Annotated in this window: 33 protein-coding genes, 1 tRNA gene and 1 riboswitch (2 of these 35 running past the window's edge); of the genes, 14 read left to right on the forward strand and 20 right to left on the reverse strand. The window is 57.4% G+C overall.

Translation table 11 applies throughout. The annotated features are described in order from the left end of the window. The 8 genes from J3U88_RS19950 to J3U88_RS19985 form a co-directional block, all read left to right on the forward strand. Window positions 1-1,922: the 3' portion of a M12 family metallo-peptidase gene (locus J3U88_RS19950; RefSeq protein ID WP_207860712.1), read on the forward strand. Its footprint begins 1,552 nt before the window's first position; the window shows 1,922 of its 3,474 coding nt (coding positions 1,553-3,474); its start codon lies off the left edge, out of view; the stop codon is at window positions 1,920-1,922. Between the two features lie 256 nt (window positions 1,923-2,178). Then, window positions 2,179-3,597 carry a sigma-54-dependent transcriptional regulator gene (locus tag J3U88_RS19955; protein ID WP_207860713.1) on the forward strand — a complete coding sequence of 473 codons (1,419 nt, stop codon included), beginning with the start codon at window positions 2,179-2,181 and terminating at the stop codon, window positions 3,595-3,597. A gap of 531 nt (window positions 3,598-4,128) precedes the next feature. Further along, window positions 4,129-7,698: a DUF1800 family protein gene (locus J3U88_RS19960; RefSeq protein WP_207860714.1), complete on the forward strand. Its 3,570-nt coding sequence runs from the start codon at window positions 4,129-4,131 to the stop codon at window positions 7,696-7,698. Window positions 7,699-7,710: 12 nt separating this feature from the next. After that, window positions 7,711-8,979 carry a DUF1501 domain-containing protein gene (locus J3U88_RS19965; RefSeq protein ID WP_207860715.1) on the forward strand — a complete coding sequence of 423 codons (1,269 nt, stop codon included), beginning with the start codon at window positions 7,711-7,713 and terminating at the stop codon, window positions 8,977-8,979. Between the two features lie 907 nt (window positions 8,980-9,886). Continuing rightward, the gene (locus J3U88_RS35080) at window positions 9,887-13,408 is read left to right on the forward strand and encodes a DUF1800 family protein (RefSeq protein ID WP_207860716.1); all 3,522 of its coding nucleotides are present in this window, start codon (window positions 9,887-9,889) and stop codon (window positions 13,406-13,408) included. Window positions 13,409-13,422: 14 nt separating this feature from the next. Continuing rightward, on the forward strand, window positions 13,423-14,700 hold the full coding sequence (locus J3U88_RS19975) for a DUF1501 domain-containing protein (RefSeq protein WP_207860717.1): 1,278 nt from the start codon (window positions 13,423-13,425) through the stop codon (window positions 14,698-14,700). Window positions 14,701-15,674: 974 nt separating this feature from the next. Further along, window positions 15,675-17,237 (forward strand): TROVE domain-containing protein, encoded by a 1,563-nt coding sequence (locus J3U88_RS19980; RefSeq protein WP_207860718.1) that lies wholly within the window; start codon window positions 15,675-15,677, stop codon window positions 17,235-17,237. A gap of 114 nt (window positions 17,238-17,351) precedes the next feature. Beyond that, window positions 17,352-17,497: transfer RNA gene (locus J3U88_RS19985), tRNA-OTHER, on the forward strand. Window positions 17,498-19,290: 1,793 nt separating this feature from the next. On the opposite strand, the gene J3U88_RS19990 is transcribed toward J3U88_RS19985, so the two are convergent. The 4 genes from J3U88_RS19990 to J3U88_RS20005 form a co-directional block, all read right to left on the reverse strand. Beyond that, on the reverse strand, window positions 19,291-19,836 hold the full coding sequence (locus tag J3U88_RS19990; RefSeq protein ID WP_207860719.1) for a GNAT family N-acetyltransferase: 546 nt from the start codon (window positions 19,834-19,836) through the stop codon (window positions 19,291-19,293). An 84-nt stretch (window positions 19,837-19,920) separates the two neighbouring features. After that, complete coding sequence (locus J3U88_RS19995) at window positions 19,921-22,119, reverse strand: M3 family metallopeptidase (protein ID WP_207860720.1); 2,199 nt, start codon at window positions 22,117-22,119, stop codon at window positions 19,921-19,923. A 458-nt stretch (window positions 22,120-22,577) separates the two neighbouring features. Further along, window positions 22,578-24,749, reverse strand: a complete 2,172-nt coding sequence (locus J3U88_RS20000; RefSeq protein WP_207860721.1) for a CRTAC1 family protein — start codon at window positions 24,747-24,749, stop codon at window positions 22,578-22,580. 218 nt (window positions 24,750-24,967) lie between these two features. Beyond that, entirely contained in the window at window positions 24,968-26,341 is a 1,374-nt protein-coding gene (locus J3U88_RS20005; protein WP_207860722.1) for a pyridoxal-phosphate dependent enzyme, read from the reverse strand. A 680-nt stretch (window positions 26,342-27,021) separates the two neighbouring features. Between J3U88_RS20005 and J3U88_RS20010 the strand changes: the two genes are divergently transcribed. Continuing rightward, window positions 27,022-29,205, forward strand: coding sequence for an alkaline phosphatase D family protein (locus J3U88_RS20010; protein ID WP_207860723.1), 2,184 nt, complete (start codon window positions 27,022-27,024; stop codon window positions 29,203-29,205). A 451-nt stretch (window positions 29,206-29,656) separates the two neighbouring features. Next, window positions 29,657-30,553: a cyclic nucleotide-binding domain-containing protein gene (locus J3U88_RS20015; protein ID WP_207860724.1), complete on the forward strand. Its 897-nt coding sequence runs from the start codon at window positions 29,657-29,659 to the stop codon at window positions 30,551-30,553. 33 nt (window positions 30,554-30,586) lie between these two features. On the opposite strand, the gene J3U88_RS20020 is transcribed toward J3U88_RS20015, so the two are convergent. The 3 genes from J3U88_RS20020 to J3U88_RS20030 form a co-directional block, all read right to left on the reverse strand. Continuing rightward, entirely contained in the window at window positions 30,587-31,753 is a 1,167-nt protein-coding gene (locus J3U88_RS20020) for an SEC-C metal-binding domain-containing protein (protein WP_207860725.1), read from the reverse strand. A gap of 106 nt (window positions 31,754-31,859) precedes the next feature. Further along, a complete protein-coding gene (locus J3U88_RS20025; protein ID WP_207860726.1) occupies window positions 31,860-32,495 on the reverse strand; it encodes a 2-hydroxychromene-2-carboxylate isomerase in 636 nt (211 codons plus the stop codon). 181 nt (window positions 32,496-32,676) lie between these two features. Then, the gene (locus J3U88_RS20030; protein WP_207860727.1) at window positions 32,677-35,049 is read right to left on the reverse strand and encodes a helicase C-terminal domain-containing protein; all 2,373 of its coding nucleotides are present in this window, start codon (window positions 35,047-35,049) and stop codon (window positions 32,677-32,679) included. A gap of 603 nt (window positions 35,050-35,652) precedes the next feature. Between J3U88_RS20030 and J3U88_RS20035 the strand changes: the two genes are divergently transcribed. Then, on the forward strand, window positions 35,653-36,444 hold the full coding sequence (locus J3U88_RS20035; protein WP_207860728.1) for a hypothetical protein: 792 nt from the start codon (window positions 35,653-35,655) through the stop codon (window positions 36,442-36,444). 241 nt (window positions 36,445-36,685) lie between these two features. Here J3U88_RS20035 and J3U88_RS20040 read toward each other — a convergent pair whose 3' ends face one another. The 12 genes from J3U88_RS20040 to J3U88_RS20095 form a co-directional block, all read right to left on the reverse strand. Beyond that, the gene (locus tag J3U88_RS20040) at window positions 36,686-37,762 is read right to left on the reverse strand and encodes a ribonucleotide-diphosphate reductase subunit beta (protein WP_423842069.1); all 1,077 of its coding nucleotides are present in this window, start codon (window positions 37,760-37,762) and stop codon (window positions 36,686-36,688) included. A gap of 121 nt (window positions 37,763-37,883) precedes the next feature. Further along, a complete protein-coding gene (locus tag J3U88_RS20045) occupies window positions 37,884-40,661 on the reverse strand; it encodes a ribonucleoside-diphosphate reductase subunit alpha (RefSeq protein ID WP_207860730.1) in 2,778 nt (925 codons plus the stop codon). Further along, window positions 40,658-41,068, reverse strand: coding sequence for an acyl-CoA thioesterase (locus J3U88_RS20050; RefSeq protein WP_207860731.1), 411 nt, complete (start codon window positions 41,066-41,068; stop codon window positions 40,658-40,660). Before J3U88_RS20050 ends, J3U88_RS20045 begins: the two co-directional genes overlap by 4 nt. Window positions 41,069-41,222: 154 nt before the next feature. Further along, window positions 41,223-41,480: riboswitch (cobalamin riboswitch) on the reverse strand. 120 nt (window positions 41,481-41,600) lie between these two features. Further along, window positions 41,601-42,692 (reverse strand): hypothetical protein, encoded by a 1,092-nt coding sequence (locus tag J3U88_RS20055; protein ID WP_207860732.1) that lies wholly within the window; start codon window positions 42,690-42,692, stop codon window positions 41,601-41,603. A 236-nt stretch (window positions 42,693-42,928) separates the two neighbouring features. Next, on the reverse strand, window positions 42,929-43,588 hold the full coding sequence (locus J3U88_RS20060) for a hypothetical protein (RefSeq protein ID WP_207860733.1): 660 nt from the start codon (window positions 43,586-43,588) through the stop codon (window positions 42,929-42,931). A 73-nt stretch (window positions 43,589-43,661) separates the two neighbouring features. Further along, on the reverse strand, window positions 43,662-44,960 hold the full coding sequence (locus J3U88_RS20065) for a hypothetical protein (protein WP_207860734.1): 1,299 nt from the start codon (window positions 44,958-44,960) through the stop codon (window positions 43,662-43,664). Between the two features lie 97 nt (window positions 44,961-45,057). Continuing rightward, a complete protein-coding gene (locus J3U88_RS20070; RefSeq protein ID WP_207860735.1) occupies window positions 45,058-45,753 on the reverse strand; it encodes a winged helix-turn-helix domain-containing protein in 696 nt (231 codons plus the stop codon). Next, complete coding sequence (locus tag J3U88_RS20075) at window positions 45,750-47,267, reverse strand: sensor histidine kinase (RefSeq protein WP_207860736.1); 1,518 nt, start codon at window positions 47,265-47,267, stop codon at window positions 45,750-45,752. The genes J3U88_RS20070 and J3U88_RS20075 overlap by 4 nt, the downstream gene beginning before the upstream one ends. Before the next feature lie 152 nt (window positions 47,268-47,419). Beyond that, the gene (locus tag J3U88_RS20080; protein WP_207860737.1) at window positions 47,420-49,258 is read right to left on the reverse strand and encodes a hypothetical protein; all 1,839 of its coding nucleotides are present in this window, start codon (window positions 49,256-49,258) and stop codon (window positions 47,420-47,422) included. Between the two features lie 190 nt (window positions 49,259-49,448). Beyond that, complete coding sequence (locus tag J3U88_RS20085; RefSeq protein WP_207860738.1) at window positions 49,449-50,645, reverse strand: tetratricopeptide repeat protein; 1,197 nt, start codon at window positions 50,643-50,645, stop codon at window positions 49,449-49,451. 276 nt (window positions 50,646-50,921) lie between these two features. Beyond that, window positions 50,922-52,067 (reverse strand): hypothetical protein, encoded by a 1,146-nt coding sequence (locus J3U88_RS20090; protein WP_207860739.1) that lies wholly within the window; start codon window positions 52,065-52,067, stop codon window positions 50,922-50,924. A gap of 78 nt (window positions 52,068-52,145) precedes the next feature. Further along, entirely contained in the window at window positions 52,146-53,519 is a 1,374-nt protein-coding gene (locus tag J3U88_RS20095; RefSeq protein WP_207860740.1) for a hypothetical protein, read from the reverse strand. Window positions 53,520-53,759: 240 nt separating this feature from the next. On the opposite strand from J3U88_RS20095, the gene J3U88_RS20100 reads away from it, so the two are divergent. The 3 genes from J3U88_RS20100 (at window position 53,760) to purE (ending at window position 56,828) form a co-directional block, all read left to right on the forward strand. Beyond that, window positions 53,760-54,980, forward strand: coding sequence for an MFS transporter (locus J3U88_RS20100; protein WP_207860741.1), 1,221 nt, complete (start codon window positions 53,760-53,762; stop codon window positions 54,978-54,980). A 120-nt stretch (window positions 54,981-55,100) separates the two neighbouring features. Continuing rightward, complete coding sequence (locus J3U88_RS20105) at window positions 55,101-56,243, forward strand: 5-(carboxyamino)imidazole ribonucleotide synthase (protein WP_207860742.1); 1,143 nt, start codon at window positions 55,101-55,103, stop codon at window positions 56,241-56,243. 45 nt (window positions 56,244-56,288) lie between these two features. Continuing rightward, entirely contained in the window at window positions 56,289-56,828 is a 540-nt protein-coding gene (gene purE, locus J3U88_RS20110; RefSeq protein ID WP_207860743.1) for a 5-(carboxyamino)imidazole ribonucleotide mutase, read from the forward strand. A gap of 38 nt (window positions 56,829-56,866) precedes the next feature. Here the strand turns inward: purE and J3U88_RS20115 are convergent, their stop codons facing one another. After that, a protein-coding gene (locus J3U88_RS20115; protein ID WP_207860744.1) for a hypothetical protein crosses the window boundary here: on the reverse strand, window positions 56,867-57,671 show its 3' portion. The gene runs 53 nt beyond the window's last position; 805 of the gene's 858 nt are visible here — the last part of the coding sequence; the start codon falls outside the window, past its right edge; it ends in the stop codon at window positions 56,867-56,869.

Raw genomic sequence — 57,671 nt, forward strand, 5'->3', positions numbered from 1 at the left:
CCCACGCCGAGGCGTCTCTGCTGACCTCCCTGGACCTCACCGGCTTGGAGATCGCAGACCTGTCCGGCATCGACCAACTCCCCAACTTGGTAACCCTAATCGCGGCCGATAACGGGTTGACCGAACTGCCGACCTTCCCGCCCAAACTGGCGAACATCGACATCTCCGGCAATGCGTTGACCAACCTCGACGCGGTCTCGGTATTGCCGAACTTAAGTGTTCTGGTGGCAAGCAACAACGAAATTTCGGCGTTGCCAACCCTGAACACCTTCGATTTTCTCGATTCTTTGTACGTCTCGAGCAACCAACTGACGGAACTGCCGTCGCTGCGCAATGTCAACGGCAAAAACACCCTTTACGATGTGGATGTGTCGAACAACCAAATCAGTGAATTGCCCGACCTGCCCCGCGTCATCTTCGCGCTAAACGTGGCCGGCAACAACCTTACCGAAATCCCCGAAATTCCGGCATTGAACTACACCTTCTCTCAGTGGGTTGACATCAGCGGCAACCGCTTGGCCGACACCGCGGAGAGTTGCGCGCTGATCGCGTCCTTCCTGGAACGGGACATGGGTCAGTTCCTCTTCGAGCCCCAACAAGACGTGACCCGTTTTGACTGTGCCAACATCGAGGGCGCCATGCCCGCGCTTAGCCAGGTATTGCCGTGGGTGGTTAACAATGAGAACTACCAAAGTTCGCTGACCATCACCAACAATGGACCGGAAGCGGGCGACGTGGTTTTGCGGGCGATCAGCGCCGCGGGTGAAGCGAAAGAAACCCTGACCCTGGCAGCAGGCGAGCAGCGCACGGTGAACGCCTCAGAACTGTTCCCCAACATGGACCGCTACACGCTGGCGGCCCACGCCAATCAATTCGGCCTGGCGACGGAGACGGTACTGCGCAACGTGAACGGGCCGTCCGCGGGTGCGGGCGGCACGGTCCAAGGCCACGCCTACAACCAATTGAGCGGTTCGGTGGTGATGACGGGCTTGACGGGTACAGCGGTTGCGGTGTTAAGCACCCCGGGTAACCGCGCTGAAACGCCGATCACGGTTTCCCTCCACGGTCCCAGCGGCACCTTGATCGCCGAAAAAGTGTTCACCGCCAGGGGTGAAGCGCCGCTGCCTTTGGTGATCCCGCAAGAATTCCCCGAGGCCGCCGGCCTCGGCGCGGTAGCGATTCGCGCCCGCGTCGCGGAAGGCCTGCGCCTGTGCGGCACGGCCTTTTACTTCGAAGGTTGGGCCGAGTTCGGCACGGCCCAAGGGATTTCCTTTTTCCAACCGCCGTTTTACGCCCTCGCGTTATTGCCGGCGGAACGTCAAGGTGCGGAAATCCACCTGTTTAACCCGGAACGTCAGGAGGTTTCCGCCTTCTTCCAAGTCATCGACGACCGCACGGAAGAAGCCGATTTCGTACGCCACATCATTCCGGCGGGCGGTACCCTGGTGTTTCACCCGGACCGAGAACTGACAACGGAAGGCCCGGCCGCGCTGTGGGTCTTCACCAGCCGCGGCAGCTTCAGCACCTTGAAACTGCGCGACCAAGTCGGCTCCGGCGCACCTTCGGTTGCGGCCGCCAATCTGATTGACCCCAACCGGCTTAGCCGCGAGGGTTACGTGCGTTACGACCGTTTGGAAGCGGCTGAAAACGTGTTGCACCTGATCCCGCTGTTTGGCTCGGAAGAAGGCCAGACGATTACCTTGAACCTGACCGACGCGGCGGGCACGGTGGTCGAATCCAAGGAGATCGAAATGATCATGAGCTACGCGCTGGAGCTCGTGTTCTCCGAGACCTTTGAGACCACGGACCTGTCCGGCCTTTACCTGGAAATGAGCACCACGGCGGAGGAAGAGGTGTTCGCCACCAGCCTGCGTCAGTACGACGAAAACGGTCGCTCGCTCCTGCGCAAACCCGCGCGCTAAACCAGAAACCGAAAACGTACGCCCCATCTCGCCCGATGTCCTCGCGACATCGGGCTTTTTCATTTTGGCGAAACAACGGCACCAAGTAACAGAATTTTTTGACCACAAATGTGGCAAACTAAAAACATACGAACCTTTGAGACAATGTTAAAATGAGTCCATTCAAACACATTATCCGAAAAACGAATCATGTCACCCCGACAGTTGGGCCTTGCGGTAACGCGACCTTGGTCCAGTCGTCCAACGGGAGCAAAACATGCGCATTCTTTTGGTCGAAGACGATCCCTCCTTCCGCGATCTGTTGGTCAGCATTTTGGTTAGCGAAGATTATCAGGTAACCGCGTGCGCCGACGGCGCCAAGGCCTGGGACATCTACCGGCGCGATCCCTTCCCCATCGTGGTCACCGATTGGATGCTGCCCAAAATGGACGGGCTCGAACTCACCCGCCACCTGCGCAAACTGCCGGAGGGCGACGCCACGGTGGTGGTGGTGATTACGGCCAACAACAAAATTGAAAATTTGCGCGAGGTGCTGGCGGCGGGCGCCGACGACTACATTAGCAAGCCCTTTGACCTCGAACTTTTTATGATCCGCATGACGATTGCCTGTAACCAGGCGGAAAACCTGGCCAAGAAACAACGGGCGGAGAAAAACCTGCGCGACTTGCGTCGGGAATTGGAAGGCCGCAACCGCTTTCACGACTTTGTCGGCAAAAGCCGGCCGATGCAGCAGGTATACCAACTGATCCGCGACATCGCCAAGCTGGACACCACGGTGATGATTAACGGCGAAACCGGGACCGGCAAGGAGTTGGTGGCGCGGGCGATTCACGAGGAAAGCAGCCGTTCACGCGGACCCTTTATCACGGTGAACTGCGGGGGGATTTCCGAATCCTTGATCGCCAGTATGTTGTTCGGCCATCGCAAAGGATCTTTTACGGGCGCGGTCGCCGACCAACAAGGCGTGTTTGAATCGGCCAACGGCGGCACCTTGTTCCTCGACGAAATCGGGGACCTGCCGCTCAACCTGCAAACCAGCTTTTTACGCGTGTTGGAATCGCGCACCATCACCCGTGTTGGCGAAACTCAGGTGCGCCCGGTCGATGTCCGTGTGGTTGCAGCCACACACCACGAGCTGAGTCACCTGGTCGCGCAAGGTCGCTTTCGTCAGGATTTGATGTACCGGATTCGCGTCGCACGGGTGTTGCTGCCGCCGTTGCGCGAGCGCCGTGAAGACATTCCGCTGCTGGTGCAGCATTTCCTGCGTTCGTTAAGGGCGCAAACCGGCAAGGATGTGGAGACGGCGGACGAGCACAGCATGGGAAAAATGATGGGTTACGCGTGGCCGGGAAACGTCCGTGAATTGCGCAACGCGGTGGAGTTCGCTTTTATCCGCGCGCGCAACGGCCGCATCAGCCAGGAGGACCTACCGCCGGAAATGGCACCCAACGCCTACGCGCCACCGCCGCCGGCCGCGGCCCCACCCGTCTATGCCCCGATGCACGCCGCCCCGCCCCAACCGGCGGCGCCCAGGTTCCAACCCAGCCAGGATCGCGCCGCGGCAATGCGCGAGGCCTTGGCCTTTTGCAACGGCAGCCACACGGATGCGGCCAAACATCTGGGTATCAGCCGCGCCACCTACTACCGCTGGTTGAAGAAATACGGTATCCAATAAAAGCGCGATACGGACCCCCACTGGTTAACGCTAACAAATCTTTCCGGGCATACCCCAAACGTGACCCATCTCATATAGAGATAACCGATTATCAGGTGACACTTGCGTCATCCATATTGGGGATCCACCGCATCGTCGCGGTGCTGTTGTTTACCCCGGTTAGGTGCCCCAAAACAGCACAATAGCACCTGTTTCTTCGGGAGCACCCGGTTAGGCCTTTTCGCCTAACCCTTTTTTCACTTTTAACCTCTTTTATACAAGGACTCTACATCATCCGTTCCACGAGCCCGACGCGCTCGCGGCGACTTTGGTGCTTCCTCACCGTCGGTCCGCTTTAACCTGCATTGCGCGCAAGGGATTCGGTTCACCAACGAAACCTTTGCAACGATTGTGGGCGCAACGTGCCGTGCCGTTTCGGTCGAAGCCGCCTCGCCGCGAGAACCCCTCGAAAAGCATCGACGCCTATGGCGCAGGTGCCGGCTCGATGTCGATAGACGGCCCCCGTCTGTCCTTTTATATAAGGAGTGCGTTTTGCGTTTTACCCTCGTTACCCGATACCTCCTGTTCCTACTGGGCACCGCGCCGCTACTCGGCCAGGTTGTTCTCGAAGGCTGCGGCGCCTATGAGCGCGACGGCCTGCCCGGCCACACCACCGCCGACTTGCACGACAGCGTCCGTTACTGGAACCACGCCGGCGACGAAGCCCATCTCCCCGACTATGACGGCGACCGCCGCGTCACTGTGCTTGATCTAACCCGCCATCAATCCTGTGTGGCCTTGGGGCCGGGTTTGATCGGCCGTTATTACGGTTACCAAGACGGCGTTGAACAACCCCACATCGAACTGGCCAACACGGATATCCCAGACGCGGACCCGGTCGTTGTCCGTGCCACGCCCGATCTGAACTTCTTCCAAAATCACCACCACAGTTCCCAACCGTTAATGGAGAGCCAGATGCACCTGCAATTCCGGGGTACCTTCACCGGCTTCCTGCAGGTACCCCAAAGCGGGGAATACACGCTCGGCCTACGCGGTGGAGACGGCATGCGCCTGACCCTCGACGGCGAAACCCACATCGAATACAGCGAAAGCCCCCATACAGGCGAGGTTACCCTGGCCTTAAACGAGGGTTTTTACCCGATTCAAATCGACTACGTGAACCGTTCCTTTCGCGGACCGATCATCTCCTTTTATTGGCGCGCGGCGGGCACGGTCATCGGCCCAAACAACCGCTCCGTGTCGCCGAGCTATTTATGGCATCGTCATACCGAGGCACCGGTTCACGCCAAAGACAACCTGGATGTGGTGTTCTCCGTGGAAAATTTTTCACGGGTCACCTCGCGCGATCTCGACCTAACCGCGCGCCTCTATGCGCCCGAAACAACCTTCGCCTTCACGCTCAACGGCCGGACGCGTTCGGTAGTCGACGGGGTCGTGAGCGAACGTTTGCGCCTGCAACCCGGCCTCAACAAGCTGGATTGGTCGGTCACAACCGGCAACCGCGGCAAAAACAGTACCCTGACCCTTTATTACGACGCGGGTCAAGCGGGCACACCCGGCCTAGCGATGATGACCTATCCAACCAGCGTGGCCGACACCTACACGGTCAACGAAAGCCATGTACCTATGGCGGTCCACATCATCAACGGCACCAACTTGGCAGCGGGCCCCAACGGTTATCCCGACTTACCCGGTGATACCATCGGCACCAATACCACGGTCATGTTGCGCGGGCGCATCCGCGTTGAGGAGGCCGGCACCTATCGCTTTGTCGGCGGCGGCCAATGGCCGTGCAACGCCTGGGTCAACGGCCGGCTGGTGGTGGCCCGCTACCAGGGTGGCGAAAATGATTCGATTCATCTGGAACCCGGTTACCACCATTTTGTGTTTACCGCCCACCACGACAACCCACGCGCCTTCCCGAACAACAGCATTCGCTGGCAGCCACCGGGCGCACAAGCGCAGGACATTCCAGCCGAGCGGCTGAGCCACCTACCCGACGACATCGTTCCAGCGGCGGATTTCAGCACCAACCAAGGGCATTCCACGCGGGTCGGCGGCGATTTGATCGCGGAATACCTGTTTACCGAGGCGGACCCATTCGGCGACAGCGGCCGTTACAACCTCGACCTACCCACGGATCCGCGCTGGATTGTGCGCGACGGCGGCAGCGTGACAGCCAACGGTCCCAGCTTCCTGCAGAGCACGACCCTGGGAAGTCATATTCTCAACACCATCAAAAAAAGCCGCGCCTTTACCATCGAACAGGACTGGTACCACCGGCGCACCTACAACAACACCCAGCAATTCTTCCGCATCAATATCAACATCAACATCACCAATGACTTGGTTCTGCGCGGCTTCACCCAGGGCAACCGCTTCAATTTCATCATTCGCGGGGTAGACCGGATCCAGGTCCCTGTCGATTTGGTCGACGGTGAGCGCATCCATTGCGCGATCACCTACGACGGAAGCCACCTTCGCATCTATATGAATGGTGCGCTTGCCGTGGAACGGGCCGAGGCGATCCCCGACCTCAACCCCACCCTGTGGTCCGGGCAAAAATTGCGCTTCGGCGACCATCGCGGCATTCCGTTCGCGGGCACCCTCAACACGTTGGCCTTCTATGGGCGCGCCCTTTCTCAATCCGAGGTCAACCAAAACAAAAACGCCAACCGCGCCCTGCGCACCTCATCCGCCCGGCTACCTTTTAACGAACATTTCGAAATCGTGCCGCCGGGAACCGGCGACGCCGAACTGGCTCAAGCGGTTCACGTACTCAACCGGCTGACGATGGGCCCATCGCCCGAGCATCTGCGCCAAATCCTCGACATGGGTGTTCGCAATTGGATCGAACACCAGCTGCAACCGCAACACATCGAAGAAAACCCGGCCGTACGCCATTTAGAAACGGTGTACCAACCGACGCGCGGTCCCAACAGCCTTCGTTCTTGGCTCATGGCGCAAATGATTCACAGCGAGCGACAGCTTCAGGAAGTGATGGCGTGGTTCTGGGAAAACCACTTCAGCACGGATCTCGGCAAAACCGGTTCACCGCAAGAGGAATTTTTGGAAAACCAGCGCTTTCGCGAACTGGCGCTGGGTGATTTCGTCGCGCTGCTCAAAGCTTCGGCGCTGAACTACCCAATGACCGAATACCTCGACAGCGTAACCAACGTGGCGGGTAACCCCAACGAAAACTATGCCCGCGAGATTTTCGAGCTGCACGCCTACGGTGAAGACAACGGCTATGGCTACGAGGATATTGTCGAAGCCGCGCGCATTTTCACGGGCTGGACCGAATGGAACCGCAACTTTTCGTTTAACCCGGGTCGCCACGACTACGGCCCCAAACAGTTGCAAGGCCTGGACTTTTCCGGCGGGCAAGGTATCGAGGAAGGGTTGATCCTGATCGAAACCATTGCGACCTCGGAGAACACGGCGGAATTTATCAGTTATAAATTGTGCCAATGGTTTGTGGCCGACGACCCGCCGGCGGATGTGCAGGCGGCGGCGCGCGATGCATTCCTTGCCAACAACGGCAACATCACCGCGGTATTGCGCGCGATCCTGTTCCACGACCGTTTCCTCAACGATCCCAACACCCGCAACAACAAGGTAAAAACGCCGCTGGAATTCATTACTGGAATGATTCGCGCCACCGGTACCCAGGAAAACCTATTCCAGTACCAACACACGATGGACTTGCTCGACATGCCTTTGTTCCATCACCTGGAACCGACCGGTTTTGCCGAACGCGCCGAAACCTGGATGAACACCAATTCGGTGTTCTACCGCTGGCAATTGATCAACGGTTTTTCCGGTAACCGCGTCACCTTCGGCGGGCCGAGCGCGGACGTGGCCTTGATGCGTTCCCGCTACGGGCTCAACACCACCGATGATGTACTGCATTTCTTCGACTTGATGTTCGCGGGCGGCGCACCCGACCCAGCCTTTCGCCGGAAGGCGGCGGCCTGGCTAACCCAGGACCAGATGACCAACTTGGACCTGAGTGACCCAGCCAACCGAACGGTGCTTGAGAACCGCCTGCCGCAAACACTGAATTACTACATGCGCTTACCGCGTTTCAACTTGCAATAAAGGAGTGCCCCCATGTTACGACGTCGTTTCCTCAAAACCCTCGGTGGCACCCTTGCCGCCGCCTCGGCCGTCTCGGCCATTCCTCTGTCGGCCCGGCCGACCCATCACCACAAAGGAGGAAACCTGCGCAAGTTGCTGGTTATTTTCCAACGTGGCGGCAACGATTCGCTCAACACGCTGGTCCCCGTGGACAGCACCGAATACGCGCGTTATGCCGAGTACCGGCCCAACCTCCACATTCCCCAAGGCCAACTATTGTCCTTTAACAACACCTCGTTTTTCGGGTACCACCCCTCCCTCGCGCCGCTGGCCGATTTGATCCAAGCCGGCAAGGCGTCCTTCGTCCACGCGGTCGGCTACCCCAGCATGACCACCTCCCACTTTGCCGGTCAGGCGTTTTGGGAAACCGGCGATCCACACAACCGCCGCGGCTCGGGTTGGTTAAATCGCTACCTGCACGCTTCCTCCGGGCCGGGCGCCTTCCGCGGTTTGATGGTTGACGGCAATACCTCGCAAATGATGAGTGGTCCCTTCACCGTTCCGGTCAGCCGCAATTTCGGCGGGCTCAATATGCCGATCCCCGGCAACATGTCCGGCAGCGACAACACGCGGTTCCGTGAGATGGTGCGTGATCTGGCCGAAGACGCGGATTACCTAGGCCACGATTTGCTGGAGCGCACCACCAACGGGCTGCTGGGCATGTTCGACGCCTTTAACGACCGCAACCTAAACGACTACACCCCGGCCAATAACGCCGAATACCCCGGCGGCCGCTTCGGCGACGCGCTGAAACATGCGGCCCAAATGCTGAAGGAAAACCCGTCGCCGCTCAACGTGGAGGCGGTTATGGTGAACCATCCCAATTACGACCACCACAAGGGCCAAGTCGCCGGCAGCGCCGTGGAAGGTTGGCACGCGGGCCGTCTTTCGGAACTTGCAAACGGTATCAAAGCCTTCACCACGGATTTGGGCGATGCACAGATGCAGGACACCCTGATCTTGGTGGTGAGCGAGTTCGGGCGCACGGTACGCGAAAACGGCAGCCGCGGCACGGACCACGGTCGCGCCGCGCTGGCAATGCTATTCGGCGGCACGGTCACGGGCCGCGTCATCAACGGCGAGGGGGCCTGGCCGGGCCTGAACGGACAATTCCTCAACTGGAACACGGACTACCGCGGCCTGTACTGGGAAATCTTGGAACGGCACATGGGCGCTTCGCCTGACGTGATTCGCCAGGCAATTCCCAACTTCACCCCGCAAACGGTGGGTGCGGTCGGTTAACCGCGGGCCTGTTGTTTGTCACACAAAGTGCGGGGAACAACAGGCCCCTCCACCCTTCCCCAAGGCGCTTGTTTTGCGTCATCAACTTTAAACAGTGCGTGTTAGTAATTATTTCTCGTCAAAATTCGCACGTTAAAACATCTAAAACGCCCGTCATATATCACACTCAATCTGTGAGCAAGCTCCTATAAAAATCGGCGACCTTTCCCTAGAATCACCCTTGTCACACGGGTTTTCCCCCTTGCGACACGCGGTTATGCTCCATCACGGCACGCCCCCCATCAACAGGGCGCACACCGCTCGCCGAAAGTTATCCCATAACTACCGGCCCTTAAAATGCTCTCTTTCCTGCCGCCAGGGTATAACCTAAGAAACGCGATTACTCGCGGTGATTTTCACTAAACCTCTGGGCTACAATTGCCTGTAAAAATACTCACCGCACCCAGTGGGTGCGGTCGTGCGCGACCCCGGTCCGCTTTTCCAAGCCATTTCGCTCCAGATTTTTAGCGAAAATCCCTCGCTCTTTTCGCGCCTCTTAGGTCTATTCCCCGTCCGCCTCTCCACCGGCGACGTTTCATTCGGTAGGGTTTCGCCAAATCGTTCCCCCGTATGATTGGGGTTTGTCGCGATGGTTTTACCAACGAACTTGGGTGCTTATACGACCCAGTTTTTGCGACCGATTCATGGCACATTTCCCTTTTTTCCATTGCTTTATTCAATGGATAAGGTCGGCGCGGCCGAGGGTATGCCCGTCGATCTTTATGAATCACATTAAGTATCTTTGTATCGAGCTTGTAAATCTATTTCACAATTACTTTGCATGGTTATGGGTCAACCAAGCGAAGTGCCGCTCGATACCCGGAATTCATATTCCACCCATGATCTTTTGCTTACTCAGGAGTATCCCGTGTATCGCCATGTTGTTCGCACCGCGGCGTGGATTGCCTTGCTCGGGGTGATGTTCACCCTTGCAGGCGCCGCGCCTCCAGCCGGCCTATCCCCACTTCCTTCCCGATCTTCAAGCGCCCTCTTCCCCCTCCTCCCCCACTGGGCGCAAAGCACCGAACACAACCCCGCGTTGCCCGACGACGGCGACCAGTGGTTTACCGTCCTCGATTTAATCCGCCATAACGACGGCCTCGCCAAAAGTCCCGGCTTAATCGGCCGCTACACCAGTTTTCAAACGGGTGAGGGCGCGCAAGCACAAGCTTCCTTTGACGGCGGCGGCCTGCCGGTCGACGTGGTTAAAGTCGCGGCAACCTTAGACCAAAATCAACATGCCTCAAAAGATCCGTCCAGCTTGCTGGGAAGCGGCCTGCGCCAATGGTTTCACGCCCACTATCAAGGCGTGCTGTACGTACCGGAAAGCGCCCGCTACACCTTCATTTTGGCCTACGGCGACGCCATGTCGCTGGATCTGGACGGTGTGCGTATTACCGCTTACGAGGACGGCGAACCCTTTATCGAGGCGGCGGTTGATCTCGAGGAAGGCTGGTACCCAATCCAGCTTAGCTACCGCAACGGCGCCAATGCCAACCCCAACATCCTTTTCGCGTGGCGCTCGAGTGGGACGATTATCGGCCCCAACAACACGACGGTCGCGGCCAAATACCTATGGCACCGCAACCCTACCGAAACGACGAAGCAAGCCCCCTTGGAGGTGGTTTTTTCACCGGCGGACGGCGCCCGCGTCGACCAAAAGCATCCCGTATTGCAGGCGCGCCTCTACGGCTTAGGCACCCAGTACCGTTTTTGGCTGGACGGCCAAGAAGTACGGGTCGTGGACGGCCAGGTCCAACATGCGCTTGATTTGAAGCCCGGAATTAATGGTTTCCCTTGGACCGCCCAATCCGGGGCGGCCCGACACGAGGGTGTGCTGACCCTTAACTATGACGCGGGCGGCGCGGGTTTGCCGGGCCTGGCGGCGATGTTTTATCCACGCGGCGCAACCGACGGGCTCGCGGTGACGGAACACGACCTGCCCAGCCAAACCCACACCCTCGCGAGTCTGGACCTCGCCGCGGCGCCCAACGGTTATCCCCAACTTGGCGCAACCAGGGTTGAGCCGGAACAAACCCTGTGGCTGCGCGGCCAAGTCCAAATCAAGCAACCCGGCAAATATGGGTTCTATTTGAACGCACCCGCGGCGGCCGTATTTTATCTCAACGGAAAACCGTTGCTGGACAACGCGGCTGGTCGCATTTTGCAAAATGTGGTGCTGGAGGCGGGTTACCACGACATTGCGTTGGTGACCGCCAACCAACGCGAGGCGCCCACGGCCACGCTGCTTTGGCAACAGCCCGGCGCGCAAACCCGTCAGCCGATTCCAGCCAAGCAACTCAGCCATCGCCGGGACCAGCGCATCGCGGCCGCGGACTTTACTTGGAACACGGGTGATCCCGCGCGCGTCGGCAACGACCTGATCGCGGAATATGGCTTCGCGGCGGAAGCCCCCTTTGCCGACGCCGGCGAAGCGGACCTCGATCTCCCCGTCCACCCCCGTTGGCGGGTGCGCCCACAAGGCGGCGTGGCGATGTCCCTGCCGAGTCAGCTCAAACACCGCGGTCTGGGAACCTACTTTTTAACCCAAGCGGTCGCCAACCAAGCGTTTACCCTTGAGTGGGATTGGACCTATGCCGCGGCCGACACCGAAAGCCAACAACTTTTTCGTATCAACCAACGCTTTAGCCGCAATCCGGTTCTGCTCGCCTACGTCCGCGACGGCCGCTTCCGGTTTTGGTTCATGGGCCGGGAATTCGTGAACCCGCACCGGCTGATCGCGGACCGGCGCTACCACGCCGCCGTCACCTGGGACGGCAGCGCCCTACATATATATATGAACGGAGAGAAAAGCGCGAAATTCGAATGGAACCCGGAGGGGTTTGACGCGGGTTTGCCGCGCAACCTCGATTTCCAGATCGGCGATGATCAAGGATTCCCCGTTTTCGGCGTGCTACACGGTTTGGCGCTGTACGCCCGTGCGCTGGATGCAGCCGAGATCGACATCAACTACGCCGCGCGCAACCGCGTAACCGAAACAGCCGACACCGTGACGCGCCAACCCGTCATTCCCGCCGGAACCACCGAGGAGGCCGTTGATTTGGCGCGGCACGTCCTCAATCGCGCGGCCTTCGGCGCAAGCCCCGAATCGCTGCGCGCGCTTCTCACGGTAGGTACCGAATCTTGGCTGGAACAGCAACTGGAACCCGAACAGATCGCCCTTCCCGCATCGGTCACCGCCTTGGAACACATCTACCAACCCCAAGCAAGTAAAGAGAATCTACAGGCCTGGCTGACAGCGCGTATGGTGCATTCACCCCGTCAGTTGGAAGAAGTGATGGCGTGGTTTTGGGAAAACCATTTCCACACGGACCTCACCAAAACGGCGGATCCCGCCGCGGAATACGCGGAAAACCAACGTTTCCGAAGTCTGGCCCTGGGTTCCTTTACCGACCTGTTGGCGGCCTCGGCCCGGAACACGCCGATGATCCGCTACTTGGACGGCGACACCAATATCGCCGCGGCACCCAACGAAAACTACGCCCGTGAGATCCTGGAACTGCACAGCTTTGGCGAGGACAACGGCTACAACTACGCGGACATCGTGGCGGCGGCGCGGATTTTTTCCGGCTGGACCTATCAGGACGGTGTGTTCCATTTCGCACCCGGCGCCCATGATTACGGCGTCAAAGCGCTGTTCGGATTGCGTTTTGACCAACGGGAAGGCGCCGACGAGGGCTTGGTGCTGATCCAACACATCGCCACCGCCCCGGAGACGGCCCAATTCATCAGCACCAAACTGTGTCGTTTCTTCCTCGCGGATGAACCACCGCAAGACGCGGTTGATGCCGCAACCCAACGGTTCCTGGAAACGGACGGTGATATCCGCGAGGTGGTGCGCACGATCCTGTTCCATCCGCGCTTCCTCGACGACGCCCAATACCGCGGCAACAAACTCAAAACGCCGCTGGAATTTGTAGTGTCGATGCAGCGCGCGGTGGGTGCCGCCGACGATCAGCACGTGTACCGCGCCGGCTTGGAACACATGGGCATGCCGCTCTTCGATTACCCCTACCCCACGGGTTACGCGGAGCGGGGCACACCGTGGCGCAACACCAACGCGGTTTTTTACCGCTGGCAGTTGGTGAACCAATTCTGCAACAACCGGCGCTGGGCGAACCAGCCCGCCCTGGATGCGGCGGCTTGGGCCGCGCGCTACGGGGTAAGCGACGCCGAAACCGCGTTCGATCTGTTGCAAGCGATGCTGGGTTTTGGGCCGGAGCACCGCGCCAAAATGGAACCGTTGCTCGTGCAGGACAACGGTCGCGTCTTTGATTTGCGTGAGGCCCCCGAACGGGACCACTTTGTGCAACGGCTGAGCTGGGTGCTCAATGCCGGGTTACGCGGCGCCGCGTTTCAACATCAGTAAGAGGAGCATTTGGAATGAAACGACGTAGTTTTCTGCGCCACACCGCCGGCGCTTTGGCCGGATCGATCACCTTGCCGTCATTGCTTGGCGCGACGCCGTCGCGGAATCAAGCAGCCAAGGCGCCCTCCAAAAACTCGGCTAAAAAATTGTTGCTGATCTTCCAACGCGGCGGCAACGACGCCTTAAATACCCTGGTCCCGGTGGGCGACGCGGCCGAATACGCGGCCTACCGCGCCGCGCGCCCCAACCTGGGCTTGGCAAAATCGGACCTGTTGTCCCTACAAGCTTCGGACTTTTTTGGGTTCCATCCGAGCTTGGCGCCGATGGCGGATCTCATCAACGGCGGGCGCGTCTCCTTTGTAAGCGGGGTCGGCTACCCCGACATGAACACCTCTCACTTTGTCAGCCAGGCCGTTTGGGAAACCGGGGAACCCGGTAACCGCCACGGTTCGGGTTGGTTGAACCGATACCTTCAGGCGAGTTCACGGGATGCCGTGCCCCGTGCTTTGATGATCGACAGCAATCAATCGCAAACCATGAGTGGTGCCTATACGGTGCCGGTCAGCGAAAATTTCGGTGCCTTGGATCTGCCGTTGCCGGCGGATGCCGGGCCGGACGCGGGCCGTTTACAGGCGCTGATGCGCAACCTCAACCGATTGGACGCGGAGGCTGCGCAAGCGGGCTGGACCGACAGCACGGATCGCCTGTTTTCGATGTTTGATCGGTTCCGCAACCGCGACCTGAGCCAGTACCAGCCGGCCAACGGCGCGAAGTACCCAAACAGTCGTTTCGGTCGGAATTTACAGCACGCGGTGCAACTGCTCAAAGACCAACCAACGCCGTTAAACCTCAACAGCGTGATGGTGAACCACGTGGGTTACGACCATCACCGCGACCAAATCGGCGCGGACGTTTTGTCGGGTTCCCACGCCCACCTGTTGGGCGAGTTGGCATTGGGCATCCAGGCCGCATCAGCCGATCTGGGTTCCGAGCTGGACGACGTGCTGATTTTGGTGGTCAGTGAATTCAGCCGAACGGTGCGGGAAAACGGCAGTCGCGGCACGGACCACGGCGGCGGGGCGGTGGCGATGCTGGTGGGCGGCTCGGCCACGGGTCGCCTGGTCAACAGCGGTGCCCATTGGCCGGGTTTGACCGATCACAAGCTTCCCTGGGTCACGGACTTCCGCGACCTATACGCCGAGGTCTTGGAACGGCACCTCGGCGCGAGCCAAAGCGAGATCGGCGCGGCCCTACCCAACTACACGGCCAATCGGTTAGGCATTCTGGGCTAATTCGGCATTTTTAAAGCGGCGGCTGGACAAGGCCGAACACGATTCCAGCCGATGGTTGGGGGCAGGACGCATCGCGGCCCGCCCCAACCGCCATGGGTCTCGGATCAGGTTACCCGGGTAACATGCTGCGATGGTCCTTCAGACCCTATTTTTGACATGGACACCTACCCATGGTTGACCACGGCAGCTTCGCGCCGTTGGTCAACCATGGGCTGAAATCCGGCAAGGCTTCACCTTGCCAACGGTTTGCGCGCCTGCGTCCCTTTTTCACCTCGAGCCACACGCTACCAAACGTTTTCGAAGCACGCGTCCCTTTCATCCTTAGCGACAGCCCACCAAGGTTTTGGTGCACTCGCATCGGTATTCAATCCAGACGGCCTGGGCGATTGTCTCCCTTTCCGACGGAACCGATTGGTGCCCGTTTTTAACCAGGTACCTATAAACCTGGATGCCAAGAGGCCCCCTCTTATGCAGCGCAAGTTTCGAGAAAAAATCGGGCATCCGATTTTTTCTCGGAACGGTCCTTGACGCGGCAGGTGGCGCGCTAGACTCGAGATTGGCCGAGGGGAACGGCTTCGAAGTCACCCGTCTACCCGTCGGCCCACGAATGTACAGCGCGCCGGTCCCTGCCGGGTCAAGGATGCGCGGGGCACCAACGCACAGCCCTTCGATCTTTTTGTATATTCCACTATCCAAAATCCTACAAATATGCAAACTCAGTTATTTGCCCCAAACAGAACTCAACCAACTTAAAGCACACAATAGCAATACTTTACATTCTTTTCTCAACCGCTCCCGCAAAAGTGGCACCGGCCTTGAAATACCAGGCAGCGTTGGCGCAAACGGGCTTCAGACTATAAAGCCGCGCCACCATGACCGGGTCCGCCCGGCCCACTTTTTATCCGGTTTCCTCATCCTCCTTATGGACTTAAGCATCTACTGAGCGGAACCGGAGACCCCTAGGAGCGTCTCCCATGGCTAATACAGATCTCTTTGAAACCCGCCCCGGCGTTCCGGCAACCGATACGGTCAACGAAGCCGGCGGCCGCGCCTACCGCATGAACGCCGAACACGCCCTGGCGCAATTGGCCGCCACCGGTTGTTTCCAGAATACCTTCTATACTTCCGCGCAAGATCAATTAAAAACCGTGCTTGCGCTAACCGAACAAGTCGCGCCACATTTCATCGCCCAAACGGCGGTGTTCGCACGGGAAAAAGGGTTCATGAAAGACATGCCCGCCCTTTTGTGTGCCGTGTTGGCAACCCGCGATCCCGATCTCTTGGTTTCCACCTTCGCCCGCGTCATCGACAACGGCCGCATGGTGCGTAACTTCGTGCAAATGATTCGCTCCGGCGTCACCGGCCGTCGCTCGCTCGGTTCCCGTCCCAAACGTTTGGTACGCACCTGGCTAGCCGAACGGGATGGGGAGGCCTTGGTCCGTGATTCGGTCGGAAACCAACCCTCGCTCGGCGACATCATCAAAATGGTTCACCCGGTACCAACCAGCCCGGCCCGTGAAGCATTGTACGGTTACTTGATCGGCCGCGAGGTCGATCAAAGCTTGCTGCCCGAGTCCTTGCAGGATTTCGAACGCTACAAGCAACACCGCGCCGGCGTCGTGCCCAAGGTTCCCTTCCAAATGCTTACCGCCTTAGATTTGGACCGCGACGCCTGGACGGAAATCGCCCGCAACGCCTCCTGGACCATGACCCGCATGAACCTCAACACCTTCCACCGTCACGGTGTGTTTGAGGTCAAGGGTATGCCTGAGTTGATCGCGAAACGTTTGGCGAACGCTGATTTGATCCGCACCTCACGGGTTTTCCCGTACCAACTCTTGGCCGCCTACTTAAACGTCGAACCCGGAATTCCTCGGGTGATCGCCGACGCGCTCGAACACGCGATGGAAATCTCCATCGACAACGTGCCGCGTTTCGAGGGTCGCGTCGCGGTTCTTCCCGACATCTCCGGTTCGATGGGTTCGCCGGTCACCGGTTACCGTCACGGTGCCACCACCAAGGTGAAATGCGTGCATGTCGCGGCGCTGGTCGCGGCAGCCGTGTTGCGGCGCAACCCCGACGCGGTCGTGCTGCCGTTTGATACCCGCGTGGTCACGCTCAAGTTGCGGGGCCGGGACTCCGTCTTGACCAACGCGCGCAAACTCGCGATCAGCGGCGGCGGCACGGATTGTTCGGCACCGCTGCGCTACATGTTGCACAAAGACATCCGCGTCGATACCGCGATCTTCGTCTCGGACAACGAGTCGTGGTTCAACGGTTCCCATCGCCATTCCTATTACCAAACCACCGCGACGGCGGCCATGGAAGCATGGAACCGTTACCGTACCCGCAACCGCGGCGCCCGTTTGGTGTGCTTGGACATCCAACCCAACACCACCGTTCAGGCAACCGGTAGCGCGGACATCCTTAACCTTGGCGGCTTCTCCGACCAATCCTTCACCATGATCGACGGCTTCGTGCGCGGCAAGGGTGCACAGGATTATTGGGTCCGCCAAATCAAAAAAATCGAGGTGTAACCCGGTTCGACCGCCCGGTAACCAAGCGGTCGAACCACGCAAAAAACGGCGAATGCCGGTGTGATTCCATTCCTGTATCGGTCCCGAGTTCAATTCTCGGACGCACCGCCCCGCGGTGGGTTAGCTCAGAGGGAGAGCCGTACTGAACGATCACCCCCCTTGTCGTCGCTTCATACCACATACTGAATTTTAGTCGGCGAATGCCGGCGCGATTACATCTTCATAAGATACAGGTCCGAGTTCGATTCTCGGCCCCGCCACTCACGCGCCTCGGAAGGGTTTGTTCCGCAACACAAAAACCCTGCCGAGACGTGGGAATGGAGCGGGGTAGCTTAATGGTAGAGCGGTAACATCGCGTCATTACCTTGTCGTCGGCACAAAAAACCCAACCAACAACCGTCCCCGATTACCGGGTTGGCGAATGCGATTGTGACTACACCTGATAAGTGGCAGATCCGAGTTCGAATCTCGGCCCCGCTAACACCCGCGTTTCAGAAAGGTTTTCGGCAGGTGCCGGAAACCCTCCTGAAGCTCGGGATTAGGGCGGGGTAGCTTAATGGTTAAAGCAGTAAACCTCACCATCATTCTTGTCGCCAATCCGTTCCCCCGGGACGGTCACCCGCAAACGAACATCCATCGGCGAATGCGATGGTGAATACACCTTTTAAGTGGCAGATCCGAGTTCGAATCTCGGCCTCGCTTCTTCCGGTTCTCCGGGGAAACAGCGCGGTAGCTTAATGGTTAAAGCAGTTCTTTCACCCTCATTTTGTCGCCGATTCTCCCTTAGCCCGCATTTCTCACAAGGATTCGTCGCGAGAAGCTGAAAGCCTTGTGAGTACGAAGATTACGACCAAGAGACGGCGCAGGCGTAGCAGCGCTACGGCGAAGGCGGCTCGACCGAGTAATGCGGAAGGCCGCCCCCTCGTAATCGCATGGGTTTCGGCTTTATAGCAGAATTCCTTGTGAGAAATGCGGGTTAACTAAGGACGCTTTATGAAACGAACACCGGTCGCTTGCCCGCTTTTTGAGCGCGTGCCCGTGTCCGGTGCTCGGTGGAACCCCATCCCCGCGACCCGAGTTCGAGCCTCGGTCCTGCCAAAAGTACGGCAGGGTAACTCAGTTAGGTAGAGTACGGGGAATCCGGTTCCGCCGGCACCGCCTCGCGCCACCGCTTCCAAATCCATCAAAAGAAGGACACCCATGTTATATTTTTTGCTTTTCCACAATTTAGCCCGTGTCATCCCCCAAGAGCGGGAACCCGCGCCTGGCGAGAACAAAGCTTAACACCGCAATTTACAACGATGGAGCAAGGTAAACCACGGGTTGAACCAAACCTTGCCGACCATCCCTTTTTTTGGCGCGCCGCCGCGGCGCCACCACCGATTTGAGCCAAACCCCTTTGAAATTTGTCTGAGTGTTCGTGCGAATGCCTTGGTGAGTCCATTAGAATGACCTTCTAAATCTCACAAAACCCCTTGTCGCACCTCTTTTTTGCGAACACCGACAACGCATGTTTCACCGCCCAAGGACCCTACACAGGTCGATCAATAAGTCGGCAACGGCCTCTTTTCCAAGCGACAAGGCCGGGCGGGTAATCGAATAGCCCTCGAAGTAGGGCAACAGCAGGACCACCCACCGTTCTTGTGGGTAGACGGATACCCGACGCGCTCAGTTTGAGGTGAAGCGCCTTCGGTGAACGGCAGTGTAGTCTAAGAAGACAGCCGCTCGGCGCTCCGCGGGCCCAACCACCCTTTTTTCTTTTTTTGATTGTGACATCTTTGTCCCAAGCCTGGAGCGCAGCGGGGTCAAGGGTTCCCGGAAATGCGGGAAGCGTGACGGATCGCCGAAGGCGAACCGGCGCGATTTTCGCGTTGAGGACAACCCTTGAGGCCGCGGAGTGGAAGGCTTATGCTGGGATGTGACATTCAAAAAACGAAGCCGTAACCTCTGGGTTTTTCATGCGTTGGGTATAACGGATGCCCCCTCGGCTTGTGCCGTACACCAACCCAGCCACCACTGTCCGGCTTCAACCTTACTCTTCCTTAGAGGCGGTCTACCTGTATTTGATCCCGTTTTTTCGGGTAATTTCCCAAATATTCTCCGTCGTTTCGCCGGTATGGTACGAACCTTTGGCGGTACCAACCTGCACCGCACCGTTCTTTTGTTTGACCCGTTTCGAGCCAATATTCGACCCGGCGCTTTTGACCACCAGCCGTTCTTTTTTCAAATCAAAAAATACAAAATCCTGGGTCGCGGCAACGGCCTCACTCATCAGCCCTTTCCCCCAAAAAGGCTCGGCTAACCAGAAACCGCGATTGTCATCTTTATCTTTTGTGAAACGGTATTCAATCAAGCCTACAAGCTCATTCGGCCCGTCGTTGATCCAGATCCCCCATAGGTATATTTCTTTGGTCTCCGCGTCCTTCAGGATGGTCTCTAAGTAATAAGTAGCGCCGTCGTCGGGATAAGGCCACGGCACCGCCGAACCGATATGTTTGATAATGTTCCAGTTGTCAAAGTGTTTTTGTATGGAAGGCGCATCCTCCATCGTAACCGGAGCCAGGGTTAATCGGTTTGTTTGAATGACCGGTGGTTTCAAGGACCCTCCAAAAAAAATTGCCCCGCGTTCCTTGGAACCCGAGGCAATCATTACAAGCCGTTTGTCGGTTGTTTCAACCGCAACTTAGTTAACGGCGAAGCCGCGGTTTCTCAGCAGGGCGTCGGTGGTGGGTGCACGACCGCGGAAGCTTTTGTAAGCGTCCAGGTAGTTCAGGCTGTCGCCTCGGCTGAAGATGTACTTGTACAGGCGATCCGCCGTTTCTTTGTCGAAAATGTCCTTGGTTTCCAAGAAGGCGTCAAAGCCGTCTGAATCGAGGATTTCGGACCACATGTAGGCGTAGTACGCGGAGTGGTAGCCGCCGGCGAAAATGTGACCAAAGTGCGTGCTGCGGTGACGCATGATGATCTCATCCGGCTTGTTGTATTCCTTGAGGATTTTGTCCTCGAATGCACGCACGTCGATGTCCTGAACTTCCGTCATGCGGTGGTAGGCCATGTCGACCAAGGCGGAAGCGGTGTATTCAACGGTCGCGAAACCCTGGTTAAAGGTGCTCGCGTCTTTGATGCGCTGGATCAACGCGTCGGGAATCTGCTCGCCGGTTTTGTAGTGAAGCGCGAACTTTTTCAACATTTGCGGCTGGGTGATGAAGTGCTCGTACAATTGCGCGGGAAATTCAACCCAGTCACGCGGCGTGTTGGTGCCGGCTAAGGTGGGGTAAGTTACGTCGGAAAGCAAACCGTGCAGCGCGTGGCCAAACTCGTGGAACAAGGTCACCGCGTCGGAGTAACTCATCAGCGTGGGCTCGCCTTCAGCCGGTTTGTTCAGGTTCATGTTGTTAATGATCAAAGGTTTTACGTTGCCGGCCAACTTCTGTTGCACACGGAAGGAACTCATCCAAGCACCGGTACGTTTGGTGGAACGCGCGTAGTAGTCGCCGTAGAACAGACCAACGGAATTACCCTCGGCATCCTTCACTTCCCAAACGCGGACCACCTCGTTGTAAACGGGAATGTCGTTGCGCTCTTCGAAGGTCAGACCGAACAGTTGCTTGGCCACGTAAAACTTGGCCTCGATCATGTTGTTCAATTCGAAATACTGGGCGATTTCGCCCTGGTCCAATTCGAACTTCTCCTTGCGCACCTTTTCGGCGTAAAAACGCCAGTCGTGGGCTTCCAGTTCGTGGTCGATGCCGTCTTTGGCCATCTGCTCTTTCAGCCAGGCCTTTTCTTTGGCCGCTTGTTTGATGGCGGGTTCCCACACTTTTTTGAGCAGGTTCATGGCCGCCTCGGGGGTTTCCGCCATGGTGTTGGAAAGCACCAAATCAGAGTGGTGCTTGTAGCCGAGCAGCTTGGCGCGTTTGACGCGAAGCTGAACGATTTCTTCAACCACTTTGTTGTTGTCGAATTCGTTGCCGTTGTCACCGCGAAGCGCCCAACCGTCAAAGGCTTTTTTGCGCAGGTCGCGACGGGTGGAATATTGCAGGAACGGCTCAACGCTGGAGCGGTTCAGGGTGATCACATACTTGCCCGGCATATCGCGCAGCTTGGCTTGTGATGCCGCGGCATCGCGCACGGCTTGGGGCAGGCCGTCCAGGTCGCTTTCCTCGAGGACCAGGGACCAGGCACGGGTATCGTTGAGTTGGTTCTGACCAAAGGTGGTGGTGAGGGTGGCGATGCGCTCGTTGATTGTGGCCAACTCTTCGCGTTTCGCATCGTCCAGTGCCGCGCCGGCGCGAACGTAGTCGTTGTAAACGCGCTCGGCAAGGCGGATTTGTTCGGCGTTCAGACCGGATTCGTTGCGGGTCTCGTGAACTTTTTTGATGCGATTGAACAGCGCTTGGTTAAAGAGAATGTCATTGCTGTGGCGGCTGAGCATGGGCGAGATCTTGCTCTGGAGCGCTTGCATTTCGTCGTTGGACTCGGTGCTGGCCAGGTTGAAGAACACGCGGGAAACGCTGCGCAGCGCTTCACCGGACAATTCCATTTTGGCAATGGTGTTCTCGAAGTTGGGATCCTTAAAAGTAGGATCGGCATCGGTATTGGTGATGGCGTCGATTTCGGCCTTGTGCTCTTTCATGGCGCGCTCAAAGGCAGGCATGTAGTGGTCCATATGGATTTTGGCAAAAGGCGGGGCACCAAAAGGGGTGTCCCAGGTTTCAAAAAATGGGTTCGGACCTGCTGCCGCGGTTTCTACTTCAGCATCCTTGGTCGTTTTGGATTCTTCAGTCGTGGCTTTTTGTTCCTGCTGTGAGCAACCACTGAGGATCAGGGCCGTCATGGCCAAGCCAAAGAATGTCAATTTTTGTAATCGACTGAGTAGCATCGGGTCTCCTTGTGCATGTTCTTGTTATTCGATAGGGGGCCGGGCGCGTTATTCGGGCCCAGCATTATAGGGGGACATTATGGGAAGTGCCAGAATAAGCAACCGTCACATTATTCGTCCATCGATATCGTCCGTTCACACCGCTGGTTAAGTGTCCCTTCCCATGCAACCCATCTCAAAAAAACCTAAGCACTTCTTTGCAAAAGGCTTAGCGTTATGAGACGCGAGTGACATATTGAAACAAGGGCGATCACCTTGTCGGTTCCAGGATCAAAGCGGCTTCCGCTTCGCGGCCCCAAGGCGTAAACCGACCGCGAACAACGCGACGATGCGCCCTTGGCACACCGCCGGCTATTTCACGATCTGGTAATCCTTAACCCCAACACGCGGGAAACTTGGCGCAAAAGGATCAAAATATTAAAAAAGTTCGGCACCGCCGACCAAAACCACTTCCCTAACTAAAGGTCGGTTTGGTCTTCGGTTGGTACGGTGAAAAGCACCGCCGGGGTTTGGTTTGGCCAAGTGCCACGCAACACCGTTAGGTGAAGGGGTCGGTCGGCCGAAATTTCGAAGCGTTCCCCTTCGGTGACGGAAGCGAACAGGTCGTTAAGCAGGTGCAAACCCTTGGCATCGCGTGGCAAAGCCTCGTGGAGGGTTTTTTCTTCGACAAGCGCACCGCGCGCATCAAAGCGTCGCAAGGTGACGCGCGCCGCGCTTTCACCGCTGTTGACCAAAGCAATGCCGTCAAAGACCAGGTCCGGGTTGCCGCTGTAAAAAGCGAAGCGGTTGGCCGGGGCCCGCCCGTGACTTGCGGTGGCGAGTAGCGCGACTTCCTGTTGGCGACGGTAACCGCTTTGAAGGGAAACCGAGGACGGTGCGGTCAGCCGCAATTGCGCGGCTTTCACATCGCCAAAAACGGTATGGCTATTGAGATTCGCGGCCTGGCCGGGTTCCAAGCTGAGCTGATGGGCGCCGACCCAGATGCCGGTGTCGTTCAGCGCGGTCAAACTCACCTCGGCGGGTTCGGCACCGCCGTTGTACAGTCGGAGTTGGGTATCAAAACCACCGTCCAGGCTGGTGAGGTGCGCCACGGTTCGCGTGGTCGCCGGCGCGGCGCAGGACAAACCCAGGGTGCGGTCCAAGCTGTGTTCGCCACCGGCATTGAACGGACCGTGCGTCGTAACCACGCCGTCGGGCCAACGCACGGTAACGCGGTCGACGGTTTCGCGCTTGCCCAAACCGAAGTGGGCAATCGCCGGGTTTTGCGACACGTAGTTGCCGCCGTTGCTGATTTCGCGCACGGCTTGTTGTCCGCCGTATTCGATGGTAATGCGCGCACCGAGGGCTTCCATGCCGTCCACACGCGGCTTGAGACGGAGGTAGTTGTTTTGGTTGCCGCCGTTGTTGCGGAACAAACGCAGCGGGCCGGCGTTGTTGGTTACCAGCAGATCGAGGTCGCCGTCGCGGTCGTAGTCCCAAGCAACCACGCCCCGCCCCTGCAAACGGTCGTCGATCCCCAGCGCGACGGCCTGCTCACTGAACACGCCGGAGCCGTCGTTGATGAACAGCTTGCTGGCGTCTTGATCGTATCCGGCGGAGAAGGAACCGAGAAATCCGTTGACGTGGAACAGGTCCAAATCGCCGTCGTTGTCGAAATCGCCAAAGGTCGAACCCCAACCCCAGTGGCCCTCGCGCACGCCGCAGGCCTCGGTGGCGTCCTCAAAGGTGCCGTCGCCCTTGTTGCGGTACATGCGGTTCCCGGTGGGATCCTGGTTGGGATTGCCTTCCACCACGCCGACGGAACTCACGAACCAATCCAAGTCGCCGTCGTTGTCGATGTCACCCACGGCGGAACCCATGCCGTTCCCGTCGGTGATCGGCGTGCGGTCGCCTTCGACAAAAAAACCACCGCCGCGGTTGATGAAGTAGGTGGTGGTGCGGAAGTCCGCGACCACCAACAAATCGGGCCAACCGTCGTTGTTGATGTCGCTGAAACTAGGGGTGAAGGCGTTGGTATCCGCCAAGGCGGCGCTGATGCCGACGGCTTCGTCCGCGGGCGTAAAGCGACCCGTCCCATCATTGCGCCAGTAGTAATCCTGGTGGTGTTCGGCCCAGTAGGCCAGCATCAAATCCAAATCGCCGTCGCGGTCGGGATCGCCAAAGGTGGCACCGTAAACGTCGGCGCTCACGATTAAACCACTGGCCGCGGTGGCGTCGCGAAAGCTGCCGTCGCCGTTGTTCATCAGCAGCTTGGGTCCCGATCCTTTAATTGAACCCAAAAACAGATCGGGGAAACCATCGCCGTTGACATCGGCAAAGGTCGGCGCGTTGTCGAAACGATCCGCAAACACCAAACCGGCCTCGGCGGCACGGTTCACAAAGGTGCCGTCGCCCTGATTCACAAAAAGCGCGTTGTCGCCGCGCGAACCACCGACAACCATTAAATCCAAGTCGCCGTCGCCCTCAATATCGGCGACGGCGGCCCCGCCCGCCATAAACTCGGGTTCGGTCACGCCACTGTAGGCGTGCTCAAAGGCCAAGCCGGCCTGAGCGCTAACTTCTTCAAACGCCCAATCTTGGGCGAAAAGCGGGAGCCACAACATCCCCGCGAACAACCATGGTTTCAACATTTCTAGACCCCAAAAAACCCCGCTGAACAAACGCGGGAAAAGGAATGGTGGCGGCGCCCCATCAGCGAGGCGATCCGCCACATGTTAAAACCTGTACGTGAGCAAAAAAATCAATAAAGGAAGATTATACGAAAACCGGATCAAAACCGCCGGCTTTATTTCCCGGCCTCGATAAGCAAAAACCACGTACCGACCAAGGCCGCACGCGGTCACGCGGGTTAGGTGCTGTACTTACGACGCACGTAGTTAATGACGTCGATTTTGGTCACAATGCCCCAAAACTTGCCGTCGTCGTCGCGAACCAAGGCAACGTGACCCTTGGCGAACATCGCCATCAGGTCCTCAATGGATGCGGTGGTATCCACCCAGTTGAGATCGGTCACCATGAAATCCTCTACCGATTTGCCGAAGGCGCCGGGATCGTTGTGGACGGCCAGCAGCAGATCGGATTCGTCCAAAATACCGACCAATTTTCCTTCTTCCATCACCGGCAACTGGGAAATCTCGTGCAAGATCATGCGTTTGTGGGCGGACATCAGCGGTTCACCCGGGCTGATGGTGACGGTGGCCCGCTCGGTCATCAAACGGCCGATGATGTCGCGCACGTCGCCGAACTTTTGTTTGCGTTCCATCAAGCCTTGGTCGACCATCCAGAAATCGTTGTACACCTTGGAAAGGTACTTGTTACCGTTGTCACAACAGAAGGTCATCACGCGTTTGGGTTCGGTTTGGCGGCGGCACCAGGTCACCGCGGCGTGGAACAAGGCGCCGGTTGAGGAGCCGCCGAAAATGCCTTCTTTCTGGAGCAACTCACGCGCGGCCATAAAGGCTTCGCGGTCGGATACGGAAATTGCGGTTTTGACGCGACTCAGGTCGGCGATCTCGGGAATGAAATCCTCGCCGATGCCTTCGATCAACCAGCTACCGGCCTTTTTAATTTGGCCGGTGTTGACGTATTCGGTGAGGATCGAACCGACGGGGTCGGCAATGACCATTTCCATGTCGGGCGCGGCCTCGGCGAAGAAACGGCTGAACCCGGTCAGGGTGCCGCTGGTGCCCACGCCGACCACGCAGGCGTCCAATTTGCCTTCGAACTGTTCCCACACCTCTTTGGCGGTCCAGGTCTCGTGGGCCAAGGGGTTGTTGGGGTTGCTGAACTGGTTGATGTAATAGGCGTTGTCGGTTTCGGCCAAAATGCGTTCGGCAAGATCTTGGTAATACTCGGGGTGACCTTTTTGTACGTCGGAACGGGTGAGAACGACCTCGGCACCCATGGCGCGCAGGTGACCGATTTTTTCCTTACTCATCTTGTCGGGCACAATCACAATCATCTTGTAACCCTTTTGTGCCGCGACCAGGGCCAACCCCAAACCGGTATTGCCGGCGGTGGCTTCGATGATGGTGCCGCCCGGCTTAATTTTGCCGTCGCGCTCCGCGGCTTCAATCATGACCTTGGCGATGCGGTCCTTAATGGAACCGCCGGGGTTTTGGCTTTCCAGCTTGACGAAGAGTTCACAGGGACCTGTATCGATGTGATTAATGCGAACAGCGGGGGTATTGCCAATCAGGGATAAAACAGTGTCGTGAATCATGTGGTTCAACTCCAAATAAATAACGAACGAGGCGGTGTCACTTAGGGTCGCGCAAGCGAGAAGCGGTGCCACCGTGCAGGCGGGGACACGCGAGCGAACGATCAGCAACCCACCGAGCCATCGTCCCAAAACGAAACCAAACCAAGCGGCATGTGTCCGGCACACGGGGGATTCCCTTCGGTTTCGATCAGACGATTTCTTCGCGTCCAGGATCGCTGACCATTGTACCGCCTCGACACCCCGATTAGGAAGAAAGCAAACGCCGGAAAATCGCAAGGCCGCCGCAAGCGAAAACCCCGCAAACACGACCCCACCGCAACACGGGTAAAATCCGCGCGGCCGAAATCTGCACGGCTCATCCAATTAGTTAAGGATAGGAAGCTTGTGTGGTCAAACCAGTTTCCAACAGAATGCTATTCTAGCTTTAACCAAATCCTTACAACCCACTGGTACCTTTCACCGGTTTGCAAAAAACAACACGCAAGCATCTTTGTTATCCATCAAAACGGCGCACCGCCTTCCTCAAGCACAAACGTCCTTTTTCTTTCGTTTCGTTTTCGTTCACCCCGTGCTCGCCGCCATATGGGCCTCATTTCATTCCCGCCGGTTTTCGGGCACGGGGATTTGTTTGGCCTGAGGGAACCGGTGCGTCCGCACGTTTTTACACCGCGAGGAGATCCATGTTTCATTTCGCTTCGACCTTCGTTTTTTTGATGTTGATGAGCCATCCGAATCAACCTGTTTCACAAAAAAGTGTGCTGCTTCCCATCCAGCACCATGACAAACTCGCTGTCAATTACGATCCCAACATGTGGCCCTTCTACCACGGTGTGGCCTCCGGCGACCCCATGGCGAACCGTGTCATCATCTGGACGCGCGTTACCCCACAACAAGACAGCCCGGTCAGCGTTTCTTGGCGCATGGCGACGGATGCGGCCATGGCCAACGTCGTTCAATCCGGCACCTTCACCACCGACGCCGCCCGTGATTACACGATCAAAGTAGACGTCACCGGCCTCGACGCGGGCCGTACCTACTACTACCGCTTCCAGGCCCTGGGCCGCACCTCCCTCATCGGCCGTACCCGCACCGCGCCCAGCGGTTCCGTTGACCACCTGCGCTTCGCCATCGTCAGTTGCTCCAACTACCAGGGCGGTTACTTCAACGCCTACAGCCGCTTGGCGGACCGCGCCGACCTCGACGCGATCATCCATCTCGGCGATTACATCTACGAATACGAGGACGGCGGTTACGGGTACGACGATGCCGTGGGCCGTGGTCACGAACCCGCCAACGAAATCGTCAGCCTCTCCGATTACCGCGTGCGCTATTCCTTCTACCGTTTGGACGGTGACCTGCAACGCGCCCACCAACAACACCCCTTCATCGCGGTGTGGGATGATCACGAATTCGCCAACGACGCCTTCAAAGACGGCGCCGAGAACCACTCCCCCGCCACCGAAGGCAATTGGGAAACCCGCAAACAAAACGCGTTCAAAGCCTACTTCGAGTGGATGCCGATCCGCGAGGGTTCCACCGAAAACCGCATCTACCGCAAATTGCAATACGGCAACTTGGTTGATCTGATCATGTTGGACACCCGCATCGAGGGTCGCGAAAAAGACCTTGAAATGGAAAAGATGGGGTTCCTCAACAGCCTGGAATCGGTTAAAAACCTCAGCCTCAAGAAACGTGACGCCGTCACCCAAGCCGACATCCGTTTGTTCGTAGAAGAGTTCCTGACCCAATCCGTCACGGTACAAGGCGGGACCGTGGCCAAAACGGCGGGTTTTGAACAGTTGATGGACCGTTTGGCGATCCAACTGTGGATGACCTTCCAAAACAACGGCGAGCCGGTTGAGGGCAAAAAGGCCGTGTTCACCCCCGAGGACTGGGGCGCCCTCAAAAACCAACTCAGCCAAGCCGAAACCAACACCCACAAAGCCGACCTCTCCATTCTCGGCCAAACCCAGTTGAACTGGTTGCTGGACAACCTGCGCAACTCGGACGCCCGCTGGAAGATCCTGGGTAACCAGGTGATGATGATGCCGGTTGTGGGTTTCACCAACAAAGACGCCTGGGACGGTTACAAGGACGAACGCGACCGCATCCTCAACACCATCCGCGACCGCGACATCGACAACGTGGTGGTTTTGACCGGCGACATTCACAGCGCCATCGCGGGCGATGTCCCCGAAAACATGTGGGCCTATACCTTCTTCCGCACCACCTCGGCGGCGGTGGAATTCGTCACCCCCTCGGTAACCAGCGACAACCTCGACGAGTTCGTGGGCATCCCCCCGGGCATCGTTGAAGGCCTGCTCAACACGGTGAACCCCCAAGTCAAAAGCGTTGACCTGGCCAACCACGGCTACTACGTGCTCGACGTGCGCGAGAACCGCGTTCAAGCGGACTGGTTTTGGGTCAACAGCATCGACCGCCCGGACAACGGCGAACGTTTCGGCTGGGCCTACTACGCGAACAACGGCCGTTCCCGCGTTGAAAAAGCGGGCGGTCCCACCGCGGGCAAAACCCAAAAGATCGCCTTGGCGCCGGCCCTCGACGCCGCGGCTCAAACAGCCACCATCCCGCACATCCAACACCTCAACCACGTTGAAGTGCTGGGCGTCTACGGCTTCCCCCGCGCCGGCGAAGCCAACGTCCTGCTCGGCTTGCCCACCAAACAGATGATGACGGTGCAATTGACCAACGGCAGCGACACCAAAACCATCTACCGCGGCAAGATCGGCGAAGGTTTGTTTAACCTGACCTTCGACCTGCCCGCGGACTACGCGCAAAGCAACTGGCAGATCCAGGTCCAAGCCGGCGACACCCAAGTCACGCGGAAACTGCAACTTCGCTAGCCCGCATTTCTCCCGAGGATTCGGCGCGAGAAGCTGAAAGCCTTGTGAGTACGAAGATTACGACTGAGAGCAAACGGAGCGGGGCCGACCTTCGGCGTAGCAGGGCTACGTCGAGTATTGCTCGACGGAGTAAACGAAGTAATCGCATGGGTTGCCCCGTAGCAGAACGCCTCGTGAGAAAAGCGGGTTAGGCCCGACAGGCAGCCGAAGCTTTCCCACCCAGGGCCCCCACACGGGGCCCTTTTTTGTTGGGGCTACTCAGCACCGCAACGAAGTGGTAAGGTTGACGTTAAGAAAAATCCATCCGAAGTAACGACCGCCGCGGCAAGCGCAATTCGGCGCAGGCAAAAAGCAAGGCCGAAACCGCGGCGAATGGGTTATCTTACATGGGTATTCGCATCCCCACCCGCTGCAAGACGATGCGTCGCACATCTGATATGGAGGCTCCCAGATGCCATTAACCAATCGCGAGATCATGAAAGTCAACCAATTGATCGCCAAGCAAAAATACGATGCGGCGTTAAAAGCCCTGGAAGGCGTGCTCAAGGGCGACCCGAGCAATCACTTTTTCCGCAAACAAAAGGCCGATATTCTGCACCGCCTCGGTAAAAAGCGCGAGTGTTATTCCGTGTGCAGCGCCATCGTGCAGGACTACATGAAGTCCGGCTTTTTCACCAAGGCGCTGGCCTCGTTAAAACACATGAAACGCCTGCTGCCGGAACGCAAGGAAGAATTGCTGCAACAGGAGCGATTGATCGTTTCCAAAATCGCCAATGAACAAAAAGAAAAAGAACCCAAGGCGGCGTCCCCGGTTGATTTGAGCGAGGGCATTCCGCTCGCCCAACCAACCGATGAAGACATGATCGTGCAACCGGGTGATTTCGAGATTCAGTTCGAGCACGTGGACGAGCCGGAACTCTCCGACGCCCTCACCTTCTCGCCCTTGTTCCGCCGTTTCTCCCTGGAAGAGTTACAGGCGTTGTTGGAGCGTTTGGAAAACCGTTCCTACCAGCCGGGAGAAATCATTTTCACCGAGGGTGAGCCCAGCACCGGCATGTTGGTTCTGGTCCACGGCAGCGCCCGGGTTTATGTGCGCACCCGCACCGGCAAAAGCCAGCAGGTACGCCACCTCAGTGAAGGCGCCTTTTTTGGCGAGATCGGCCTGATCACGGGCAAACCCCGCACCGCGACCATTACCTGCACGGAAAGCGTCGAGGTCTTGGAATTGAACTCGCAAGCCTTGGAAACGCTGTCCACCAGCCACCCCGAGGTGTACGACATCATTATCGGTTACGTACGCCAACGTCTGGGTTCGCCGGAGGAAGTGGAAGCCCGCACCCGCGAGTAGAATAGGGATGGCCGGAACCGTAAAGGTTCCGGCTCAGCCTTGCTTCAGAATCCTGAGAAAATCCTCCTCTGAAGAAAACACTCCTACCTCTTTCCAATCTGTAAACTGCTCAAGGCTAAATGGCTCTATAGGTTTTCCTGTATAGATCAAAGAAGAATGTCTCCTCTTCAACAAGTTTTGTTTTTCTTCACCTAACCCATCCCACCAACTTTTGCAAAAATAATGATTCTCAGAATACAAGAAGGTTAATTCGGTTACCGCAGAAGGAATATCAACGCTACTGTTCAACAAGGACCTTAGGAACTTATAAATTCTCTTAGATTTAGATTGCCATGTAAAAACGACAAAAATATTTCTTTTATCACTGAGGACAGTCAAGGACAAAACCTGAAACATATTTTTTACATTTGCCAACTTCTGCAAAAAGCCATTATTACAGTCATATTCTGGCGACAGGTTACAAGTAACAGAATAGCCTAAGACTCCTTCATATTTAAACACAAGATAACTAATTTCTTCGTAATTTGGTTTCCGATAAAGGAAACATGATCTTTTCCATAAGTCTCGGTATCTCCGTAGCCCATGCTTTGCTCCAGTATCGATCCATCCCAATGAAGCCTGTATTAAAACCTGATCTGCAAAAGTTTGCCCTTTATCAAGATTGGATCGCTGATAACTACCAGAATCAACCAATCCAATCTTCTGGTATAACTCAAAGACAACAGATCGAAACCAAAACAAAAAAGCGTTCTCAGAATTAATCACTAGATCGCCCGATTCAATCGGGTTGAAGACAGAGTCATGCCTGCCACAAAACCCTCTAATAATCGAAGCCTTTTTAGTCCCAATTTTTTTAATACCAACTAAGTCCTTCATCCCTCCTGGGCTAAACAAATCTTTTTGCTCAAGGTCTCGGCTAGGCGAGAATGAAAGGTCCAAGCCTAGCTGGTAAACGTGATTCGTTGAATCAGCAAGTGCTTTCAAAGTCTGACCTCTCGAAACAGTGTGCGCCCGAATAATATCATCACACTTTAATTCATCAGCAAATGGATGAAAACAGATTTCGGTTGTTTTGAAGGACTCAATACTAGCTCTTTCAGCCTGTTTAGGAAGAACTGGCTTCATTTCCTCTCTTCCAAAATGGCATTCTTGGAACAATAAACCAGAACCACACCAACATTGAACTTCTTCATCAACCATCAAAACCTCCAAATTAAATAATGCGACAAAAACGCCCCCTCAACACACCCTGCCTTCTTTTCAATATATATAAGAAAGCATTTGACCACCTCGAAATAAACCCCTATTAAAGCCTTTTGCGTTGGATGCCGACGGGAAGCGCGGCGGCGCGGGCCATGCCTTCCTCGTAGAGGATGGATGGGTCGCGGGCGACGGCCGCGGCGAAATCCGTGACATCTTCTCCCCAAAACGGCTCGCCTTGGACCAGCAGCGTGGGCACGCCGAACACACCGGCTTGGGCCGCTTCCTCGGTTTGCGTGACCAGCGCCTTTTTCAACACAGGATCCTTGATGCGCGTTTGCCAGTCGGGCATGCCCAAGGTGCCGGCCAAATCGGCGAAGGCGGTTTCGTCGCCGGGATCACCACCTTCGACCCAGAGAAAACGAAACAGCCGGTCCACCACCGCGGGGTCCGCTTGCGCGGCAAGGGCAAGGCGCAGGAACGGCAAAGGGTTGAAGGGATGAACCGCGGGCATGGTGATGGGAACCTTGTTCTGTCGGGCGCGCCAAAGCACCTGGCGGTAGGTGAACACCCGTTTGGGCGGGATTTCGGCGGGTCCCAACTGGCCCCAGTGTTTGAGGAGTCCCGCGAAGAGAATCGGTTTCAGGCGCAGGTTTAGGTCCGGGTAGTCATTTTGGAGGCGCACCCACTGCAGGTAAGCGAATGGGGAAATAAAGTCAAAGTACCAATCGACGGTGAGCATCAGCGGCTCCTTTCTTGAAGCGGTTCTCTGCATCATACAAAAGACCACATGGCTGTTACCAGATGTTGCGTCGGTCCTTGGCGATTGTCGGTCTCAGCGAACACCTCATCAACACCTCGTGTTTATTCAAAGTTAATAAGGATGGATTTTGCGAATTTGCACACCGTGGGGAAACACCGCGTTAGCGCACTTCCTCGGACCAAAAATCGGCCAGCCCTTGTTCGAGTTGGCGGGTGTTGTCCGCCCTGAATGCACGCCAAAAGGGCGGAAACAAGGCGAGGTAGTCGGGATCGGTGAAGCGATTGTCGACGAGACAGACAACGCCGCGATCCGCGCTGTCGCGAATTACACGGCCCGCCGTTTGCAATACCTTGTGAAAACCCGGCACCCGATAAGCCACGTTGAAACCCTGGTCCAATCCAAAATGATCGCGGATTAAATCGCGCTCCAAGCAGATTTTAGGCAATCCGACGCCCACCACAATCACGCCGATCAAGCGCTCCCCCACCAAATCAACACCTTCCCCAAATACACCGCCCATCACCGCAAACGCCAACAACCCGTGGGCACGCGGCCGTTCAAACGCGGCGAGGAACGCCAACCGCGCGTCCTCGTCCATGGCACGCTCCTGAACCAACACCTCAACACCGTGATCGCGTTCTGAAAACGCGGTCACCACCTGCTGCATGTATTGGTAGGAAGGCAAAAAAACCAAATAGTTCCCCTGCTTCGCGGCAATCACGGTTTGGATGAGCTGGATAAGCGCGGGCAAACTCCGGCCCCGGTCCCGATATCGGGTCGAGATATGTTGGGCAATCAAGGTGTACTGGCGCCTGCTGTCAAACGGGCTGGGCAGGCGCAAACGTTTTGCTTTCTCGTCCAAGCCGAACAAGCGTTGATGGTAATCAAAAGGCGTCAGCGTTGCGCTGAAAAACACGGCCGCGCGCACCTGGGCCAGCCGCTGCCGAATCATCGGACCGGGATTAAGACACAACAACTGGACCCGCAGGTTTTTGCCAAAACGTTGCGTGACCCACACGAAATCGTCCCCAAAGAACTCGCACAATCGGCGGAAGCGACCCAGCTCCCGCAAAACCTCCGGCAAGGGCTCCTTGAACAATGCCGCTTCCCGCTCGGTTTGCCACAAGGCCAAGGCAGAACCAAGCCTATCGAGCGCATCGGCAAAGGCGTCGTCTTTTTCACGGGTAACCGCCACCTCCCTACCCGCTTCTTCCAGTTCATTCCAGCGTTTCTTCAAGTGCCGGTTTAAACGCGCCAGGGCTTTGGCAACCTCGGGCGCCGTGCTCTTTAGCGCCCGCCGCGCCTCAAGCACGTCCCGTTTCTCAAAAGCCGCGGAGAACATGGCCCGCCCGCGCTCCACCAGGTTGTGGGCCTCGTCGATCAGGAGCACGGTCTCCTGTTTGTCCTCGCCGAAAAATCGGCGCAAAAAGGCGCCGGGATCAAAGGCATAGTTGACATCGGCGATGATCAAATCGACATAGGGGGTCATGTCCAGGGACAACTCAAAGGGACACACCGAATGGGCGCGCGCCACCTCGTGCAGGGTTGCTTGGTCCAAAAAGTCGCGCGCGAATAAATCCGCCATGGCGGCGCGAAAACGATCGTAATAACCCAAGGCGAAGGGACAACCACGGGTGTCGCAGGCGCCGGATTCGACAAAACAGGTTTTGTCGCGCGCGGTCAAAACAAGCACCTTCAACCGCATGCCGACCTCGGCCAATTGCCGGGCGGCACCCAGGGCCGCATGGCGACCCGTCCCCTTGGCGGTAAGGTAAAACAAGGTATCAAGACCGTGCGCGCCCAAGGCTTTCACCGCGGGGAACAAGACACCCAGCGACTTGCCGATACCGGTGGGGGCCTCGGCCAACAACCGGCCCCGATCTCGAATGACCCGGTAACTCTCCTCGGCCAAACGGCGCTGACCCGCGCGAAAGGTGCGAGGAAACGGAAGCGTCGCCAAGGAAGCATCGCGGGTTTGTCGCCAAGCTAACAACCGCCGTTGCCAGGCGTAACACTGGTCAAGCACCTTTTGGAAGAAAACCTGGAGTTCGGCGCGGGTGTGGGTTTCATGCCGCTCGTGGGTTTCGTCCTTTTCTATATGGAGGTAGCTTAGGCGAACGGTCACCCGGTCTAAATCCTCGGCCTCGGCCAACATCCAGGCGTACAACATGGCCTGGCCCATATGAACGGCGGCGGCGTTCTCGGGCAGGCGGGCGAAATCGAGCAGGGTCGTTTTAATTTCCTCAACCACGACCGGGCTCACATCACGCTGAACGCCGTCGATGCGCCCGCGAATGTCGAGCACAAAACCATCGCGTGCCTGCTGGAGCCGAACGGGCACCTCGGCCTGGTAGCCGGCGCCGCGACGCCGTTGCAGGCGTTGATGGCCGCGGATCCCCTGCTGCCCGGTGGGGGAACGGAACCAGTGTTGGTAGAGGTCACCGGAACGCAGGGCAAAGGCGGCCATGTCCCGAACCGAAAAACGCAAAACGGGCGGCGCCGTTTCGGCGGCCGTGGGATGCTGAGCTGTCATGGCGGCATCATCGCACCTTTGGGCCACCCGCGCCAAGAGAAAGCCACACACCCGCTCGTTATCTGAGAAGCGCTGAAGCGAGCGATTTTCGCCAAAAATCAGGCGCGAAATGGTTCGGGAAAAAGCGGAAGCGTACGACCGCACCCATTGGCCCTGACCATTTTTACAGGCCGTCACAGCCCGGCGGTTTAGCGAAAATCGCCGCGCGTTATCGCGTTTCTTAGGTATTGGTAAAAGTGAGGTCTGGAACAATCGCGACACCGACCAAGGCTTGGATCAAGGTATTTTTCAAGACGACATCAATTAAACAAAACAAACACACCTCCTTGATTATACTTTTTTACAATAATCAACTTACTCATTCTGTTTTTCATAATTAACATTGGCACTCAATATGCTTATACCCAGAGCAGGCATGGCTAATGCCAATATCGGAAAACTCAGACCTAATTCTCAAATGAACATGTCAGAATTTTCATTACAGATCCGGTTATCCGTTCTGTTTTATGAGGCACGCCCGCTCATTCAAGATGATCCTATTCTGATAGTTTCTTAGCATTGCTATGCCTAAAAACATCATTGACAATCATACTGAGGTATCAAATGAAAAAGTTCATGCTCATGTTGTCCTTACTCGTGGTCATCGCACCCGCGTCGGCCCAAGAAGCACCCGCAACCAACGGCACCCCCGACCTTGAAAAATTCAGCACCTTACTCCCCAACCTGGCCAATGCAGCGGCGTTCTTTAAGTACAAGCTTCGCGGTGGTCACACCGAACCCTACGACGTCTATGACAATGAAATTTTCGCCTTCTCCTGCGGTCGTTTCGAACCTCAGGGCGTCATCCTTCATACCGCGGCGACACCGACCACCTGGAAGGTCGTTAACGGAAAAGACCGCATCATCCTTTCCTGGGAAATGGAACCGGCCACCGCAATCGGCGCAAAAGGCACCTACACTTTGGTTTACCTCGAAACGAGCAATCGTTTTTTCCATTATGTCGACTTTGCCGATTCAGCAGACAACCCGGTTACACTCCACTGGAAATCAGCCATGGAGAAGGTGTTGGGCGCCATTGACCACATCCAACCCTCCCAATTGAATGCCCGTAACCTGCCCAGCATGATCGAAGTCGATTTCCAGAATGGGTACAGCCTTTTTAACGTGGACTGCCATGGCAACCGCACGCTGCTGTACAACCTGGACAGCTTCAACAGTCTCGAATGGACGCTCACCTACGCGCAGGGCCGGCCAAACGATCAATTTATTTTTGATTGGGCTATTCCATCGAAAAAGTGCAGCGACAACAAGGCATGCTCCGGTTCGATCTCCTTCACATTCGATCAAGATGTTTATGCATTTCCACTCAAAGTTGAGGCAATGGACGTTCGCTAAAAACGGATTACCTCGTTCCTCATTAAGTAGCCCGCAAAAAGGCGCCGGTACTCACTGAGTACCGGCGCCTTTTCTTATGGATACCGCAAAATCAATAGGCATACAAGGAGCCCATTATTTTCATTGTCGCGCCAAAAAAACGCAAGGCGGCTAAGTAACAAAAAATGACAGAATCGCAACAAACCCTGCCATTATTTGGCACACTTACCCATAAGCATTTCCGGTTTTTCCGCGTCCCACCTTACCAACTTAAGGCAGCACCCGACTGATACTCCAAAACACGCGTCTCAAAAAAGTTTTTCTCTTTCTTAAGATCAACGGCCTCGCTCATCCACGGAAAGGGATTGCGGGCGTCGGCGTACACGGGTTCCATACCGATTTGGCGACAACGGCGGTTGGCGATAAAGCGCAGGTAGGCGCGGAACATGGCCGCGTTTAACCCCAACACCCCGCGCGGCATGGTGTCGACGGCATAAGCTTCCTCCAGCGCAACCCCGCGCATGATCATGGCGCGAATGTCGGCCTCAAAGGCGGCTGTCCAAATCTCCGGGTTCTCGGCCCGGATCTGGTTAATCACGTCGATACCAAAGTTGAGGTGCATGCTTTCGTCACGCAAAATGTACTGGAACTGCTCGGCGGTGCCGACCATGCGGTTCTGACGCCCGAAGGAAAGGATCTGCACAAAACCCACGTAGAAGAAAATCCCCTCGGTGATGACGTAAAAACCAATCAGGTTGCGCAAAAATTCACGGTCGCTTGCCAGGGTGCCGGTACTGAATTCTGGATCGCTTAAAGCCTTGGTAAAACTGAGGCTAAGCGCGGCTTTGGCATGAACCGAGGGCACCTCGCGATAGGTGTTAAACACCTCGGTTTCGTCCAACCCCAAGCTCTCAATCACGTACTGGTACGCATGGGTATGCAGCGCCTCTTCAAAGGCCTGGCGCAACAAGTACTGGCGACACTCGGGATTGGTTAAATGCCGGTAAATGGCCAGCACCAAGTTGTTGGCGACCAAGGAATCCGCGGTCGAAAAATAGCCGAGCGACCGTTTGATGATCAGCCGTTCGTCCTCGCTCAGCCCACGCGGGTCCTGCCACATGGCGACATCCGAGGCCATGCTGATTTCCTGGGGCATCCAGTGGTTGTTGCAAGCGGTGAGGTACTTATCCCAGGCCCAGGGATACTTGAACGGGATCAGTTGATTCAGATCGGCACGGCAATTTATGAGACGTTTTTCGTCCACGGTCACCCGGCCGGCACCCAGGGCGACTTCTTCCAAACCGGTGGCACCGGCGCCTTCGCTCGGCATTGCTTCCATAACCGCGCTCGGTTCATCATTCCATTCCAACATGGTATCTCCTAACCCGAAGCAGCAGGCGGGGTGGCGGTGCGCCTCGGTGAAAAACGGCGCCGGTTCCCCGGCGCTCGGGTGTTTTGGTTTACTGGCAGGCGTCGCAATCACCGTCTTCAATGGAACAGCTCGCGGCGGGTTGCGCGCGCACGGCGTTGAGTTCGCCTTGCTGGACGGTCACCTTCTCGGCGTGACTCGCGCCCATGCTGCGCAGGTAGTAGGTGGTTTTCAAACCGCGCAACCAGGCCAAGCGGTACATCTGATCGAGCTTGCGGCCTGAGGGTTGGTCCAAATAGAGGTTGAGCGATTGCGCTTGGTCCAACCATTTCTGGCGGCGCGCGGCGGCCTCAATCAACCATTCCGGCTCCATTTCAAAGGCGGTTCGAAAACGGCGTTTGAGGGCTTCGGGAATGCGTTTGATGGGGGCGAGGCAACCATCGAAATACTTGAGGTCGGCCAAGGTGGCCTCATCCCAAAGGCCCTCGGCGGTGAGCGCCTCGATCAAATAAGGATTGATGACGGTAAAGTCACCGGACATGTTCGATTTGACAAACAAGTGGCGATAGGTCGGTTCGATGGATTGACTAATGCCGCAAATGTTGGCGATGGTGGCGGTCGGCGCGATGGCGAGACAATTCGAGTTGCGCATACCGTCGGCGGCGATGCGCGCCCGCAAGGCCTGCCAGTCCATGGTGGTTTCACGATCCACCTCGAGCCAACCACCGCGCGCCGCTTCCAGGAGGTTGAGGGAGTCGATGGGCAAAATGCCTTGATCCCAGAGCGAACCACGGTAGCTGGGGTAAACCCCGCGCTCGGCGGCCAGTTTGGCGCTCGCCTCCAAGGCGTAGTAGGAAACGGCCTCGCTGCTCCGATCGGCGAAGGTCACCGCCTCTTGGGAATCGTAGGCCAAACCCAGCCGATACAGTGCATCTTGAAACCCCATTTGACCGAGGCCGACAGGCCGGTGACGCAGGTTGGAACGGCGCGCCTGGGGCACGGTGTAGTAATTGATGTCGATCACGTTGTCGAGCAAACGCATGGCGGTGTGAATGGTGGCGCGCAGGCGCTCGTGGTCGAGGCCCTCGTCATTGAGGTGGGCGGGCAGGTTGACGGAACCCAGGTTGCACACGGCGATTTCGTCGTCGCTGGTGTTGAGGGTGATTTCCGTACACAGGTTGGAACTGTGGACCACGCCGGCGTGTTGTTGCGGCGAGCGCAGGTTGCAGGGATCTTTGAAGGTGATCCAGGGGTGTCCGGTCTCAAAAAGCATGGTCAGCAGCTTGCGCCACAACGACAAGGCGGGCATGGTTTGCGCTTGGCGGAGCTTGCCCGCGGCCGCGGCTTGCTCATAGGCAAGGTACCGTTTTTCAAATTCGGCACCGTAACATTCGTGGAGGTCGGCGACCTCGTCGGGCGAAAACAGGGTCCAATCCCCTTCGCTTTCTATGCGCTTGATGAACAGGTCGGGAACCCAGACAGCGGTGTTCATATCGTGGGTACGACGGCGATCGTCGCCGGTGTTTTTGCGCAGTTCGAGGAATTCCTCGATGTCGCGGTGCCAGATTTCCAGGTAAGCACAGACGGCGCCTTTGCGTTTGCCGCCCTGGTTGACGGCGACGGCGGTGTCGTTGGCAACCTTGAGAAAAGGCACGATGCCGAGCGAGCGGCCGTTGGTGCCTTTAATGGGCGAACCCATGGCGCGAATGCGCGTCCAATCGTTGCCGATCCCGCCGGCGAACTTGGAAAGCAACGCGTTGTCGCGCACGGCGCTGTAAATATCGCCGAGGTCGTCGCTGATGGTGGTCAAGAAACAGCTCGAAAGCTGGGCGTGGCGGGTGCCGCTGTTGAATAGGGTTGGCGAGGAGCACATGAAACGAAACGAAGAAAGCAGGTTATAAAAGGCAATGGCGTGGTGTTCGCGGTCGATCTCCTGTACCGCCAAACCCATGGCAACCCGCATGAAAAAGATCTGCGGCAATTCGACGGGTTGTTCCTCATGGCGCAGGAAGTAGCGATCAACAAGGGTTTGCAAACCGAGGTATTGGAGTTGATGGTCGCGGTCCGGCTCCAAGGCGGCGGCCAAACGGGGCAGGTCGAATTCGGCGAGGCGGGGATCGAGCAAGCCGACGGCGACGCCGTGCTGGATCGATTGCACGAAGAGGGCGCGGTAATCAAAGGGTTCACCAAAACGGGGAACGACACCGTTTGCTTGCTGGACCTGCAGCGCGGTTTGGTCGAGCAGGAGCGCGACGGCGACACGATTGTATTGGGGGTCGGTTTCGATGCGACCGCGCACGGTGAGAATTAGGGCGCGGTAGATATCGTCAAAGCCGGCGCCGTCGAATAGATTGTCAACGGCTTGGCGGTAAAGGGTGGTGACGTCGACCTCGGGAAGCGCGGCACAGGCATTGACAAGTTTGCCGCGCCACAGGGCGTGATCAAGGGGAACGCTTTGTCCCTGTTGGTCGCGAACCTGACGGGCAGGCAGTTCGGCGTCGGGCGATGCGGGTGCTTTGGTTTTACGCAGGCTCGCCTGTTGCTCGCGGTAAAGCACGTAGGCCCGGGCGAGTTGGTGTTCTTCAGCGCGCATGAGCGCGAGTTCGACCTGGTCCTGAATCTCCTCGACGTGGATGGGCGTGTCGCCGGTTTTGTGGCGGGTAATGGCTTGGCCGACGCGTTCGGTGAGCAGCGCGATTTTCTCGTGGAACTGTTGGGACTGGGCCACCGCGGCGCCGTGGACGGCGATGCAGACCTTGGTGAGCGCGAGTTCGATTTTGTGGGGGTCCCAGGCGGTGGCTTGGCCGTTGCGGCGGATGACGCGGTAGCTTTCGACGGCGACGGGCGGCGTGATCAGTTCGGTGCTCATGCTTGACCCCCGACCGCGGTGGTCGCGGGGGAGACGGCGACGGGTTTGCCGCCGTGGTTAAGGGCGACCAGGGTAAAGGAGCCGGAGGCGCAGAGGGTGCGGTCCTCGGAAAGGGTGTCCTCGCTAAAAAGTTCGGTAAAAACCTGCATCGAGGTGCGACCGACCTTGGTGAGGGTGGCGCGTACCTCCACGAGGTGGCCGACCTTGACCGGCGCTTTGAAGGAGACGTTGTCACTGGCGACGGTTACGACGTGGCGTCGGGCGCGGCGGGTCGCGACGATAAAAGCGGCTTTGTCCATCAGTTGCATGACTTGGCCGCCGAACAGCGTGCTGTAGTGGTTGGTTTTGTCGGGAAAAACCATTTCGTAGACCGAAAGTGGGGCTTCGGTCGGGTGGGTAGCATTCATGAGGCACCTCCTGGAGTGAGGTGCCGAGCCGGCGTATGCGGGAAAAAAGCGGGATCGAGGGACCGCCAAAAAGGAACAGTGCGGTTCAAAGCGTGCGATCCGATTTTCCGACAGCCTTTGACGCGAAGGCTCGGACACCCAAGGCGGGCCGCGAGGGCGCGCCAAGGATCCGGCAGGTCTTCGGACTTATGGACATGGTTCGCTGAACCGCCTACTTACCGGGGCTTCCCAAAACCGAGGAGGGTTTCAGTGCCGAAGCGACGCATGGGGGCGTCTGAATCACGCGCACGGCGATGCCGTCCGCGCCGGGTTTCGTTTCCAAATACCGCTGCGCGACAGTCCCGGAATCTCACCGGGTTCCCTATTAAACCGCCCGCCAATCGGGCTAGTGCCAGGATCAGGTGTCAATATACGGGGTGGTAAGGGGGAGGTCAATACAAGATGTGGGGATCCAACCGTCTCCTCCCCTGAAGTTCGCCCGAAGGCCCCGACAGCCGCGGCATCGCGCTGTTGGGATTTTTTTAACGCTTTGCTAAGGTGCCGCGGCGAGTTGGGGATCGAGTTGGGTGCGGAACGGCATCCACAGGGCGCGCTCGGCGGCGGTGCATTGAAAGAGCAGGAATTGGTCGACCGCGGTTTTGACGGAATGCGGATCTACCGAATTGGGTTGGCTTAGGAAGTCGGCGAGTTGGAGGGTGAGCGCGGCATTTTTTTCGATGACATCGAGCAGGCGTTGGGCCTGATCCGGCGCGATTTGGAAGGGGCCTGTCCGGTCGGTGAGGAGGCCGCGGAGGGTGTTTCGGGCCGCGCGTTGTGCTTCAAAACGTTGCCGGGCAATCCATGAGCAGGTGCCCAACAGAACCTGGTCGCGGATTTGGTCGAGACACCAGCCGTTGCGTTGGGCGATAGCGGCCAGGGTTGGTTCGATGGGATTCGTTGTATCAATTGCGGCAAGGTCGCGTTGGGTGAGGGCCAAGGAAGGCTCGGCGGCGAAGGTACTGGATTGGCGGCTGAGCTTGTGGGAGACGGCGGTGAAGAAGTGCGATTGCAGGGACGGGTTCAGAGCGCCGGGGTTTTCAGCGTCGGGGTCGGGAAAGATGACGGTTTGGCCGTCGAGGATGAAGGGCACATCCAAATCGTGGAGCACCATCAAAAACAAATCCTCGGGCGAGTAGGCCTGCCAGTCCCCGGCGACGGTGCCCCATCGCGGGTTGCCGCCGACAGCGAAGCCGGTGTAGCGGGCGAGCCGTTTCAGGGTCATGACCTCGAGCGCGGGGGTACGCAGGCGGTAGGGTGCCTCGCGATCAATGGCGGTTTCGTCCAACCCGGGAATGGGCAGCTCGTAGACCCGCATGGTTCCAGAATGTTCCTGGAAGTAGAGGACCTCAATGTTGGCGCCGGCGACAAAACCGTTGTCATGAGATTGACCGGCCCAGATATAGTAATCGTCGTGGTCGAATTGCCAACCAGCTTGGTTATCGAGGCGAAAAGAAGCCAGCGGTTTGGCATTGTCGGGAAAAGGGGTTCTGTACAAAGAGCTTTCATAAGCGCTTTGGAAATAATCTTTAAAACAAAAGATATCATAAGTAAGTTGCGGCAATTCTCTGCCTTCAAATATAGTCATCTCCCACAATCGCTCGTAGCTCCCCTCCATACAGGAATAATCCCCTTCTTCGCCAACCCATGTTTGGGCACATTCTTCCATAATATTTTTTATTTGTTCAAATTCTTGTCGAATCGTATCCGATTGAGCCTGAACATTCAATGTAATCCAACTCAATAAAGCGAAACATATTAATAACTTCATCATCAACCTCAGTTTTCAACACAACCATGTCATGTTATTAGCTTCTTTATGCACTAATGCGAAACAGAAATTGCCCAAAACCCGGTCTCCCGAACCGCATCTCGATTACGTAGGGCATTGCAGAGAGCATCTCGAATCGCCGATGCAGAGGCTTCACTGTTTTTAATGGTTAGGTATAAGTCGTAATCTTGGATCACGCGTATACCACCCGAGGTAACGACCAACCGATCACCAGGCTGGAGGTGCGACCAATCGCTTTCCCACCGAAGGCGGCGCCGCTGCCGCTTAACCCCGGAGCAGGGTTTCCACAAACGGGTCCCATCGGGTTCAACATGCAAACGAAATAGAATGCCGTCCCGAAAGAGGTAAATCCGATGTCCGCCATAGCGGCGCACAGTTAAAGTCCCATGGTTTATCGCAACGGAAGTTTGCGCAAATACCTGCTCGACGATAACAGGGGGCCCAACGGTGAAGCCAGGGTAAAAAGTGGAAGTAACCGTTTCTATCATTTTGTCCCCTTTGGTTTTCTCCAATTTACTCACCAAGGAAAATGAAACGGATTTCGCACGGCGCTGCACCAAGCGGCAGCCTGAATTCACCCCACGCCCGTACTCACCCGCGGCCACATCAACGGTGGCGTCTCGCTTTACCATGGTAGGCCAAACTGCCGAAACATCAAACCAACCGATGGGCTTCGTAAAAAAAGTAATCACAACAAAACTCCCCGCACTTACGCTGTAAATTGAACCTTGTAAATCACGAGACTCAGAAGTAGGCCATACCGTGTTAGGGTTTGTATTTTGATTCTTTCAGTATCAAATCACGGAGCTTTTGCCAAACTGAGGCCTCACGAGTTTGGACTGTTTGGGTAATAACACGATCCAGCTCGCGGATGAGATTAGGTGTATATTCACGAGGATATTGCCGACCACTTCCAACACACCCGGACAAGCGGTGTGCCAAGTCATAATCAAACTTCAATCCTTCTTCTATTATTTGAATTTGCTTTTTTGTAAAACCTTCTTGCTGCTCTAACCTCAATAAAAAAAGTCGAACATCTTTCTGAGCCCTCAAATGTTTATTATTCTTCCATCTCTTAACCTCAGAACAATCGCCAACACGGTAATTCCCGAGATAATGAACATAACAGAGACCTTCTTGATCAGCGAGCTTCCTTAATAATACGTCTATATCAAAATCGTCCTGTATTTCGCGCATCATAGCTTCGCTGATTAAAACATCCTCATCAATGCGAACAGCCCAGTCAGGCAAATCATTGATTAAGCACACCTTTCTCAAAAACTCGCGGCGGCGAAGGTGAGAAATTTTGGCAAAAACGGTCTGTTCCTGTTCGCCACCGCTCGGAATCACCAGGATCTTGCCTTGCTGCATGAACCGATGACCGCGGTCTTCCAACAAATTGTAAAAAAGGTCGGCGGCACTGTTCCCGCGCCAAATACCGGTAACGGTGTTGCCGGCAAAACGCCCGGAAAGGGTTAACCCCAAGGCCTGGCCGGCCAACCGCAAAACGGGTAATTCCGCACCGTCGGCCCGCAATACAAAGTCTCCTTGGCCCACGGTGGGCAACGCATCATCGGAAAGCCCCTCGAGTTCAATGGTGCGCAATCCTTTCTGGTGGTCGAAAAACCACAGTTGTTTACCACGGACGCCAACAACCACACCGTCGGAAAATGGCATGCCTGTCTTGATCAAAACGCCGGCCGCCTCGGCTAACCAAATCACCTCCTCATCGGTTTGCAAGGTCGCGATAGGTCGCAACGGGTCAGGCAAAGGTTTGAGTTCAAAGCGATACTGATGTTGCAGGTAATGACCTAACAAACGGGCGGCCTCTACCTGCGCCGCCTCGGGTTCCGAACCATGAAAAGCCGCGGCTTCGCGCAAACGCCGCGTATGGGTCTCAAAACAAGACCACTCCAAGGTGCTGCTAAAACCAATTTGCGGGCACGTATCCAAATCATACTGAATATCGGCAAGCAACAACGCGGCCTCGCCTTCGCCGGCGTCAACCCGCGCCACCCCTGCCGCCACACACATCATTAAAAGTCCAAAAATAAGGTGTTTCACAAGGTCCTCCTTGTCATGCCCCCTAATTTAGCGAGGCGACGGGGCACCTAGGTGAGCGACGGTAAGGCCAATGTCAGGCAAATGTCAGGCAGCGGGGTTAACTCAGCGAACCGGCCGAGGTGGGCACCTGAAGGCGGTAGCCCACCCCACGCTGGCTCAAAAGGTACTGGGGTTGTTTGGGGCGCGGCTCCAGTTTCTTGCGTAGGTTGGCCATCAAGGTATCCACGGCCCGTTCGGTCGGCGCCCGCTCCATCCCCCACACCTCCTCCAGCAACGCCACGCGGCTCACGGCCTGACCCATGTTGTCGGCCAAGTAAGCCAAGACCTGGTACTCCAAGGTGCTGAGGTGCGGCGCGTCGTCACCGCGGATCAACATATTGACGGGATCCACCACCAGTTCCCCAAAAACAAGCAGGGTCTCGCGCGGCGCCGCGGCACGCTGCAACAACGCCGCGATCCGCGCCAGCAAAATGCGCGGCGAAAAAGGTTTGGTCACATAATCGTCGGCGCCCCGTTTAAAACCCATCAGCACATCGGTTTCAGAAGCACGCGCGGTTAACAACAACGCGGGGAAACGCAAACCACGGCGACGTAGGTCTGCCAACAAGGTGCCACCGTCGCCGTCCGGCAAGCCCAGGTCCATCACGGCGAGGTCCGGCACCGTCCGCGCCAGGTGTTGCTCGAAGGCGGCCACGGTGTCGCACGCAACCACCTGGTAATTTTCAAGGCGTAGGTTGTCGACAATCCCCATTTGCAACACGGGGTCGTCTTCCAACACAAAAATCAGACTCACGGTTCACCTCCGTCCCTTTGTAACGGCATGCTCATTACAAAACCAAGACCGTCCACCACGGTTTCGTCCACGCAAATATCTCCTTCATGCAACCGCATGAATTCACGCACAATGCTCAAACCCAGCCCGGTCCCGGAACCACTCTGGTGATGGCGCACATAGGGCTCGAACAAACGGCGTTTCTGTTTGGCGGTCAGGCCCGGACCAAAGTCGCGGAAGCAAACCAACCAACGATCACCCTCGCGACGGGACCGCAATTGGTACGGGGCCGCACCGTACTTGCCGGCGTTTTCGATGAGGTTGTAAAAAACACGCAGCAACGCTTCCACATCACCATGGAGCGGAAGCGCGGCCTCGTCTCGCATGATCTCAAGATGTTGGTTGAGTTGCGGGCCGGCGGCTTGCAACAGCAGGTCCAACTGACGAAACACCTCGTCGGTGGTCACGGCCTCGCGGCTCAAACGAAACACCCGGTTCTCCATCCCGGCATAACTCAACACGCGTTCCACCATTTCCTTCAAGCGAATCCCCTGGCTGTGAATCAGTTCAATATATTGTTTGCGGCGCACCTCACCGGGAACGCGATCATCCACCAACATCTCGGAAAGTTGCAACACGGAGGCCAGCGGGGTGCGCAATTCATGGGAAACCGCGTGGGCCAAACGCTGCTTGGCTTGCGCCAAACGAGCCTGGCGAACGACGACGCCCCAAACGGCGAGGGTCAACAGCATGATCATCACCACGGCCACCACCAACAGGGCTTTTTGCTGTCGATGGCTGGCGGCGGTGGTCTCGGCCAGTCGCCGATAGGCCGCGTCTGGCGAATAATCACGTAACCTTTGCGGTAACCCGGCAACCAGGGTAAAGCCCGGCGCGGCGGCGGCCACCCAGTCGGCATCACCGGCATCAAAACCCGCCAGAGTAGCGCACAACACTTCATGGGCACGGAAGTGATCCTGCATCGGGAGCGGCATCTTGCGGATTAAACTCAGGTAACGAACCGGCTCCAAACCCGCGCCGTTAAACCACAACTCTGCAAAGGCGTCATGCCAAGCCGACCATTGGTTTAGGTCGGCGTCCTCCAAGCGCGGGTAGCCCTCGATCACCGCCAAGTACCGAAGTGGAATCCCGGAAAACGAAAAACCGTCGGACGTCGCCAACCCCAACCAATCGCGATCCAACGGTCGCCGGACGGCACAACCCAGGGGCGGTTCTAGCAAGGGCGGCGCGGCAACCGTTTCAAAGGTCAAGGCGTCGCCGCGAACCCAAACCACTGCATCCACCGGCAACACCCCGCCGTCTAAGTAAGCCTGAAATTCGCCGGCGATTTGTTGGCGGTACCGGGTGATCTCACGGGTACGATCCTCGGATGCGCCGGCCAAAACAAGCGCCCGCGTCGCTTCTAAGTCACGCAATTCCTGACCCTGAACCGCGACCAAGTTACGCGTCATGGCGGCGGCCATCACGGCAAAAAGCAACAGCAATAACCCAAAAAACAGGTGAAGCAGTTTCATAAAACCTTTGGTTCCTTTTTGGGAACAAAATCACGGCGAGTCACCGCCGTCTTCTTATCGGGTAACGCGCAAACCACGGCCTCATCCGGTGCTCCTCCTATTTCCCATCGTCCCAAGCCGCGGTTTCAACAACCGCGAGACGATCCTGTTCCTCACTTTTCGTGATCCGAGGGGCGGAAAATCAGGGGTCCCTCCGGGTAAGGCGGCAAGTCGGCGACCACCTGCTCAATCCACGGCGCTGTCGCGTGTAACCACAACAGATCCTGGCGAAGCAAACAGGCGCGCAACCCTTGGGCATCTATCACGGTGGAGAAGTGGCGCGCCCGCGCGGGGTCCCGTACAAAATGGAAGGCGGGATCCGTTTGGTAACGCAAACGGGGGTCCATCAACCCTCCGAAGCGAACCCGGAAATAATCGCCGACCTCGGGACCGGTCACCAACATCACCTTGGGATTGCTTTTCGGCAACAGGGCGCGTTGCTGTAAAAACAACGGCAGGTGGGTGTTCATCAGTGGGTCGGTTTTGCCGCGTTCCTTGAAAAAGGGTTCGCTACACAGGCCCGCGAGACAGACCCACGCACACAAAACCACCCCTTTGGTGAGGCGAACCTTGCTGGGAAACCCCCTCGGCGACCACCGCTCGGTCAACCAAAAAACCAACAGCACCAGCGCCGCGGGTCGCAAAAACACCTGGCTATAGCGGGTAAAGGAAGCCAACGAGGCCCGCTCCCAATCGGCAAAAACAAACAGGTACATCCAAAACAGGAGCCCCCACAACAGCAGCAAAGGCGTCCAGCTTGCGAGCAACACCGCGCCGGTTTTCAACCTTCCGGGAGCGGCGGTGCCCCGTTTCAGTAAAAACAGGAGCAGTAAGGAACACAGCGGGAGCAAGCTGTTGGTGGGATGCAGCATCAGTTGGGCTACGGCACTTAACATGTCGCCGAGCAACAGCCAAGCGGATGCAGAAAACAAAATGTCGGCAAAAGGCACACGGGCCTCAGCCAGTTGCCATTTCACGGGAAAGGGTGCGCTGATCCAGGCCCAAACACCGTAAACCGCCGCCAAGGGTCCGAACAACAAAACCCAAAGGCGAAGGTCGCGCCGGCGGGCGTAACAAGCAAAGGCGAGCAGCAACACGCCGGGGGCAAGCAACAGCATGGGTTTCTTGAAAAGGTAACCCACGGCGAGCGCAAGCCCAACCAAGCCGGCCCAGCCCAAGCGGGCCGTTTCCCCCTCGGCGCGCGGGAGGCAAAGCGCCGCCAAACCCATCACCGCGATGGTGCCCATTTGCGGCGGTTCGATCAAGACGTAATGGGGAAAAAGATCGCCGGCTAAACCAATCGCGGCGAAGAAAAGGCAAAGCACCAGGGCGGCGATTCGCTTTTGGTCGTCATCGAGCCCGCCCATCGGGGCGCGGGCGAACAGGTTCAGGAGCAGTTCGTAAAGGGCACCAAGGGTTAAACAGCCAAGCATCGACATAGGCGCTAGCGCTTGATCGGCCTGAAAGGCAACACCGCGCACACCCGGTGCAAGCAAGCAAAGGAGCGGCAGACCCGGCGTGTAGTCCGCGAATTGCATCGAGGGTAAATGGGTCGTGGTGAGGGTATCGGCAAAATAATACTGGTAGGGCATCAGCAACCAATGGGTGAACTCATCAATTTTGGTGAATTGATGTTCCGAAGCCAAACTGGTCACCAAGATGATCGGAAAGGCAACCAGACAGGGATGAAGGGGATCTACCTTCCCAACCGAAAAGGGCCGGCGGCCGGCACAGCGCCACCCGAGCAAACACCAGCCCAAGCCGGCCGCTGTGGCGGTGAGACCTGTTGCAAGAGACAGCGACATGCCGGGTATCACAAACAACACCAGCAACAGAAGCAGCGACAACCAGAGTCCGACCAGAGCACGCAAGGCGGGTCGAACCGGGGCGGCGGGCCAAGGCAGCCATGCGCTCACACCCCAGGCGCAGAAAACCAAAACCAAAACATCCATGGAACACCTTTCAAAAAACCATCGGCGCCTTGATCAGGGGTGTGGGTTCGAGCGGTGAAGCAAAGATCGAGAGGGCAAAAGGCAGAGGGCTTATCCGGTTCCGCGTTTCCCCCTTCACATCGCACAAAGACCCACAGCCGGCGGCCGGCGCACGGCGTTGTCATGAGCAATCGCCTTGCCAAATTGAAGGTTAGCCGGTGAACCCTTCGTCGAGGTAGGGGTCGAGAAAGGCGGCGGCGGCACCGTAGCCGGGGTGTTGTTCGTAGGGGATGCCTGCCTCTTTGAGATGTTGCTCGAGGATGGTGAAGGTATCAACGAGTTCGCGCAAGGTGCCCTCGGGCCAGTCTTTGGCAAGACGCAGCAGCAGGGCAAGCGCCTCCTCGGTAACCCGCACGGCGTCCTCGCCGCGATCCTGGGCACCGTAGACCAAACCAAGGTTGGTGAGACCGGCGGCCAAATCATTCTGAAAATCGTCGGGCCGGGTTTGCACACCTTCTCGAAACAGGGCGACCGATTCCTCCATGACGGGCAGGGCGTCGTCGAGCCGTTCGAGGTCAAGGTAGAGAATGCCTAGATTGGCAAGCGCCGCGGCCAGGGCGCCGGAATAGTGTTCGGGACGGTTTTCAACCAACGCGCGACGCACCGCCACCGCTTCTTCATTGGCGAGCAAGGCGGCCTCAAGGTTGCCGAGATGATGGTGCAGCACGGCCAAGCTGCCGAGCGCGGCGGCGAAATCGGCCAACAGGGCTTCTTCCTCTTGCATGGCGAGAATACGCAGCAGCGAGACGGCTTCGACCAGGGCCGCCGCGGCTTCTTTAAGGCGGTCGAGGTCGGAGAGCCGGTTGCCGAGGTTCACCAAGCTGCGACCGAGCCCGGCCAGGTGCGCGTCCGGTTGCTTGATCGCCAACTTGCGGCGAATGGCAACCGCTTCTTGGGTGGCGGCCAGGGCCGTTTCGACCTCCCCTACCCCGGCCAGGCCGCTTGCAAATTGGTTGAGCCCGTGGGCCAGGGCGGCAAGGTAGGTTTCGGGTGATTCCTTGGCGAGTGCGCGCCACAACGAGACGGCCCGCTCCAAGGTTTCCAGGCCGTCTTCCACCCGAGCGAGCTGGAAACATTCGGTACCAAGCAACGACAAGGTTTCGGCGAGTTTCGGCTGATAATCGGCGGGGTATTCATCGGCGAGAAGGTTGTAAAGCAAGGCGGCGGCTTGGCTCGCTTGCTGGGCGTGGGCATGGCGATCCAGGCGCGCGGCAGCGTGCCCCAACGCGAACTGCGCGGCGGCAAGCGCGGCCCGTGCCTCGCGAGATTCGCCGGGTTCGGCCTGCAAACGCGCGACTTCAGCTTGGGCTTCCCGAAATGATGCTTCCAATGGGGCCGCTTCACGCATGGGTTCCTCCGGGGAAAACGGGCCGCGTCTCGCTGAGAAAGCACGGCGAATCAGGTTAAGGTGATGGGTGCCACAACCAACTTAGCCGCGTTCTGGGTTTTCCACAAGGTCAATCCCGTGGATGCGCGGGCTTGATTAGGCGCGCAGTTTCCAGCGTGTTCCTCACGAGGCAAAATGAGGAAGCGCCAAACGCATCGGTCGCTTGCGTCAGGCGAGAACCCATCATTTCTTACCCTCGGAACAACCCCAAATACGGCCTGATTGCCGCGTTCGGCGTCACGCCTTTCTGCCGCCTGCTAAGAGTTGCATCATATTCATCGGCGTGCCGTCCATCCGCTTAAAATGCCCCATGGCGCCGGTCACCATGAGGCTCGCCCGTTGGTAGGTACCGTCCATATCGGGAATTTCGCCGGCCTCTTCGAGCATGGCGGCGTAGGTGTTCATTTGGTTGACCAGGTGAAAATCATCGGTCAGGGGTTGGCCCTCAATTTTGTCCATGTACCGTTCGAGTTGTTTACCGAAGGCGGCGGCTTTGGGCGCGGCGGCTTGTTCGCGAACCATGCGGTCGTGAACGGCCAACGCCTGGGCCAGTTCTTCCTCACGGCCGGCGATCTTGGCGTCGACCTCCCGCAACAGGGCAACGGCTTTTTTGGCGGTGTCAAAGGCGCCCTCGTCTTCCAGACTGTGCAAACATTCGGCGAGCCGCCGATAGGCCGAGCCGGTCAGCACGGCCCGCCGGCCGGGCTCGATATCCGTGTCGCTTTCCAAAAAGGCAAGGGTTTCCAACAAGACATCGCGGATCCCTTCCCAATAATGGGCGAATTCCCAGGCCTCGGTTTCATCGAAAAGCAGCATGACCCGGCCTTCCGCGATTTCGGGAAACTGCTTGGCCAAAGGAGCCAGAAGCGCCGCGTTCTTTTGTTTGAGCGCCGCCCATTCGGGTTCCAACTCCTCGCCGAGCCACGTCATGCCAAGCTCGAGTTGCACCTCGCGGAACAACGGAAAGGAACGAACGGGATCTTCTTCAAGCATGGTGTACAAAAGCGCGTAGGCTTGCTCTTGAAAAACCTCGCTCCCCTGCCAACCGGAATACCGCAAATGGTAATGGTGAAGCTTGTTGAGAAAACCCACCAACAGCTCGCGATGGGGTTGCGGCTGTTCCTCGGCCAATGGGCGGTAGTCCTGAATCAAGGCCTGAAGTTCGCTCATCCCTTCATGTTCAATGCCCGCGTCGATAAGCGCATTGCTGTAGGCAACGCGCGACTCGAGCAAGGCCAGGCGGTGTTGACCGGGCTCGGCGGTCTCAAGACGGCGCAGTTTGTTCATGGCGGACCGCGCTTTATCCAGCGCGGTGCGCTTGGGTTTGGGCGCGGCCTTTTTTTTAGCAAGGCGCTTTTTGGCGGATTTGCGATCTTTTCCCATTCGCTTCTCCTGATGGTTCGGGGTGTGCGCCCATCCTAATGCAAATCAAACAAAGATGCCAGGAAAGCCCCGCCCAATTTACCAGAAATCGTCCTCATCGAAATCTTCCTCGTCGAGACCCAAATCGTCATAACCCGGAAACTCGGTGAGATGCGGACCGACCTGATCCATGGCCCGCTGATAAACTTCGTTGTCCTCGGGATCTTTATTAGCCGCTTTTAAGTAAATAAGGAACAGGTCGAATTCTTCGTGAAGCGCTTGTTCGATTTGTTCGCGAGCGGGGCCCGATTCATATTCTGCTTTGTCCAAGAGCAGGGTAATCAACCGCTCAAAAGCTGAGACAGCAGCACCCGGTTGCTTTTGTTGCGCCTGGGAATAGGCGGATAATCTCAGCCCAACCAGCAAGGCCGGCAACCGCGACGGTTCCTCCTCGGGGATACGGTTTAGGCGCGCCATCCCCTCTTCAATCAACGCGGCACCCGTCTTGTGATCCGCCTTCAATAGCTTGGCCCCTAACCGAACCGCGGCCTGCCCAAGCAAGGCGTCACAGTGACCTTCACCAACCACCGCCGGGTCAAGTTTCATCGCGTAGGCTTCTTTAAGCGGATCCGCGGCTTCCAGTTCCTTCAGCGCGGCATGCCGTTCGGCTTCTTCTTCCTCATCCATGCCGAACGGATCGAGGGCGTCTTCAAATTCAAGCGCGTCTTCCAAGAAGAGTTCATAACTGTCGGCCATAGCCAACAACCAACCACAGACCAGATATTGGTATTCGGGCAAGGATTCGGTGGCGCGTTTTAGGGTTGCAAGCGCGCGCTTTTGGAACGCCGCCATCGCCATGGGCTTGTCCATAATTTGGTAACCCTCGACGACGTCGGTGAGATAAGCCTTGCGTTGCGGGAGGAGATCGCACCGTGCCGATTCGACCAAGGCCAGGCTAACCATCTCCGCTTCCACGAGAAAATCAGTCGCGTACGAATCATTCGCCGGATCAAACCACAATGCCCGAGCCAACAGCAGCGCCTCCACGAGTTTGGGGCCGTAAAACTCGGGATTTTTTTGGTACAGTTCGCGCAAAAGGTCGAGGGCTTCACCGTGCGCGCGCAATGCTTTACCCAAAAAGCCTTCTTCAGCATAGGTGACGACATAGCTTTGATAAGCGCTAAGCAGCGCGTCGATGTGTTTGCCAGGTTCCGCTTCGTCTTGGTCAATCGCCGCGTTAAGCGCCTGCCGCGCGGTTTCCATGGGATCATCCGTCGAATTTTGGCAGGTCGCTTCTTCCGTGTCCCGATCATCGTAACGAACCAAGGCATTCTGGGCCGCCTTAAGCGTGACGGCATCATTCGCTTCTGGTAAATCTGCCGCCGGGACGGACATGCGATTAGGCGCATTTTGTTTTTTACTGTTCCTGTTCTTGCGCTGAGCTTTTTTGGTCGATTTACGGTTTTTACCCACATTCATCTCCTGGCTATACGGATAGGCGCTTGATCATAAACACAAAAAGGCGCTTCGGCCGGCTTTAGCAAAACAATCGGTCAAGAATCTGCTTAATTGCAAAGGCTTGAGCAGGAAAGCTTGGCTCGTCAAACTCACCATTCCTTAACACAAACTGTGTCAAGATGCACACTTTCGAGTGCCTCCAACAACCGGCCTTGCGCAATCGATTTATTGCCTTTTTCTGAGGACCCACAACCCGTGAACCAAGCGCGAAAGTTCTTTTTGCTCACCTGCCTTTACGCCTGCCAAGGCTTGCCCTACGGGTTTTTCACCCAGTCACTGCCCGTGATCATGCGCGAGAACAATGCCACGCTGACCCAAATCGGGTTGGCCTACTTATTGTTGCTGCCCTGGGCGGGCAAATTCTTATGGGCGCCCCTGGTCGACGAATACGGTTCAACCCGCATCGGCCGCCGCAAAACCTGGCTGTTCGCCACGCAAACACTGTCGGTCCTCCTGCTGTGCACCCTCGGTCTGTTCGGCAACCTCGACGGCGATGGCGATTACCGCATTCTGTTCTTTTTATTTGCGGCACTTAACTTTCTCGCCGCCACCCAGGACATCGCCACCGACGGCATCGCGGTGAACCTGCTCAACACCGACGAACGCGGCATCGGTAACGGGATCCAGGTGGCCGGTTACCGATTGGGGATGATCGTCGGCGGCGCGTTCCTGCTCGCCCAATTTTCCTTTTTCGGCTGGTCCGGCTCCTTTTTCTTTATGGCCGCGGTCCTCACCCTCTGGACCCTGCCGCTGGTGTCCTGGCGCGAACCACCGCCGGATCCCAAGGTGGATACCCGTCACTTCTGGGTGATCTTCACCCACCTCTGGCGTCAACCCGGTTTCCCGGTCTGGCTGGCGATGATCGCGTTTTTTAAGGTGGGCGAAGCGATGTCTACCGCCATGCTTTCCCCTTACTTTAAAGATCAGGGTTTGGCGATCGACGAGATCGCGGTGGTCCTCGGGGGTTATGGCTTCACGGGCGGCCTGATCGGTTCGCTGGTGGGCGGGTTCGCCGTGTTGTGGCTGGGCCGCATTCGCGCGGTGGTGCTGCTCGGTGTCGCCCAAATCGGCGGGGTCGCCCTGTATCTGGGCATGGCCGGCGGTTGGTTACCCGCGGAAACCACACCTTGGCTGGTGGCGATTGAACACGGTACATCCGGCATGGTGACCACGGCGCTGTTCACGGTGATGATGGACGTTTGCCAAAAAGAAACGGCTTCCAGCGACTACACCTTGCAAGCCTCGGCGGTGGTGATCGCGACCGGTTTCGCCAAAGCCGGCGCGGGCCGCGTCGCCGATCTGTGGGGTTACCAAACCAACTTCACCACCGCGCTGGTTTTGTGCACGGTCGGGGTGTTGTGGTTCGCGATTCAGGCCCCGCGATTGCTCGACGGCCAAGGTCAATTGCGGCGCTGAGCCGGAAGCGTTGATCGCGGTTTGGAAAAGCGTTTCCAAAGCGCCGGTTCGGGTATAATGCATTTTTTGTGTGCGCGCCGGTCGCGCCCCGTTCGATTTAAGACGCTAGGATGGCTTTTCATGACCCAATATTGGTCTTCCTCTTTTACCCTCGGAATCCTCGGCGGCGGCCAGCTCGGCAAAATGCTGCTGGACGAAACCGCGCGACTCGACATTCATACCGCGGTGTTGGATCCCTCGGCCGAGGCGCCTTCCGTCGGCCGCACCAACCGCTTTGTGCAGGGCAAGCTGATGGATTACCAAACGGTACTGGATTTTGGGCGCTCGGTTAACTTGGTGACCTGCGAAATCGAGCACATCAACATCGACGCCTTGCGCCAATTGGAAAAAGAAGGCATTCCGGTGCGCCCCTCCCCCGAGATCTTCGCCACGGTCGGCAACAAGGCCCATCAAAAAGCGTTTTACCAACGGCACGGCATCCCCACGCTCCCGTTTTTCACGTTTGAGACCAAAGCCGAAATGCTGGAAAAACTGGGACCGCTGCCGGTTGTGTGGAAAGCGGCCACGGGCGGCTACGACGGTCGCGGTGTTGCCATTCTGCGCAATCAAGAAGATGTGGATGCGGTTCCCGATGTGCCGGGTTTAATTGAAGATTACGTGGGCGCCAAACGGGAGATCAGCATTTTGATCGCGCGCAATCCGTCCGGCGAAACCCAAGCCTTTCCCGCGGTTGAAATGGTGTTTCACCCCACCGCGAACCTGGTGCAACACCTGCACAGCCCCTCCTCGCTGGCGCCGGAACTGGCGGCCCGCGCCAAAGAAATCGCCGAACAGGTGGCCGAAAAATTTGATTTGGCGGGGATCACCGCGGTGGAAATGTTCGTCACGCCCGGCAACAAAATTTACGTCAATGAAATTGCGCCGCGACCCCACAACAGCGGCCACCACACGATTGAAAGCCACTTCACCTCGCAGCACGAGCAACACCTGCGCGGCATTCTCGATTTACCGCTGGGTTCGCCACGCGCCTTGTTCCCGGCCGTGATGCTCAACATTCTGGGCGGCCCGGACACGGGCGCACCGATCTACCGCGGCTTGGTGGACATCATGAAGGAAGAGGGCGTGTACCCCCACATTTACGGCAAAACCGAAACGCGACCGTTCCGCAAGATGGGGCACATCACCCTCATCGGCGCCACCTTGGACGAGGCATTGGCACGGGCGGAACGGGTGCGCAACATGCTAACCGTCAACGGACAATAAACGCGGCAAACACCCGATACTCATTCTGTAAAGAGGTCATGGAATATGAGCGAGCAGGTTACCAAAAAAGCGGCCAAGGTCGGCATCATCATGGGCAGCCAATCCGATTTACGCGTGATGGGCGACGCGGCCGAAATCCTCGAACACTTTGACGTCCCCCACGAACTCACCATCGTCAGCGCCCACCGCACCCCGCAACGTTTGTTCGAATACGCGGGTTCCGCGGCGGAACGCGGTTTGGACGTGGTGATCGCGGGTGCGGGCGGTGCAGCCCATTTGCCGGGCATGGTGGCTTCTTTGACACCGCTGCCGGTGATTGGGGTACCGGTAAAAGCGTCGATTTCCATCGACGGCTGGGACTCGATCCTATCGATCCTGCAAATGCCGGCGGGCGTTCCGGTCGCCACGGTGGCGATGGACAACGCGCGCAACGCGGCGCTGCTGGCGGTACAAATCCTGGGCACGGCCGATCCCGAGTTGCGCGTCAAAATGGCAACCTACAAACAAGCGCTGGCGGCCAAGGTGGACACCATGATCGACCGCGTCGACCAAGAAGGCTGGCGCGCGGTCCGCGCTTCGCTTTAATTTTGAACCACTAACAGGCTATTCGGAACAGCCCCCGGCTACTCGCCCACCTCGCGCAATGCGAACATGCGCAGGGTGGCCTCGCGTGGGGAGACCGGCTCGTCGCGAGCGTGGTCCGAGGGTTTTTGGAGCATGTCGCCAAACCCTTCGATGCAGGCCCGCATCACGCGAAACAAAGGGGCGGTTTCGGGATAATCGTTGAGCAGTTTGCGGTGGTAGAGGTTGAGATTCGCCAAACGCTTGCGCACCGATTCAGAATCGGTACGCGCACGAACGGAAAGCGGTTTGCCCTCCGACCCTTCGCTCACCGAAAGCATTTCGTGTTTCACCAAGAAACCAATCACGGCGTCAAACAACTCGCGGCGATGGCCGGATAAGCCGACCTGCTCGGCCAAGGTATCCCAAGCGTAGGTTTCACCCTCGCGATGAAATAAATCGATGCGGCGAAATTGCAAAAACAAAATATCGCGCAGGTACCAGTTCAACTGGCCGAGTACCGCGTCGGCCCGCAACGGCAGGGGTTGTCCCGCCAAAAGACCCGCGCCGGCAAGCGGGTCGTTATCCAGGAGTGAAGCCGCCTCTTCCATTGGGCCGGCCTGGTTGGGTTGGTCGAGCGATACGTCCAGATCATGGTTTTGGGTCGCCGGCGGGGCGGCCGTTTCCGCTTCGAGGTTGGCTAAAAATGATTCTTTATCGATGGGCGGCAGATCTTGGGTGTTCATCACACCCGTCCCCTGCAGATCGAGGTCGTCGGCCAGATCAAGCTCGTGCTTTTCCGCCAAGGCCAAGATTTTGCGCAACCCCTCCGCCGGGGTAAAATCGCCCAAACGAACCTGTTCAATA

This window comes from Acanthopleuribacter pedis, from assembly GCF_017377855.1.
GTDB lineage: Bacteria > Acidobacteriota > Holophagae > Acanthopleuribacterales > Acanthopleuribacteraceae > Acanthopleuribacter > Acanthopleuribacter pedis.

Coding starts and splice junctions, on each gene's coding strand:
- J3U88_RS19955 (WP_207860713.1), top strand. CDS start 2,179: ATGCGCATTCTTTTGGTCGAAGACGATCCCTCCTTCCGCGATCTGTTG.
- J3U88_RS19965 (WP_207860715.1), top strand. CDS start 7,711: ATGTTACGACGTCGTTTCCTCAAAACCCTCGGTGGCACCCTTGCCGCC.
- J3U88_RS19975 (WP_207860717.1), top strand. CDS start 13,423: ATGAAACGACGTAGTTTTCTGCGCCACACCGCCGGCGCTTTGGCCGGA.
- J3U88_RS19980 (WP_207860718.1), top strand. CDS start 15,675: ATGGCTAATACAGATCTCTTTGAAACCCGCCCCGGCGTTCCGGCAACC.
- J3U88_RS19995 (WP_207860720.1), bottom strand. CDS start 22,119: ATGCTACTCAGTCGATTACAAAAATTGACATTCTTTGGCTTGGCCATG.
- J3U88_RS20000 (WP_207860721.1), bottom strand. CDS start 24,749: ATGTTGAAACCATGGTTGTTCGCGGGGATGTTGTGGCTCCCGCTTTTC.
- J3U88_RS20005 (WP_207860722.1), bottom strand. CDS start 26,341: ATGATTCACGACACTGTTTTATCCCTGATTGGCAATACCCCCGCTGTT.
- J3U88_RS20010 (WP_207860723.1), top strand. CDS start 27,022: ATGTTTCATTTCGCTTCGACCTTCGTTTTTTTGATGTTGATGAGCCAT.
- J3U88_RS20015 (WP_207860724.1), top strand. CDS start 29,657: ATGCCATTAACCAATCGCGAGATCATGAAAGTCAACCAATTGATCGCC.
- J3U88_RS20020 (WP_207860725.1), bottom strand. CDS start 31,753: ATGGTTGATGAAGAAGTTCAATGTTGGTGTGGTTCTGGTTTATTGTTC.
- J3U88_RS20025 (WP_207860726.1), bottom strand. CDS start 32,495: ATGCTCACCGTCGATTGGTACTTTGACTTTATTTCCCCATTCGCTTAC.
- J3U88_RS20030 (WP_207860727.1), bottom strand. CDS start 35,049: ATGACAGCTCAGCATCCCACGGCCGCCGAAACGGCGCCGCCCGTTTTG.
- J3U88_RS20035 (WP_207860728.1), top strand. CDS start 35,653: ATGAAAAAGTTCATGCTCATGTTGTCCTTACTCGTGGTCATCGCACCC.
- J3U88_RS20040 (WP_423842069.1), bottom strand. CDS start 37,762: ATGGAAGCAATGCCGAGCGAAGGCGCCGGTGCCACCGGTTTGGAAGAA.
- J3U88_RS20045 (WP_207860730.1), bottom strand. CDS start 40,661: ATGAGCACCGAACTGATCACGCCGCCCGTCGCCGTCGAAAGCTACCGC.
- J3U88_RS20050 (WP_207860731.1), bottom strand. CDS start 41,068: ATGAATGCTACCCACCCGACCGAAGCCCCACTTTCGGTCTACGAAATG.
- J3U88_RS20055 (WP_207860732.1), bottom strand. CDS start 42,692: ATGACTATATTTGAAGGCAGAGAATTGCCGCAACTTACTTATGATATC.
- J3U88_RS20075 (WP_207860736.1), bottom strand. CDS start 47,267: ATGAAACTGCTTCACCTGTTTTTTGGGTTATTGCTGTTGCTTTTTGCC.
- J3U88_RS20080 (WP_207860737.1), bottom strand. CDS start 49,258: ATGGATGTTTTGGTTTTGGTTTTCTGCGCCTGGGGTGTGAGCGCATGG.
- J3U88_RS20085 (WP_207860738.1), bottom strand. CDS start 50,645: ATGCGTGAAGCGGCCCCATTGGAAGCATCATTTCGGGAAGCCCAAGCT.
- J3U88_RS20090 (WP_207860739.1), bottom strand. CDS start 52,067: ATGGGAAAAGATCGCAAATCCGCCAAAAAGCGCCTTGCTAAAAAAAAG.
- J3U88_RS20105 (WP_207860742.1), top strand. CDS start 55,101: ATGACCCAATATTGGTCTTCCTCTTTTACCCTCGGAATCCTCGGCGGC.
- purE (WP_207860743.1), top strand. CDS start 56,289: ATGAGCGAGCAGGTTACCAAAAAAGCGGCCAAGGTCGGCATCATCATG.